We start from the raw sequence: 56,873 nt of genomic DNA, 5'->3' as shown, positions 1-56,873 counted from the left end.
CATAGGCGCCGCCTGCGCCAGCGCGTGGGCCGGGCGCGCCTTCGCAAGTGCCGCCATTGGCAAGGCCAGCGGCGTGGAATGCGTCCACGGCTTCGGCGCTTGGCGCGACAAAGCCGATGGTCCCTCCATTGGCAGCGGTCGCCGGTTCGCCATTGGCCGGGATCGTCACCAGCAGCCGCCCGGTCGGGGTCGAATAGCCCTGCATCCGTTCGCCAAGGCGGCCCATATTGTCGATGCCCAAAGGTGTGAGGGTCGCATCATAGAATTTCTGCGATTCATCAAGGTCGCGCGCGCTGACGCAGATATGGGTGAACATGATTATCCTCTCTTTGTTGTTGATTGGGGGATCAGAATATCACGACCGAGCGGATCGACTTGCCCTCATGCATCAGGTCGAAGCCCTTGTTGATGTCTTCCAATTTCAGCACATGGGTGATCATCGGATCGATCTCGATCTTGCCGTTCATATACCAATCGACGATTTTCGGCACATCGGTGCGCCCCTTGGCCCCGCCAAAGGCCGAGCCTTGCCAGACGCGACCCGTGACCAACTGAAACGGGCGGGTGGAGATTTCCTTGCCCGCTTCCGCCACACCGATCACGGTGGAAACGCCCCAGCCACGATGGCAGGCCTCCAAGGCAGTGCGCATCACATCGGTGTTGCCGGTGCAATCAAAGGTATAATCGGCCCCACCATTGGTGAGTTCGACCAGATGCTGGACGATATCGCCTTGCACTTTCAACGGGTTCACGAAATGGGTCATGCCAAAGCGTTTGCCCCATTCGGCCTTGTCGTCATTGATGTCGACGCCGACGATCATATCCGCACCGACGAGGCGCGCGCCCTGAATGACGTTGAGACCAATGCCGCCCAGCCCAAAGACGATGACATTCGCACCCGGTTCGACCTTGGCGGTCTTGGTCACTGCGCCAACGCCGGTGGTGACTCCGCAGCCGATGTAGCAAGCCTTGTCGAACGGCGCGTCTTCGCGGATTTTCGCGACCGCGATTTCCGGGAGGACGGTGAAATTCGAAAAGGTCGAACAGCCCATATAATGGAAGATCGGCTGTCCCTTATAGGAAAAGCGCGTGGTGCCATCGGGCATTAAGCCTTTGCCCTGTGTTGCGCGGATCGCGGTGCACAGGTTGGTCTTGCCCGACAGACATGACTTACATTGGCGGCATTCCGGGGTGTAGAGCGGGATGACATGATCGCCCGGCTTGACCGAAGTGACGCCCGGGCCGACCTCGCGGACAATGCCTGCGCCTTCATGGCCGAGAATCGAGGGGAAGATGCCCTCGCTGTCCAACCCGTCGAGCGTATAGGCATCGGTATGGCAGATGCCGGTCGCCATGATTTCGACCAGCACTTCGCCCGCGCGTGGCCCTTCAAGATCGACCTCGACGATTTCGAGGGGTTTTTTCGCCTCAAAAGCAACGGCGGCGCGGGTCTTCATCTTGCTGGTTCCTTACTTAAAACCGATTGTCGCGGGGGAAGCCCATCGGCGGCATCCGGCCTGCGGCCCCGCGCGCGACGCGCCATGGGGTCAGGTCTTCTTCCGTCCTCGTGCGCCCCTGTTCGCCGCCCATCGGCCAACTCAACCCATCGGCAAAGCGGATGGATTTGGCATCGGACAGGCCGCCATCGCGATATTTTTGCAGCGCCACGCCTTGGCCGCGCGTCATTTCCGGCAATTCGTCCAAGGGGAATACGACGAGTTTGCGATTTTCGCCGATGACCGCGACATAATCATCCTCCGGCTGGATCGGCTGTACGATCTTGAGGGCCGCATCACCCTTGAGATTGACGACCTGTTTGCCCTTGCGGGTTTCGGCGATCAATTCGCTTGTTTGCGCGACAAAGCCACGCCCATCGGAGGATGCGAGCAACAGGCGGGGAGAGCGCGCCGCCGGGAACAAGGCGACAATCGCGGCCTCGCCCTCGATGTCGACCATCAGCTTGACCGGCTCACCAAAGCCGCGCCCGCCCGGCAGGCGATCCGCCGCCAGCGTATAGAAACGGCCATTTTCGCAGGCGAGCAGCAATTTATCGGTGGTTTGCGCGTGGAATGCAAAGGCGGGGCCATCGCCTTCCTTGAATTTCATCGCATCGGCATGGCCAAGGTCGCCATGGCCCTTCATCGCACGAATCCATCCGCGTTGCGACATGATGACGGTGATCGGTTCCTTTTCGATCATCGCTTCCAACGGAATGTCACGGGTCGGCGCAGCCTCGGCTACGCTGGTGCGGCGTTTGCCGAGCGCGGTTTCCGGGCCATAGGTCTCACGCAATTTTGCGAGGTCGCGCTTCAGGCGGGTGCGCTGGCGGGCGGGGCTTTCGATCAGCTTGACCAGTTCCTCGCGCTCTTTTTCCAGCTTGTCGCGTTCGCGGACCAGCTCCATTTCTTCCAGCTTGCGCAGGCTCCGCAAGCGCATGTTGAGAATGGCTTCGGCTTGGCGATCGGTCAGGCCGAATTCGGCGGACATGATCGGTTTTGGCTCGTCTTCCTCGCGGATGATCTGGATTACGCGATCAAGATTGAGGAACGCAATGATATAGCCCGCGAGCAGTTCTAGCCGATCGTCGATCTTCGCCAGCCGATGTTCGGAACGGCGGACCAGCACATGAATCTGATGGTCCAGCCATTCGCTCAACACTTCCCGAAGGCTCATCACGCGGGGCGTGCGCTTGGCATCGAGGACGTTCAGATTGAGCGAGACGCGGACTTCCAATTCGGTCAGCTTGAACAGGCTTTCCGCCAGCATATCCGGCTCGACCGACCGGCTGCGCGGTTCCAGCACGATGCGGATTTCCTCATCCGATTCATCGCGGACATCGGCGAGGATCGGCAGTTTTTTGTCGTTGATCAGGATCGCAATGGCTTCGATCAGCTTGGATTTCTGCACCTGATACGGGATTTCGGTGATGACCATCTGCCATGTGCCACGGCCCTGATCTTCAACATGCCAGCGCGACCGCACGCGAAATGCGCCGCGCCCGGTGGCATAGGCCTCGGCGATGCTCGCGGGGCTATCGACCAAGATCCCGCCGGTCGGCAGATCGGGGCCAAGCACATATTGCATCAGCGCGGCATTATCGGCCTGTGGTTGGTCGATCAGCAGATTGCAGGCGTCGATCAGTTCCGCGACATTATGCGGGGGAATCGAGGTCGCCATGCCGACGGCGATGCCGCTTGCGCCATTGGCGAGGAGATTGGGAAACAGGCCGGGGAAGATTTCCGGCTCTTCTTCTTCGCCATTATAGGTCGGGCGGAAATTGACCGTGCCTTCATCAAGGCCGAGCATCAATTCATTCGCCGCCGCCGTCAGCCGCGCCTCGGTATAGCGCATCGCCGCCGCATTATCGCCGTCGACATTGCCGAAATTGCCCTGACCATCGACCAAGGGGTAACGCAGCGAAAAGCTCTGCGCGAGGCGGACCATCGCGTCGTAAACCGACTGGTCGCCATGCGGGTGATATTTACCGATGACATCGCCGACGACGCGGGCGCATTTCTTATAGCCGGAGGCCGGGTCCAGCTTGAGCAGGCGCATCGCCCAGAGCAAGCGGCGGTGGACCGGCTTCAACCCATCGCGCAAATCGGGCAGCGAACGGGCGGTAATGGTGGAGAGCGCATAGACCAGATAGCGATCGGACAACGCGCTATCAAATGGCGCGTCGATGATCTGATTGAAGGGATCTTGTTGATCTGGGGTGCCGGCTGGCGGGTCGATTACATCGCTCATGGCCGAACTGATAGCAGCGATATTCGCGGATGGCGAGGGGGAGAACGTCGCGAAATAGCTGAGTTTCTCCCCATAATGCCAAGCGGCTGAGATGCGGACGCATCACCGCTTGGAAATGCTCCAGCGCCGCACGGGTTTCACCCCATGGCGATGAAGATCATCGCCATGGGGCATAAGGTTACTTTGCGATGCCGCCTGCGGCCAGCACAGCCAGCGTCACCAATTCCGATGCATTGGTGACCATCGGCGCGATCTGCACCGCATGCTCCATGCCGACCAGCATCGGGCCGATCACCAGATCGCCGCCGAGTTCGCGCAGCAGCTTGGCTGAGAGATTGGCCGATTGCAGCCCCGGCATGACCAGCACATTGGCCGGGCCGGTGAGGCGGCTGAACGGGTAATTTTTCTGCATGATCGGATTGAGCGCAACGTCCGGCGCCATTTCGCCTTCATATTCGAAGGTCGGTTGACGCAGATCGAGGATCGAGACGGCCTCGCGGATTTCATCGAGCCAGCTACCTTCGGGATTGCCGAAGGTGGAATAGGACAAAAAGGCGACGCGGGGTTCATGGCCCATGCGCCGCGCCACCGCAGCGGTCTGTTCGGCGATATCGGCCAGCATTTCCGCCGTCAGGCTTTCATTGACGGTCGTATCGGCCATGAACACCGTGTGGTTTTTGCCGACCAGCACATGAATGCCGAACGGGAAACGACCCGGCGCCGGATCAAGCACGCGGCGCACTTCGCGCATGGTCTGCGAATAGGTGCGGGTCACGCCCGTGATCATCACATCGGCATGGCCCATTTCAAGGAACAATGACCCGAAGATGTTGCGGTCGTTCTTGACCATGCGGTCGCAATCGCGCCGGGTATAGCCGCGGCGTTGCAGGCGTTCATAGAGCCGGTCGGTCATTTCCGCGACCAGTGGCGAACGCCGACTGTTCTGCAATTCGAAGCCCTCGGGATCGTCGATGCCCAGCGCCTTGAGCTTGTCGAGCACTTCGTCACGCCCCAGCAGCACGGGAATGCCACAGCCGCCCTCACGGAAGGCGATGGCGGCGCGCAGCACGACTTCTTCTTCGGCTTCGGCAAACAGCACCCGTTTCGGATGGGCGCGCGCGGCCTCATAAGCGAGGGTCAGGACGGAGGTGGTCGGGTTCATCCGGCCTCGCAAGGTGGCGCGATATTCGTCCATATCCATGATCGGCTTACGGGCGACGCCAGTATCCATCGCGGCCTTGGCCACGGCGGCAGGCACGATTTCCATCAGGCGCGGATCGAATGGCGCGGGAATGATATAGGCGGGGCCAAAGGTCGGGGTCTTGCCGCCATAGGCTGCGGCGACTTCTTCCGGCACCTGCTGGCGGGCGAGATCGGCCAGCGCACGGGCGGCGGCGACCTTCATTTCCTCGTTGATGCAGGTCGCGCGGACATCGAGCGCACCCCGGAAAATGAACGGGAAGCCGAGGACGTTGTTGACCTGATTGGGATAATCCGACCGGCCCGTCGCCACAATTGCATCCGGGCGGACGGCGAGTGCATCCGGCGGGGTGATTTCCGGGTCCGGGTTTGCCATGGCGAAGATGATTGGCTTGTCGGCCATGTTCTTGACCATTTCCTGCGTCACCGCGCCCGCGACCGACAGGCCGAGGAAGACGTCTGCGCCGCGCATCGCATCATCGAGTGAGCGCGCATCGGTGATGGTCGCATGGGCCGATTTCCACTGGTTCATGCCCTCGGTGCGGCCTTGATAGATCACGCCCTTGGAATCACACATGATGACCTGATCATTAGGCACGCCCAAGGCCTTGACCAATTCGGTGCAGGCAATCGACGCCGCGCCCGCGCCATTCACGACGACCTTCAGGTCTTTCATCGAACGGCCCGTCAGATGGACGGCGTTGATGAGGCCGGCAGCGGCAATGATCGCGGTGCCATGCTGGTCATCATGCATGACCGGGATATTCATCCGCTCTTTCAATGCCTGTTCGATATAAAAGCATTCGGGCGCCTTGATGTCTTCAAGGTTGATGCCGCCAAAGGTCGGCTCCATCAGGGCGACGGCGTTGATGAACGCATCGGGATCTTCGGTCGCGAGTTCGATATCGATCGAATCCACATCGGCAAAGCGTTTGAACAGGACCGACTTGCCCTCCATCACCGGCTTCGATGCAAGCGCGCCGAGATTGCCGAGACCGAGGATGGCGGTGCCGTTGGTGATCACCGCGACGAGATTACCCTTGGCGGTATAATCATAGGCGCGGTCGGGATTTTCTGCGATGGCGCGGACGGGGACGGCAACACCCGGTGAATAGGCGAGTGACAGGTCGCGCTGGGTCGACATCGGCTTGGAGGCGATGATCTCGATTTTACCGGGGCGACCATGGCTATGATAGAGAAGGGCCTCGCGTTCAGAAAACTGCACGTTGGAGTCCTTGCTCATTCTTCAATCTCCGCACTATCAGTAATATTAGTCAGTCAATGACATCAGTCGCGCATTCCCATGCGCTTTCCGAACGCGAACGGCAAGGGCTTCGCAACGGTTTTCCGTATATAAAGCGTGAAATCAACTCAATTACGGCAGGGGTTTGGCGAAGACGGGACGTTCGACTATAGCAACCGACATGACCAAGACGGCCATTCCTGCATCCGCCCCGCAAACGCCCATGATGGCGCAATATCACACGCTCAAGGCACAGGCGGCAGACTGTCTGCTGTTCTACCGCATGGGCGATTTTTTCGAATTATTCTTCGATGATGCGGTCGCGGCGGCAGCGTGTCTGGATATTGCGCTCACCAGTCGTGGCGATGGCGTGCCGATGTGCGGCGTCCCGGCGCATAGCGCGGAAGGCTATCTCGCGCGGTTGATCAAGGGCGGGCATCGCGTTGCCATTGCCGAGCAAACGGAAACCCCGGCAGAGGCGAAATTGCGCGGGTCCAAATCATTGGTCGCGCGCGCGATTGTGCGGGTGGTGACGGCGGGGACGCTGACCGAGGACGCGCTGCTTGATTCGCGCAGCGCCAATTGGCTGGTCGCGGCCTGTCCGGTCGCGGGGCTATGGGGCGTGGCGGCGGCGGATATTTCGACCGGGCGGCTGGAATTGATGACGGTCGGTGAACATCTGGTCCCGGCAGAATTGGCGCGGTTGCAGGCGGCGGAGGTGATCCTGCCGGACCAATTGGAACTCGATGCGCTGGAGGGCATTTTATCGGGCGTGGTGCTGACCCGTCAGGATCGTCGCCGTTTCGATAGCCGGGTGGCCGAAGAGACGCTGCTGCAAATGCATGGGGTGGCGACGCTCGATGGTTTTGGCCAGTTCGACCGGCCCGCATTGGCGGCGGCGGGCGGGCTGCTCGCGTATCTTGATCGCGCAGGCCAAGGGCGTTTGCCATGGCTTGCACCGCCATCCAGCCGTCAGGCACATGATCGCATGCTGATCGACGCGGCGACGCGCGAAAGTCTGGAACTGGTCCGATCCAGCACGGGCGAGCGGCGCGGCAGCCTGTTGGACGCGATTGATTTTACCGTGACGGGTGCAGGCGCACGGCAATTGCAGGCGGATGTGTCGGCCCCGTTGATGCAGCAAGGCGAGATTGACGACCGGCTGGATCTGGTCGGCTGGTTTGTCGAGGACTCCCTGATCCGCGCCGAATTGCGCGGGGCTTTGCGCTCAATGCCGGATATGGGCCGGGCGGCGGGCAGGCTGGCGGCGGGCCGGGGCGGGCCGCGCGACCTTGCCCAGATTCGCGATGGGCTGGATCTTGCGGCGCGGCTGCATGGGCGATTGCGCGCACCGCGCGACCTGATATTGCCGCCCTTATTGGCGGGATTATTGCCAAGTCTCATCGGCCATGGTGAACTGATCGACCTGTTGGCGCGGGCCTTGGTGGCCGAGCCGCCATTGGATGCGGCGCATGGCGGTTATATTGCCGAGGGCTATGACCCGGCGCTTGATGCGCTGCGGAGCGCAGGCAGCGACGGGCGACGCGCGATTGCGGTGCTGGAGCAGCAATATCGTGACCGCACCGGCATCGCGGCGCTGAAAATCCGCCATAACAATGTCCTTGGCTATCATATCGAAGTGTCGGCCAAGAACGCCGATCCGTTGATGGCAGCGGATAGCGGCTTCACCCATCGCCAGACCTTGGCCGGGGTGGTCCGCTTCAATGCGCCCGAATTGCATGAAGAAGCGATGCGCGTCGTGCAAAGCGGTTCCCATGCGGTGTCGGCAGAGGCCGCGCATCTGGAGGAACTGACCGATCAGGCCTTGCGCCGCGCCGCAATGATTGCGGCGACGGCGGATGCGCTCGCCCGGCTCGATGTCGCATCGGCCTTGGCGGAAGGGGCGGCGCAGGGCGGCTGGTGCCGGCCAATGATGACACAAGAGCCGATTTTCACGGTTGAGGCCGGGCGGCATCCGGTGGTCGAACGCGCCATCGCACAATCGGGCGCGCGCTTTGTCGCCAATGATGTCGCCTTGGGCGATCCATCGCGGCTGTGGCTGGTGACGGGGCCAAACATGGGCGGTAAATCGACCTTTCTCCGCCAGAATGCGCTGATCGCCGTGTTGGCACAGGCGGGCAGTTTCGTGCCTGCCCAATCGGCGCATCTGGGGGTGGTCGACCGGCTGTTCTCGCGCGTGGGCGCGTCGGATAATCTCGCCAAGGGGCGGTCGACCTTCATGGTCGAGATGGTCGAAACCGCCGCCATTCTGTCACAAGCGACACCGCAGAGCCTCGTTATTCTCGATGAGGTCGGGCGCGGTACATCGACCTATGACGGGCTGGCGATTGCATGGGCGGTGGTCGAGGCGGTGCATGAGGTCAATCGCGCGCGCTGCCTGTTTGCCACCCATTATCATGAACTGACCCGGCTCGCGGAAACGCTGGATAGCCTGTCGCTCCATCATGTGCGGGCGCGGGAGCATAAGGGCGATCTCGTCTTGCTGCATGAACTGGCGGACGGTCCGGCGGATCGCAGCTATGGTCTGGCGGTCGCGCGATTGGCGGGCCTGCCTGCACCTGTGGTGGCGCGGGCGAAATCGGTGCTGGCGAAGCTAGAGGCGGGACGCGCGGCGACCGGCGGGCTGGCGGCGGGGCTGGATGATCTGCCCTTGTTCGCCGCATTGGTGGCGCCCGAGCCAGAGGAAAGCGATCCGTTGCGGTCGTTACTGGAAGAGGTGTCGCCGGATCAACTCAGCCCGCGTGAGGCGCTGGACCTGATTTATCAGCTAAAGGCGGCGCATCAGAGAGGCTAGGATTCAGTCGCCCTCGAAATCTTCGGGCATCAAATTGTTCATCGCCTCGCGCCGTTCTTCGGCCACGCGCAAGACATCATAAGCGGCCTGCGCCTGCTGGAATTTCAGCGATGCCGCCGGGTCATTCGGGGCGACATCCGGATGGCACAGTTTCGCGATCCGTCGCCATGCGAGCTTGGCCTCTTCAAAGTTGGAATCGCTCGACAATTCAAGAATTTCGAGCGCGATCATCTCGTCGCGTGATCGGCTACCATCGCCGGAACCGCCCCAGCCATAGAATTTCGATTCCCCATAGGCATTGGCATCGCGGCGTTCCTGCGCCTCGCGCTCGGCGGCTTCTTCCGGGGTAAGTCCCTGAAAATAATCCCAGTTGCGATTATATTCTGCGGCATGGGGCTCGCAGAAATACCAACGCGCGGGGTTGTTGGGCGCTTTGGGGGCCGGGCAATCGCCGCGCGAACCGCAACCGTAACGGTCGCACATGCGAACCTTGGTTGCGCCCCGCTCGCTGCCATAGCTGCGCCAGCGGGGGAAGCCCCAGTCATCACTTCGAGTTGGTTTACGCGCCATGATCGCGCCAATAATGCATTTGCGCACTCGAAGGGAAGGCCATTATCACCATCTTGTCATATTCACGCCCCATCGGTCCTTTTTACAACAGGTCGGCCAGTTCGAGATGGCCGTCAAATACGGCACGGATCAGTAATTGCACCCGCCGGTCCACTTGATAGGTGCGCCGCGCATTATCGATATATTCGGTGACGGTATCTTCTTTCAGGCCCAATATGCGTGCGATTTCCCAATCAGATTTCCCGCGCCCGAGCAGGAGGACGCAATCAAGCTGGCGTTGGGTGAGGGCGCAGCGATGGCGTTCTGCCAGCCGTTCTTCCTGCAAGATGCGGCGACCGGCCTCAAAAGCATAGCTGCCGATCAGATGCGCGACGGGCAATGCCTTGATCGGCATATCGCGGCCTGTGCGCACGGCGAAGTTGCATGAGCCATTAACCTCACCCGGAATATGGGCGGGAATGGTATAGCCATTGCCCAGTCCCTCGCGCGCCGCAGCGGCCAATATGTTGCGATGGCGATTGTTGACGGTAATGAATCGATCGATTTCGTCCCAGCGAAAGCCGGTCAGGCTATTCTGGCTGGCCAGCAGGATCGGATCATCCTTGAACATTTTCCGGCGCACGAACAGATCTGCCCAACAATCGGGATAGTTTTGCAACCAGATCGCACCGCCTGCCTTTCGTTCGACATCGATATGCTGAATCAGTGCGTAATTATCGAAGCCCATGTCGAAACATGCGGCTTCCAGCAGATTGTTCAGCGTATCGAGATCGGTCGCGCAACGACTGCTGTCGATGAATTTTTGCGCATAGCTGAAACTGGTGCCCACCTGCGCTCCCTCCTCATTGTGAACGAGCGAATGCAGTAAGGCCGAAGTGCATTTTATATTTCCAACGCATATGCAACACACGGAATCACCGATTCGCACGATAAAGATGCGCCATAATGGTGATATATCAAGCATTTCCTGCATAAGGGCGGATGGCGTGACATTTGGCCTAGGCGGACGGAAAATCGGGCATGACAGTTTTCCCGGCATCGCCTAAAGAAACGCATATGATTTTCGTTGCCGATCACGCTTCTCGCCACATACCCGATGACATCGATCTTGGCGTGCCGCATGGTGCGCTGGACACGCATATCGCGTGGGATATTGGCGTGGCTGAATTGGCGACCGCACTGGCCGATGCGTTTGAAGCACCGGCGCATCTTGGCCATGTGTCCCGCCTCGTGATCGACCTTAATCGCGAGGAAGACGCGCCGGGGTTAATTCCATCTGTTTCGGATGGAGTGCATATTGCGGGCAATATCGATTTGACGCCAGCAGAGCGGCAGGCGCGGTTGGCGCGATATTGGGAGCCCTATCACGAGAGCCTTGCCATATTGATCGATGAAATCCGGCCTTCCTTGCTTGTCTCGGTCCATAGCTTCACCCCCCAATTGGCGACCAGACCCGATGAGGCGCGGCCATGGGAAATCGGGGTGCTGTATAATGACGATGATCGCGCGGCGCGGATCGCCATTCCGTTGCTGGAGGCGGCAGGGGTGATGACCGGGGATCAACTGCCCTATTCGGGGAAATTGCTCAATTCGACCATGAACCGTCATGGCGAGGGCAATAATATCCCTTATCTCGGTCTGGAAATTCGTCAGGACCTATTGGCCGATGCGGCGGGCATCGAGCGCATGTCGCAATTGCTGTTGCCGGTTATTCGCCAGTGCCGCGACCGGTTGGGATAGATCGCCGGACCTGTTGATCCGGCGATCCAGTTCATCTTATTTCCGCAATTTGAGCTGGCTGAGGTCGCGCACCGCGCCGCGTGCGGCGCTGGTGGTCATCGCGGCATAGGCCTGCAACGCGACCGACACCTTGCGCGGACGCGGCTTGGCGGGGTGCCATGCGGCCTCGCCGCGCTCTTCCATCGCCAAACGACGCGCCGCCAGATCGGCATCCGATACCGCGAGGTTGATCGTCCGGTTGGGAATGTCGATTTCAATCATATCGCCATTTTCGACCAAGGCGATCAGGCCGCCTTCCGCTGCTTCCGGCGAGACATGGCCGATGGACAGACCCGATGTGCCGCCCGAAAAACGTCCGTCGGTGATCAAGGCGCAGGCCGCGCCCAGACCCTTGGATTTGATATAGCTGGTCGGATAGAGCATTTCCTGCATGCCGGGGCCGCCACGCGGGCCTTCATAGCGGATGACGACGACATCGCCCGATTTGACCTGACCGGTGAGAATCCCGGCCACCGCCGCATCCTGGCTTTCAAACACACAGGCCGGGCCGGAAAAGACGAGAATGCTGTCATCCACCCCGGCGGTTTTCACGATGCAGCCATCGACCGCGAGATTGCCGGACAAGACCGCCAGCCCGCCATCCTTGCTGAACGCATGATCGGCGGAACGGATAACCCCGGCTTCGCGGTCGAGATCGAGCGATTCCCACCGCCGGTTCTGGCTGAACGCCACCTGCGTCGGCACGCCGCCCGGTGCGGCGAGGTAGAAATTGCGGACAACTTCGCTCTCGGTCCGGCTGATGTCCCAATCATTCAAGGCATGGCCAAGCGACGGGCTATGCACGGTCGGCAGGTCGGTGTTGAGCAGACCGGCGCGGTCCAATTGGCCAAGGATCGACATGATGCCGCCCGCGCGATGGACGTCTTCCATATGCACATCGGATTTGGCGGGCGCGACCTTGGACAGGACCGGGACCCGGCGCGACAGGCGATCAATGTCCGCCATCGTGAAATCGACCTCGGCCTCATGCGCGGCGGCGAGCAGATGCAACACGGTATTGGTTGAACCGCCCATCGCGATATCCAATGACATCGCATTTTCAAATGCACCAAAGCTCGCGATGGCGCGCGGCAGGACGCTCGCATCATCCTGTTCATAATAACGGCGGCACAGATCGACGACCACTCGCCCGGCGCGCAGGAACAATTCCTTGCGGTCGGCATGGGTGGCAAGCACCGAGCCATTGCCCGGCAACGACAGGCCCAGCGCCTCTGTCAGGCAGTTCATCGAATTGGCGGTGAACATGCCGGAGCAGGAGCCGCAGGTCGGGCAGGCCGAACGTTCAATCGCCGCGACATCCTCATCCGAGACCGACTCATCAGCGGCAGCGACCATCGCATCGACGAGGTCGAGCGCATGTTCCTTGCCCTTCAAAATGACCTTGCCGGCTTCCATCGGGCCACCGGAGACGAACACCACCGGGATGTTGATCCGCAATGCGGCCATCAACATGCCGGGCGTAATCTTGTCGCAGTTCGAAATGCAGACCATCGCATCGGCGCAATGGGCGTTGACCATATATTCGACGCTATCGGCGATCAGATCGCGCGATGGCAGGCTGTAGAGCATGCCGTCATGGCCCATGGCGATACCATCATCGACAGCGATGGTGTTGAATTCCTTGGCGACGCCGCCCGCCGCTTCGATTTCGCGCGCGACCATCTGGCCCAGATCCTTCAAATGGACATGGCCGGGGACGAATTGGGTGAAGCTGTTGACCACGGCGATGATCGGCTTGCCGAAATCGCCGTCTTTCATGCCCGTGGCGCGCCAGAGCCCGCGTGCGCCCGCCATGTTACGGCCATGCGTGGAGGTTCTCGAACGATAGACAGGCATTGAGTCAGCTCCGATAATTCATCTTTGGGCGCTTGGGCAGCGCAGACAGGCTCTTTATCCATATCACATGCCGGTGTCGACATCTCGCGATAACGTATCTTGCGGCGCAAATGCGGGGCTGTGCGATTATGGGGCAGGCGCAGTTACGGGCTATGCCGGAAAGTTTTTCACGCTATATCAATAGGCTGATAAAGAGGCGGGAAGGGTGCGGTTGATGCGTAGGCGTGTGTCATTGATGTTGGGGACTATGATCTGGCTGGCGGCCTGCGGCCCTGCCGGGAAATCGGCGGTGCAAATAGAGCCAACATCAAATATGGCGTGTGCCTTGGCCTTCGCCACGCAGTTTACCGATAGTTGCGGCTATGATCTGGTGAGACACGTCCTGACCTTGAATCACCCGGATGGCGGCTTTCGACGGCTGCGAATCTTACAAGACGGGCAGGGCATCATTGCCGCAGATGGCGCATTTCCGGCTATATCGACTAAGAAGTCGGATGGCCGGGTCCTGATCCGGATCGAGGATGATCGCTATCTCTTGCCCGCCACATTTTAAACTCAAGAAAAAACCGGCAAGGCCTTGCGGCCCGCCGGTTTTTTCATGCAGCTTGGTAGCCGAAATGGTCAGAGGCGATGTTCGCCCTTGACCCAGCGGATCGTGCCGGAAGAGGCGCGCATCACGACGCTTTCGGTCGTCATGATGCCGTCTTTGCGACGCTTCACGCCTGCCAGCAACGAACCATCGGTCACGCCGGTTGCTGCGAAGATCACATCGCCGCTGGCGAGTTCTTCCAATTGATACACGCGATTGAGATCGGTCACGCCCCATTTATAGGCGCGATCTTTTTCATCATCATTGCGGAACAGCAAACGACCCTGGAACTGACCGCCGACGCAACGCAGCGCCGCCGCCGCCAACACGCCTTCCGGCGCGCCGCCCGAACCCATGTAAATGTCGATCGTCGTATCCGGATTGGTGACCGCGATCACGCCAGCGACATCGCCATCCGGGATCAGCATGATGCCACAACCGATAGCGCGCAATTCGGCGATCAGCTTTTCATGGCGCGGGCGATCCAGCACGCAAACGATGATTTGATTCGGCTGCACGCCCTTGGCGGCGGCCACGCGATTGACGTTTTCAGTCGGTGACAGGTTGAGATCGATCACGCCCGCCGGATAGCCCGGACCAACGGCCAGCTTGTCCATGTAAACGTCCGGCGCGTTCAACAGATTGCCCTTTTCGGCAATCGCCAGCACCGCGAGCGCATTCGGCATCGCCTTGGCGGTGAGCGTTGTGCCTTCCAGCGGATCGAGCGCAATGTCGATGCCGGGGCCGGTGCCTTGCGCGCAGCCGACTTTTTCGCCGATGTACAGCATCGGGGCTTCGTCGCGCTCGCCTTCGCCGATCACCACGGTGCCGTCGATTTCGAGTTCGTTGAGCGCGGCGCGCATCGCTTCGACAGCGGCGTGATCGGCGGCCTTTTCATCGCCACGACCGACCAAAGTAGAGGCGGCGATGGCGGCGGCTTCGGTCACGCGGACCATTTCAAGCACCAACACGCGGTCGAGAGCGTTCGTCGATTCAGTCATCTTATACCTCGATTATTCTTAAACTTTCGCTGCCCGATACGCGAAGGGCAGGCGAAAGTCGATACAGGCCAATGCGGCCAAGACGTTATAGGTCGAGCCAGAAAGTTACAGATCAAGAATATGCATCAGCATTGGTTCGGCAACGAGATTGTCCGATCCCTTGAGCCGGTTGAGCGCATCCGTCACCTTGCGTTCCATGCAACGATGGGTGACCAGCACGAGTTCGACCGAACCATCTTCGGCGGCGCTGTGCTGGACCATCGATTCGATCGACACGCCGGAATCGCGCATCGCCGTCGCGATTTCCGCCAGCACGCCGGGGCGATCGGCCACGGTGAAGCGGATATAGGCGCGGCCTTCGCGCGCGCCCGCATCGGCGGCGGCCATCGCCGTCAATGCCGCGACGGGCATGCCGAAAACCGGGGCCTTTTCGCCGCGTGCGATGTCGATCAGATCGGCGACCACGGCGGATGCGGTCGGGCCTTCGCCTGCGCCGCGTCCTTCAAAGAACAGGCGACCGACGAAATTGCCGACGGCTTCAACCGCGTTCAATGAGCCGGACACATTGGCGAGCGGGTGGCTGAGCGGCACAAGGCACGGGTGGACGCGCTGGAACAGGCCAGTCGGCGTGACTTCGCCCATGCCGATCAGGCGGACGCGATAGCCCATATCGCGGGCTTCCTTGATGTCGGCGGCCATCACATGGCGGATGCCGGTGATCGCCATCGCGCCGAAATCGAGCTTGGTCCCGAACGCGAGCGATGCGAGAATCGCGAGCTTGTGCGCGGCATCGACGCCGTCGATGTCAAAGCTCGGATCGGCCTCGGCATAGCCAAGCGCCTGCGCCTCGGCCAGCACATCGGCAAAGTCGCGGCCTTCGGCCTCCATCGTGGTCAGGATATAATTGCAGGTGCCGTTTAAAATGCCGAACACTTGCGCGATTTCATTGGCCGCCGCACCCTCGCGAATGCCCTTGATGATCGGAATGCCCCCGGCCACCGCCGCTTCATATTTGAGCGGCAGGTGCTTGGCCTCGGCGGCCTCGGCCAATTCAAGGCCATGATGCGCGAGCATCGCCTTATTGGCGGTGACGACAATCTTGCCATGGGCAAGGGCGGCGCGGGTGAGATCGAGCGCACTGCCTTCCGAACCGCCCATCAGTTCGACGACGATATCGACATCATTGCGGACGGCGAGGGCGACGGGATCATCTTCCCAGGCAAAGCGCGTCAGATCGACGCCCCGGTCCTTGGCCTTGTTGCGCGCGGACACGGCGGTAATCTGAATAGGACGACCGGCCCGACGCTCAATCAGGGCGCGGTTGGTGTCGATCAGCTTGATGACCCCTGCGCCCACTGTGCCTAGCCCCGCGATTGCGACGCGCAACGCCTCTGCCATGATGAATCCTTTTCAAAACTGCGAATGGGGGCTTCCCTAATGGGCTGCGCCGGGAATTGCCAGAGGTTCGACGGCGGGTTTTGTGTCGTCGGGAATATGTTCGCCGGTCGGATAGAGCCGTTCCGCCAGCACGACCGCATCCGCAGCGCGCAACGCCGCAATAATCCGCGTCAGATGCGCGAGGTCGGTCACCTCCAGATCGACGATGAATTCATGAAAGGCGCGGTCGCGATTGGCGAGATTGAGATTGAGGATATTCGCGCCATGCGTCCCGAAAATACCGGCCATGACACCCAATGAGCCGGGTTCGTTCTTGACCGTCACCGTGACGCGGGCGACGCCGCCTTCCGACCGGTCGCCCCATGACAAATCGAGCCAATCCGCATCGACCCCATCGGCAAGGCGCGGGCAATCGATATTATGGACGGTGATGCCCTCGTTGAACCGGCTCAACCCTACGATGCGGTCGCCCGGCACCGGGTGGCAGCAATCGGCAAGGCGAAATGCCACGCCCGGCGTCAGTCCGTGGATCGAGATGACATGTTGTTGTTCGCGTGGCGGGCGCTCGCTCAATGTCGCGGCGGAGCCGGGCATCAGCGCCTCCATCACATCGCGGTCGCTCAACCCCCGGCGGCCAATGGCCTCCAACAGGGAATCGCGGTCGGGGAGGTTCAGGCGGCGGATGGCATTATCGACGGCATCCGCGCCAATGGTGGTCGGCAGGCGGTCGATCAGATCGTCGAGGATCTGTTTGCCCAAATTCATCATCTCGTCGCGTTCCTTGTGGCGGACGAAACGACGAATGGCGGCGCGCGCCTTGCCGGTGGTGACGAAGCTCAGCCATTCGGGCTGGGGCTGGCGCGCCTTGGATTTGAGAATCTGGACCTGATCGCCATTTTCAAGCGGGGTCCGCAACGGTACGACCCGGCGATTGACCTTGGCGCCGATGGTCTGATCGCCCAGCGATGTATGCACCGCATAAGCGAAATCCACGGCGGTCGCGCCCTTGGGCAACTGGATCAATTCGCCCTTGGGGGTGAAGGCGAAGATGCGGTCCTGATACATCGCCATGCGCGTATGTTCGAGGATTTCCTCGGCGGTGTCGGCATGATCGAGAATTTCAACCAGATCGCGAATCCAGCCGATCTGATGATCGTTTTCGACCCCGCCCGGCCCGCGCTTATAGGCCCAATGGGCGGCGAGGCCATATTCAGCCTGTTCATGCATTTCGCGGGTGCGGATCTGCACCTCGATCCGCATTTTTTCCGAATGGATGACCGAGGTGTGGAGCGAGCGATAGCCATTGCGTTTGGGCGTCGAGATATAATCCTTGAACCGCCCCGGCACCATCGGCCATTTGCGGTGGATAATGCCGAGCGCGCGATAGCATTCCTCTTCGGTATCGACGATGGCGCGAAACGCCATGATGTCGGACAATTGTTCGAAGCTGACATGGCGTTCTTCCATCTTTTTCCAGATGGAATAGGGGTGTTTCTCGCGCCCCGAGACCTCGACCTTGATCCCGGCGCGGCTCAGTTGCAGCATGATCCCCGAGCCGATCTTGGCGACGAGATCGCCGCCTTCGGCATGGAGTTGTTCCAGCCGCCGGGTGATTGATTCATACGCCTCCGGCTCCAGCTCGCGGAACGAGAGCGTCTGCATCTCGCGCATGAATTCATACATGCCGATGCGTTCCGCCAGCGGCGCATAGATTTCCATCGTTTCGCGCGCGATACGGCGGCGCTTGTCTTCATTGGCGATGAAGTGGAGCGTCCGCATATTGTGCAGCCGATCCGCCAGCTTGACGAGCAGCACGCGAATATCGTCCGACATCGCCAGCAGGAATTTCCGCAGATTTTCGGCGGCGCGTTCGCTTTCCGACTGGGCCTCGATCTTGGAGAGCTTGGTAACGCCATCGACCAGTCGTGCGACATTCGGCCCGAAGCGGCGTTCAATCTCCTCGACGGTGGCGACGGTATCTTCAATCGTGTCATGCAAGAGCGCGGTGCAGATGGTTTCATCATCCATCCGCAATTCGGTCAAAATCCCTGCCACCTCAATCGGATGGCTGAAATAGGGATCGCCGCTGGCGCGCTTTTGCGTACCATGGGCTTGCATCGTGAAAACATAAGCGCGGTTGAGCAGGGCCTCATCCGCGTCCGGGTCATAGGTTTTGACCCGCTCAACCAGTTCATATTGTCTCAGCACATCCCTTAGTGGCGGTTTTGCCGGGGGATTCGCAAGCAAAGAATGTCTTCGATGCGGCCATTATGGGGTTGGCGGGGATAAAAAACCTTAATTCGGGGTCTTGCCGTGATGGATATGGACGTCGGGCGTGTTGCTGATCACGGCTTTGGTCGGTGCTGGCTTTGCGGTTTTGGCTGGGGGCGTGGCGGGGGTATTCGTGTTGCCCTCATCCTTTGCCTTCTCATCCTCATCTGGCGCATCCATGCCGCAGACAATATTGCCGGAGCCTTTATTCTCGATCGTGCAGGCCGCTGCCCCTGCGATATGCACCGCGCCATTGCCGATCATATTGACCTTGGCGGTGGTCTTTGCCCGCACATCGGCGCGGCCATTGCCATCGATCCGCAATTTGAGATGGTCGGTTTTCAATGTGCTGCCGTTTATCGCGCCAGCGCCCTCCATGATCAAATAAGCCGTTTCCGCATGGCCGCCGAGCTGCATATTGCCCGACCCATTCAACTGACCATCAAGGCTGACAGCCTCGATCCGATCAATGGCGAGGCTGCCACTTCCGGCGAGGACGATATTGAGCGCCTGCGCCTTCACCCGATCAATATGCAAATCGCCCGATCCCAAAACGACCACCCGGCGCAGCGCGGGCGTGGTCAAATGAATCACGGCCTGCCCCAAAGGCGCATCGTCCATGCCGCCCCAATTGGCGTTGCTCTGGCGGATCGTCAGGGCAGTCCCATTGGCGCTTAAGGTGACGGCATCGACGGCGCGCATGTCCCCGGTGATGCGGGCGGAGGGCGCTTTGTTGGTCGTGATTACGACCCGGAACGGACCTTCCAGCCGGATCGATTCAAAGCTCGATACCCCCATGTTGCGCTCTGCAGCTGTCGCTGCGCCCATCGGCATCAGCACCGATGCGATGAAGATCAGTCGGGATGTGATACGCCGATCCCAGATGCTGGCCATGATGGTATTCCTTATAAAAAACGTCTCAAATCGGAAGATGGTCAATCCACCTTAGCGGTGCAAGCCCCGTAATGCGGCACCGGCGGCAAAGGGCGCGATGGCGGTGAGGAACAGCGAGGCCGCCGCCAGCAATTTCATCGCCGCGACACCATCAATCGGATGGGTGCTGCCTACGCCGAAAATCAGCAAGGGGATGGCAAGCGGGAGGAGCAGCATCCCGCTCAACGCCGCGCTGGCGCGAAAACCGGCGGTCAGGCTCGCCACCATCAACGACAAGGCGGCAAGCCCTGCGGTCGCGAGCAACAATGCGAGCGTGAGCGACAAGATATTGTCGGTCCGTCCGCTCATCAACGCAAGCGCGGGCAGGGCGGCGACCATCATCGCCGGGCCGAAGCCGAGCCAATGCGCGAGCCATTTTGCAAGCGCGACCTGTTCGCTCGCAAGGCCGCGCACCGCATATTGGGCGAGAAATCCGGCTTCATGATCGGGCCGGATCAATCGGTCGATGGGGAGCAGGGCCGCCAATAATGTCGCGGTCCAGATCGCGCCCTGCGCCACCCGCGCCAGCACGGCCCGATCCGGACCGATGGCAAAGGCGAACAAGGTCGCGATCAGTAAGACAAAGGCAATCGGGATGACAGCAGTCCCCTGCTGCCACCCAAGCCGAAGATCGCGTTTGACGATGGCCCACCAGATGTTGCTCATGCGGCCAATGCCCCGCATTCAAGCACCACCGGCTTGGCATCCGGCAAAGCAATCGGGAAATGGCTCGCGATCAGCACGATTCCGCCCGATGCGCGATGATCGGCGATGGCATGTTCAAGCCGTCCCAGCCCGTCGCGATCCAGCCCGTTGCCCGGTTCATCCAGCAACCACAGTCCCGCGCCCGATGCGATGGTCCGCGCCAGCACCGCGCGTTTGCGCTGGCCGGTCGATAGCATGCGCACCGGCACCGGGGCGAGGTGGCTCAAACCCATCATCTCCATCGCCGCCGCCAGCCGATGCCGCCCGTCATCCAGCGCCGCCCAATAGTCCAGCGCGACCTCCAGCGGATCGAGCGGATCAAGCGCAAGGCTCTCATCGGCCAAGGCCATCTCGCCCGTAATATCGATCACCCCATGAAAGCGCGGCACCAGCCCCGCGATCAGGCGCAACAGGCTCGATTTGCCAATGCCGTTCGGGCCGGAAATCTGCGCCGCATCGCCGGGTGCCAATGAAAGCGACAAGCCCGTAAACAACAAGCGCCCACCGCGACGACAGGCCACATCCTCCAGCCGAAGGGCGGCTTGGGGTCTTGTCAGGGCGGTTGGTGATGTCATGATGTGCGACATAGGCAAAATGTGGCGGCTTTGCCAGTGCGATAGCGCTGATATGCCAAGCAAGGGGGCGGCGGCGATGCGATTGCTGACAGATGTGGAGCGGGCAGGGCTTGGGCGTGATCTACCGAATTGGGAGCTGACGGCGGATGAAAAGGCGCTGGTGCGGAGCTTCAAATTTTCGGACTTTGCTGCAGCCTTCGCTTTCATGACCAAGGTCGCGGCGGAAGCCGAGGCGCAGCATCATCACCCCGATTGGCGCAATGTCTATAACCGCGTCGATATATTGCTGACGACCCATGACGCGGGCGGGTTGACCTCACGCGATGTGAATTTGGCCAAGGCGATTGATGCGCTGATTTAATAACGCGCCGCGATAAAATACAGGCCATCGGGCGGGGCGTTGAAGCCCAGCGCCGTGCGGTCCTTGGCATCGCGGGCGGCGCGCAAATCGTCGATCGACCATTGCCCCTTGCCGACCAGCATCAAACAGCCGGTCATCGACCGCACCTGATGATGGAGGAAGCTCCGTGCTTCGACATCGAGTTCGATTTCTTCACCGATGCGGGTGACGGTGAAGCGGTCGATGGATTTGACTGCGCTTTCCGATTGGCAATGGACCGAACGGAACGTGGTGAAATCATGGGTGCCGACCAATAATTGCGCGGCCTCATGCATCACATCGGCATCCAGCGGATTTGGCACGCGCCATGCCCGGCCCTGATCAAGCGCGAGCGGGGCGCGGCGATTGACGATGCGATAGATATAGCGCCGTCCAAGACAGGAAAACCGCGCATGCCAATCATGCGCGACCTCTTCACAGGCGATGATCGCGACCGGATGAGGCCGCATCCGGGCATTCAGTCCCTCCATCAGGCGGAAGGCCGTGAACGGCTTGGCAATATCGACATGCGCCACCATCGCCTCGGCATGCACGCCCGCATCGGTGCGCCCGGCGGCATAGACCAATACATCGTCGCCGGTAATTTCCTTGGCCGCATCCTCAATCACCTGTTGGACGCTTGGCCCGTGATTCTGTCGCTGCCAGCCCATGAACGGTTGGCCGTTGAATTCGATGGTCAGGCGGAAACGGGTCATATCAATATTGTCCCCGCCGGGATCGCACAGCCGCGCAGCAATTCCTGCGCCGTCATCACGCCGCGCCCGGCCCGTTGGATCGAGGTTGGGCGAATGGCGGTCGTATCAGTACAGGCGATGGTTAGCGCATCGTCGAGCAATGTGCCGGGGGACGCATTGTTGCCCGTTACAATCTCCGCTGCATGCACGCGAAAACGTTCGCCCGCATATTCGAACCACGCGCCGGGCAAGGGATTGAATGCGCGAATCTGGCGTTCGACCTGTGGGGCGGGCTGATCCCAGATGATCCGGCTTTCCGCCTTGTCGATCTTGGCGGCATAGGTGACGCCCTCATCGGGCTGTGCCTGCGCCGGGAATTGGGCCAAGTCGGCCAATACTTCGACCATCATCTGCGCGCCCATATCCGCCAGTTCATCGGTCAATTGTCCGGCGGTCTTCCCATCGACCGGGGTTGCGCGTTTCAGCAGCATCGGCCCGGTGTCCAAGCCCTTTTCCATCTGCATGATCGTGACGCCCGTTTCCGCATCATTCGCCAGAATCGCGCGTTGTACCGGCGCTGCGCCTCGCCAGCGGGGCAGGAGCGACCCATGGACATTGAGACAACCCAGGCGCGGGGCGGCCAGAATCGCAGGCGGCAGGATCAGGCCATAGGCCGCGACAATCGCGACATCGGCATGGAGCGCGGCAAATTCCCGCTGAATATCCTCATCGCGCAGGCTGACGGGATGCCGCACCTCGATCCCAAGGCTTTCCGCCTTCAGATGCACCGGGGTGGGGGAAAGCTGCTTGCCTCGGCCTGCACGGCGCGGCGGCTGACAATATACGGCGGCAATCTCGTGCCCGGCATCGACCAGTGCTACAAGGGTTGGAACCGCAAAATCGGGGGTGCCCATAAAAATGATCCGCATGTTTCTCCTGAAACGCTTGGCAAGCGGAAGTGCAAGCCTTTATTGCATGATCTTATGAGTTCACCTGAAATCGATGCGCTGACCCAAGCGCTGGCTCGCCTGCCCGGATTGGGGCCGCGCTCTGCGCGCCGCGCTGTGTTGCATTTGATCAAGCGGCGGGAAACCGGGCTGATGCCGTTGTTGCGGGCATTGGAAGGCGTGGCGGAGAATCTCTCCACCTGCCAGACCTGCGGCAATGTCGATACGCGCAACCCGTGCGGCATCTGCAACGACCCGCGCCGCGACAGCCGCCAATTATGCGTGGTCGAAGATGTGCCGGACCTGTGGGCGCTCGAACGCTCGCGTCTGTTTCCGGGGAGATTCCATGTGTTGGGCGGGCGATTGTCGGCGCTGGAAGGGGTGCGGCCAGAGGATTTGACGATTGATGCGCTGGTGGCACGGGTCGCCAATGGCGGGATTGATGAGGTCGTGCTGGCGATGAATGCAACGCTGGAGGGCCAGACAACCGCCCATTATCTGGCGGAACGGCTCGAACGCTTTCCGGTGCGGTTGAGCCAGCTTGCCCATGGCCTGCCGGTCGGGGGGGAATTGGACTATCTCGATGAAGGGACATTGGCACAGGCCCTGCGTGCGCGGCGTCCGATGGCCTGATCTGGTTTGAGGCATGGGGGCATCTTGATTTTCAGGGCCTCTATCCCTAGGTGACACCCCATGGCCATTCTTCCGATTATCGAGATGCCGGACCCTCGGCTCCGCAAAATTTCCAAGCCCGTCGACACGGTCGATGACGAACTGCGGGCGTTTATCGCCGATATGTTCGAGACCATGTATGACGCGCCGGGCATCGGCCTTGCCGCCATTCAGGTCGGCGTGGACAAGCGCGTGCTGGTCATCGACCTGCAAGAGCCTGAGGAAGAGGATGGCGAGCCGGTGAAATGCCCGCGCGTGTTCATCAACCCCGAAATCATCAGCGAATCCGAGGAATTGTCGGTCTATAAGGAGGGCTGCCTTTCGGTGCCCGACCAATATGCGGATGTGACGCGTCCGGCGAATGTGCGGGCGCGGTGGCTGGATGAACAGGGCGTACAGCATGAAGAAGATCTCGACGATCTGATGTCGACCTGTCTGCAACATGAGATGGACCATCTGGAAGGCGTATTGTTCGTCGACCGTCTGTCGAAGTTGAAGCGCGATATGCTGTTGAAGCGGTTGAGCAAATTACGCCGGATGTAAGCCGGTTGCGGGTGGTGCCGTCCTTATAAATACTGGGCCAAAATCTGGGTTGTGCTGCCGCACACCTTCGCCTATGTTCCGCATTCGTTCCGATATTGCGAAGGTGGGCCAGCGGCGTGGAAATCCTGTTATTTGTCATTCTCGCGCTGATTGCTGGCGCGGCTATCGGCTGGTTTATCGGCTCGCGCTCGGTGGCGGCGGCGCAACAACAAGCGGCTGCGGCGGAAGAGCGGTTTCGCAAGGCGATTGTCGATCTGGCCTCGGCTTCAGAGCGGGCCAAGCAAGCGGATAGACTTGCCGAGGCGCTCAATGCCGAACGCCAAGAGCGCGAGACGTTGATCCGCGATCTGGCCGGTTTGCGCGCGGATCAGGCGGCGCGGGACGAGGCATTTCAGGAACGATTGGTCGAATTGCAACAAGCGCGGGAACAATTATCCCAGCAATTTGGCGAGATCGGCAACCGCCTGTTGCAACAGGCGCAGACCCAATTCCTCGAACGCGCGGACGAACGCTTCCGCCAATCCGAGGAAATGTCCGGCAAGAAGCTCGAATCGCTGTTGCAGCCGGTGTCGGAACGGTTGCAGCGTTATGAAGAGGGCGTCGGCAAGGTCGAGGCTGAACGGCGTGAGGCTTATGGCAATCTGACCGGGCTGATCGATTCGATGCGCACGGGCCAAGAGGCGGTTCGAGCCGAGGCGGCGAAATTGGTGAACTCCCTGCGGGCGGCGCCCAAGGCGCGGGGGCGCTGGGGCGAACAGCAATTGCGCAATGTGCTGGAAAGCTGCGGTCTGGCCGAACATAGCGATTTCAGGGCCGAGGTGAGCATCGAGGCCGAGGACGGTCGTCTGCGCCCGGATGTGATCGTCAATGTGCCGGGCGGTAAGTCTCTGGTGATTGATGCCAAGGTGTCGCTTAATGCCTATCAGGATGCCTATGGCGCGGAAGATGAGCAGCAACGCGCCCTTTTCCTTGCCGCCCATGCCGCCGCGATGAAGGCGCATATCAACAGCCTTGGCAACAAGGCCTATTGGTCGCAATTTCCGGATGCGCCGGATTATGTGATCATGTTCGTGCCGGGCGAGCATTTCCTCTCCGCCGCGCTCGAAAACGACCCTAATCTGTGGGATTTCGCCTTTGAGAAGCGGGTGCTGTTGGCCACGCCGACCAACCTCATCGCCATCGCCCGCACAGTCGCGGCTGTTTGGCGGCAGGAGAAACTGGCCCGCGATGCCCAGCAAATCGGATTATTGGGCAAGGAATTATATGACCGGCTGGCCAAGGCATCCGAACATCTGAAGGGCATGGGCCGGGGCCTGAATATGGCGGTCGGCAAATATAATGACTTCGTCAGCAGCTTTGAAAGCCGGGTCCTGTCCACGGGCCGTCGTTTCCGTGAGTTGAATGTCGATGTCGGGGCCAAGGAAATCGAGGAACTGGCCACGGTCGATACACTGCCACGTTATGGCCAGACTGCCGATGGCGAGGCTACGGCCTTGCCGAACCTCGTGACGGAAGACGGTCGGGTTGATGCCGAGGATGCGGTAGACTGAAGTCTATGCGTGGCGGCGCTATTTGGCGCGCCGCCATTGATTGATGATTTCATAGGCCATAACGGCGGTCGCCACGGCGGCGTTGAGGCTATCGGCCTTGCCCATCATCGGGATTTTGACCAGCACATCGCATTGCTGTTCATATTCCGCAGGCAGGCCGCGCGATTCATTGCCGACCAGCAGGAAGCTCGGCGCGGTATAATGCGGCTGTTGATAATCGAATTCGGTATTGAGGCTGGTGCCGATCAACATGCCCGGCCCTTGGCGCAGCCAATGGATGAAATCTTCCCAGCGCGTTTGCACGATTTTCTGGGTGAACAACGCCCCCATGCTCGCGCGCACCGCCTCGACCGAAAATGGATCGACGCAATCGTCGATCAGAATCAGGCCGCCCGCACCGGTCGCATCACCGGTGCGCAGGATTGTGCCCAAATTGCCGGGGTCGCGCATCGATTGAGCGACCATCCAGAGTGGGGCCGAGGTCCGGTCGATGCTGTCGAGCGAACAGGCCAGATCGGGGTAAACGCCGATCACGGTCTGGGCATTGTCCTTGCCGGATAGTTTTTGCAGAATATCGCGGCTGGTGAGGATCACTTCGCTGCCATCATTGGCCGCCTCGATCCGCGCGGACAGGCGCTGGACCAAGGGATGATCGGCACTGTCCTTGCTGTGGAACAGATAGCGCGGCAGATGGCCGGCCTCATCGGCCTCGGTCAGGATGCGCAGTCCCTCGGCGAGGAACATGCCTTCTTCGCGCCGATGGCGCTTTTCGCGCAACGAGCGCACCCGCTTGATCAGCGGGTTGGAAAATGCCGTGATTTCGCGGGCCAAAACCTGTCTCTATTCCTCGCCGAACTTGTCATCGACCAGCGCGACCAGCGCGGCCAATGCGGTATCTGCACCTTCGCCCGATGCGGAAATGGTGATGGTGTCACCAATCGCCGCGCCCAGCATCATCAACCCCATGATCGACGTGCCAACGACGCGGGAACCGTCCTTTTCAACCTCGATCAAGGCGGGATGGCTGGAGGCGAGGGTGACGAAACGGGCGCTGGCGCGCGCGTGCAGTCCGCGTTTGTTGCGGATTTCGACCGATTGACACAAAGCGCTCATGCTGCGGCCTCGCCAAGGACTTCGGAGGCGACGCTGATATATTTGCGCCCTGCATCACGGGCGGCGGCGACGGCAGCGCGGATGTCCATCGTCCGCCGTGCCGAGGCGAGACGGATCAGCATCGGCAGGTTGACCCCGGCAATGACCTCGATCGGATCGGTTTTCATCAGGGAAATGGCCAGATTCGACGGGGTGCCGCCAAACAGGTCGGTCAGCACGATCGTGCCTTGCCCCTCATCGACCTGCTGCACGGCGGCAAGGATTTCCGCCCGGCGCTGCTCCATATCGTCTTCCGGTCCGATGCAGATGGGAACGACGCTCGGCTGCGGGCCGACCACATGTTCCATCGCACGCACAAATTCACTGGCCAATTGGCCGTGGGTTACGAGAACTAATCCGATCATTCGACTGCTTCCATTATGTTCTCACACTGCCTGCTGATCAGGCCTGCACGCCCAAACCGATGCAATTTACAGCGACATGCTTGCATCGTTTGATTCCCCTGTTTCTGGCACATGTTCCCATGAATCGGCGGAGCCATGCGTCCCAGATGACATATCGCGATGAATTACCGTGAGCGAAAAACCTGCTGCGCGCAAGCGTCTGGCCATTTCCTCTGTCACACAGACGGATCGATGGCGGCCACCGGTGCAGCCAAAGGCAAGCGTGACCTGATATTTTCCCTGTGCGGCATAGCGCGGCAGCATGTCTTCCAGCAATGTGCCAAGCTGCCCCGTGATCGGGCCATAGCCCGCATCCAGGCGGACATAAGCGGCGACCGCCGCATCTTGGCCCGTCCGGTCGCGCAATTCGGTATCCCAATAAGGGTTACGCAGAAAACGCATGTCGAACACCAGATCGGCATTGCGTGGGACGCCGCGGGCATAGCCGAACGACATGATGGTGATGGCGAGCCGGGTCTGTCCTTCTTCGGCGAACAGGCGGCGAAGCTCCTCTTGCAGCGCATTGGTCGTGCAATCGGTCGTATCGATCAGAAATTGCGCCCAACGCCGCACCGGCAGCATCAATTCGCGTTCGCGGGCGATGCCATCGGCTGCCGGTCGGTCGAGTGAGAGCGGGTGACGGCGGCGGGTTTCCGCATAGCGGCGCTCCAGCTCGGCTCCCGCGCAATCGAGGAACAGCATGGAAATCGCCTGTTCGCCCGCCTGTGAACTGCGTTTCAGCCGGTTGACGACGTCCTCGGCGTCAAAGCCACGGGTCTGGCTGTCAAACCCCAAAGCGAGCGGGCGGCTGTCATTGGTGGAGCCGGGCAGCGGCGTTTCGAGCAATTGATTGAGCAAGGGCAGCGGGAGATGATCGACCGTTTCCCAGCCCATATCGGCAAAGGCGCGCAATGCCGTGGATCGGCCAGCGCCGGACATGCCGGTGACCAGCAAGATGCGGCGGGGTCTTGTGTCTGTTCCCGTCACGCGCATGAATTCCCGTCTTGAATACGACTTAAGCCCCATTCGACCAATATCGGCGCGGATGCTGCATATGCGTTCACCTCTATCACCGGCAATTGCTGCCCTGCAATAAAGATCGTCGCATCTTCGGCTGGCATTCGTGCCGGTTCGGGCACAAGTCGAACAACCATCGCCACCTCGCACCCCGTCAAAAAGGGCGTGGCGCAAATGCCGATGCCGCGCAGTTCGATGAGCCCTGCGATTCGATCGGGGGGGGACGCGAAAAGTCGGTCATCCTTGATCGAAAGGTCGCAATAATCATCGGCGACCAGCACCGCGCCGCGATCGATCAGGCGCAAGGCAAGGTCGGATTTGCCCGCGCCAGATGGCCCGGTAATCAGCACAGCTCTGCCATTGATGGCGACACAGCTGGCGTGGAGCGTTGGCACTGTCATCACCGCAGGTTCGTCCCGACCGGACTGTTTTGCAAGCGTTATTCCTGCGTGACCTGCGGCAATTCGACCCGAAAGCTTGCGCCGCTTTGTTCGTCGTCGCGATCATCGACGATAATATGGCCACCATGCCCTTCGATAATGGTGCGGGCAATAGCAAGACCAAGCCCGCTATGGCGGCCAAAGGACGAATCCGGGCGGTCGCTGTGAAAGCGCCGGAAGATCGCCTCGCGACTTTCACGCGGTATGCCCGGTCCTTCATCGGTGATCCGTACGGTGGCAAGCTGATCGTCCGATGCGAGCGCAATAGTAACAAGGCCATTGGGTGGCGAGAAGGATTGGGCATTGTCGATCAGATTGTGAAACATGCGGGCCAGCCGGTCCTTGTCGCCCATCACCATTGCCGTGCCTTGCTGCTGCCGCGCATAAGCGAAGCGGACGCCGTGAATGTCCTGTCGCGCCGACCATGCGCGGATCATGTCATCCAGCAGCTTGCCCAGATCAAACAGTTCAAACCGGGTGCGGGTCAGTTCGGCATCCAGTCGCGAAATTTCAGCGATATCGGTGATGAGCCGATCCAGTCGCTCCGCATCCTGACGGATGATGTCGAGCAATTGATCGCGGAATACCGGATTGTCGATCTTGCCAAGGGTTTCGACTGCAGAGCGCAGCGAGGCGAGCGGGTTTTTCAATTCATGGGTAAGGTCGGCGGCAAATGTCTCAGACGCGTCGATCCGGGTGCGCAAGGCGCTCGTCATATCGGCCACCGCGCGCGCCAAATGGCCGATTTCATCGCGGCGAGCGGGCAGGCGGGGCACGACCACGTCGCGGGCGCGGCCTGCTTTTACGCGCTCGGCGGCTTGTGCCAATATCCGCAAGGGCTGGACGATGGTGCGGGCGAGAAACAAGGACAACAGCACAGAGGATATCGTCACCCCCGCCAGCACCAACGCCAGCCGCCAGCGTTCGGAGCGGGTAGTGCGGGTGATATCACGGGCGTTTTCAGTGACGAGCATAGATAAAGCGGGATTGTCGGGCGTGGTGGCCGTGTGCAAATTGGTCGCAGACACCAGCATCGGCGTGCGATCCGGGGCGTAATGGACAAATACTTCGGTTTGGCCCGCTTGGCGTACGGCAGCAATTGCCGGCCATGCGCCGGCAGTGTCGATTGTCGGCTCATTGAACACCGGATAGCGTGTGCCACCGACGATGCGATCAAAGCTCCGGTCGAGTAAACGGGCGGCTTTGCGCTGCCATGGCTCTTCGGATGGGTTGCGCAGGGTGTAGCTGGGCGACCCAAGTTGAAAACTGTCGAGGATAAGCGTGTCGCCATCATAGAGGCGGATGCGGCGAAGATATTGCGCACCAAAACTCTGGACCAACTGAGGCCGTTTTTCCGTTGGTGCGGCGGCGATGGCGGCTGCCATCAGGCTGACCTCCCGCGCGGTGCGTTCGGTGCGTGCTTCGATCAGACGGCTGCGATAGCTGTCGAGATAGGCGAAGCTGCCCGCGAGAAACGCCAGCGCGAGAATGTTGACGACGAGGATGCGGGTCGTCAGCGACCAGCGGCCTGACCAGCGCAGGCGAAAAGAGGTATCTTCGCTCATTCCTCGTCGAAACGATAGCCGACGCCGTAGAGCGTCTCGATAGCGTCGAATTGCGGGTCGATCTGGCGGAACTTGCGGCGCAGGCGTTTGATATGGCTGTCGATCGTGCGATCATCGACATAGACATCATCCTGATAGGCGATGTCGAGCAACTGGTCGCGCGATTTGACGAAGCCGGGGCGCATGGCCAGCGCTTCCAAGATCAGGAATTCGGTGACGGTCAGCGTTACCGGCTCCCCATTCCAGCGCACTTTGTGGCGACCGGGGTCCATTTCCAGCTTGCCGCGCACCATCGGTTCCGGCTCCGGCTCGGATGGGGTTGTGCTCGTCCCCATCTGGTCGCGCGGCTGCAAGCGCCGCAGGATTGCGCGGATGCGGGCGATCAGCAGGCGTTGGGAGAAGGGCTTGGCGATATAATCATCGGCACCGAGTGCGAGGCCTAGTGCCTCATCCAGCTCATCATCCTTGGAGGTGAGGAAGATCACCGGAAAATCGGTCTTTTCCCGCAAGCGCCGCAACAATTCCATGCCGTCCATCCGGGGCATCTTGATGTCAAGGACCGCCAGTTCGGGAGGATTGTCGATCAATGCCCTGAGCGCCGCCTCGCTGTCATTATAGACGCGCACGAGGAAGCCCTCGGTTTGCAGGGCAATTGATACCGATGTCAGGATGTTCCTGTCGTCGTCCACCAGAGCAATGGTCGGGGTCATCGGATTTTCCAGGATCATCCCGCTATTCAGTGGTTGTGTGCGGCAATCTCTAGCGGATGCCGGGGTAGAGGGCAATCTATCCCCGTGCAGATAATGCGCTACCGGCTGAGGCCGATGATGAGGCCGCCCTGGAGCATGAGGATCAGCCATAAATAAAAGGAAAAGGGCTGTTTCCTTGTCTTGTGGCGAAACAAGTGGCGGGCGAGAAATGCGCCGGGCGTGCCGCCGATGGCGGCGAGCAGCAACAGGCTGCGTTCGGGGATGCGGCGTTGCCGATGGGCTGCATAAGCCTTGTCCTGCCAGAAACGCAGCATCGTCCAGAGGTTGATCGCCAATAATGCGCCGAATAGATGGAGCGGGGTGAGTGCGGGCATCAGCATTGCGGGGTGAGCGCCTCATCGCGCAGGCCTCGCCAGACGCGCAGCGCCTGCACCGTTTCCGGCACATCATGGACCCGCAGCAATTGCGCGCCTTGCATCGCGCCGAACATAGCGAGCGCGACCGAACCGCCGAGCCGTTGTTCCACCGGCGCTTCGTTGGAGAGCGCGCCGATGATCCGCTTGCGGCTCGCCCCCAACAGGATCGGACAGCCAAGGCCGTGAAATAGCGACAGACCATTCAATAATGCGAGATTATGCCGCAAATTCTTGCCAAAGCCGATGCCCGGATCGACAATCAGCCGGGCGCGGTCGATCCCTGCCGCCTCGCATGCCGCAATCCGGGCGTCGAGCCAGTCATAGACCTCGATCAACGCATCATCATATTGGGGGGCTGTCTGCATGTTTTGCGGTGCGCCTTGATAATGCATCAGGGCAATCGGGCAATTGGCCGCGCTGGCAACCGCCATGGCGCGCTTGTCATAAGTGAGGCCGGAGACATCGTTGATCAGATGCCCGCCAGCGGCGAGACCAGCCTCCATCACCGCGGCCTTGCGTGTATCAAGCGAGATAGCGATGCCGCTAGGGGCAAGGCCACGGATCACGGGTTCGATCCGGGCGATTTCATCGCCCTCCCAAACATCGGTCGCGCCGGGGCGGGTGGATTCCCCGCCAATGTCGATCATCGCCGCGCCTTGGCTGGCCATGTCGATCGCGGCGGCAATAATCGCCGGGGTGTCGCCAAGATGCTTGCCGCCGTCAGAGAAGCTGTCAGGCGTGACGTTGAGGATCGCCATCACCTGCGGCTGATCGAGCCGGATCGTGCGTTCGCCCATCTGGAGCGCGGCGCGGGGTGCGGTGAGCCTGTGTAGCACGCTCGCCACCCGATCATCGCGTTCGGACAAAATGAGGAGATCGGCCACCGGGATAAGGGCTTGCAACACCCTTTTGCCGCCAATGGCCGCGATCAGTTCGACGGCGGAGAACCAGACCAGCCCGCCTGCCAGCCGCAGCACCTGCCCATCAAGGCCGAAGGGCGCATCCACAAAGGCGGTGGGGCGCAAATAGATGCGGGCATCAGCGGGCAAAGCGGGCAGGTTACTCATGATATTTACTCGTGTGACGGGAGGGGGGCAGCGATCACGCGCCGCCCTTGGCGATCCAGTCCTTACGATATTGGTCGACCACCGTCAGCCCTTCGGGTGTTTCGACATGCCAGAAGGTCCAGCCATTGCAACTCGGCGCATTTTGCACCTTGGCGCCGATCTTGTGGATTGAGCCTGCTTCGCCGTTCATCACGAGCGAGCCATCGGCGTGGATTTCGGCTTTCCAGCGGCGCTTGGCATCGGTCAGAATCGCGCCCGCCGGGATGACGCCCGCTTCGACCAAGGTGCCAAAGGCGACGCGCGGCGCGGACTGGCGCGATGGCATGACGGTCATCGCGGATTCATCGAGCGGCAAAGTGGAATCGATGCGCTGTCGGGCGACCTTGATATATTTCGCTTCGCGCTCGATCCCGATCCAGCGACGACGCAAGCGCCGCGCGACCGCGCCGGTCGTGCCGGTGCCGAAGAACGGGTCGAGGACGATGTCGCCCGGCTTGGTGCAAGCGAGCATCACGCGATAGAGCAGGGCCTCGGGCTTTTGGGTTGGATGCGCCTTATGGCCGTCATCGTCTTTCGCCCGTTCGCCGCCCGAACAGATCGGCAGGGTCCAGTCGGAGCGCATCTGCACGTCATCGTTCAGCGTCTTCATCGCCTGATAATTGAAGGTATAACGCGATTTTTCGCCCTTGGAGGCCCAGATCAGGGTTTCATGGGCATTGGTGAAGCGGGTGCCCTTGAAATTCGGCATCGGGTTGGACTTGCGCCAGATGATGTCGTTGAGAATCCAGAAGCCTTCATCCTGCAACGCCGCGCCGACGCGGAAGATGTTGTGATAGCTGCCGATCACCCAGAAGCTGCCGTCATCCTTCAAGATGCGATAGGCTTCTTTCAGCCATGCCTTGGTGAAGGCATCATAAGCGGCGAAGGATTCATATTTGTCCCATGCGTCGTTGACCGCATCGACCAGCCCGCCTTCGGGGCGGAAAAGATCGCCGCCAAGCTGCATATTATAGGGCGGATCGGCGAAGATCATGTCGATGCACTTGTCCGGCAAGGATTGCATCGCGGCGATGCAATCATCCATCAAAATCTGATCATAAGGCAGGCGTACCCGCGCCCCAATCCGGCTGCCCTTGGCATCCAGTGTCGAAATCCGGCCCTCATGACGCATCGAAATAACCCCTGTCGTAATGTGCAATGTGAGTCCTGACACAGGCGCGACTCGCGGGTCAAGGCCGAGTCGCGAGCAGTTTGGCAGGTGTTTCTGGAGAACGAAAGGAGTCCCACACAAGGGGTTGAGTCTTGATGGGTGGGCGAGACTCAACCGGTGGTGTGGTGGCAGGAAGGGCTAAAGGGGAGAAATTTTTTGTCAGATGGGCTTCTGTGGCGTCTTTGTACTCCAGTCAGACCTTTGCACCCACCTCGTCACCCCCGCGCAGGCGGGGATCCAGAAGCGCTGACATTTGGGGATGTGGCCGAGACCAATAGGGCGGGTGTCTGGATGCCCCCTAAGCGGGCATGATGATTGATGAGGGGGGGCGCACCCATCCACACACAAAAAAGGCCCGCACTGATGTGCGAGCCTTTTTCGTTAGCGCGTTGAAGCGGTCGCTTATGCGGCCAGCTTACGCAGCACATATTGGAGGATGCCGCCGTTCAGGAAATATTCCAGTTCATTGGCGGTATCGATGCGGCACAACGCGTTGAAGGTGAAGGTCGAGCCATCCTTGCGGGTGACTTCGACTTCGACCGTCTGGCGCGGCTTCAGGCCCGCAACGTTGCGGATGGTGAAGCTGTCGTCGCCGGTCAGGCCAAGCGTTTCGCGGCTTTGGCCTTCTTCGAATTGCAACGGCAAGACGCCCATGCCGACGAGGTTCGAACGGTGGATGCGTTCGAAGCTTTCGACGATCACGGCCTTGACGCCCAACAGGTTGGTACCCTTGGCTGCCCAATCGCGCGATGAGCCGGTGCCATATTCCTTGCCCGCGATGACGACCATCGGCGTGCCATCGGCCTTGTGCTTCATCGCGACATCATAGATCGCGCCCACTTCTTCACCGTAACGCGACATGCCGCCTTCGATGCCGGGGACCATTTCGTTCTTGATGCGGATGTTGGCAAAGGTGCCGCGCATCATCACATCATGATGGCCACGACGCGCGCCATAGCTGTTGAAGTCCGACTTCGCGACCTGATGTTCCATCAGCCACTTGCCAGCGGGGCTATCGGCCTTGATCGAACCGGCAGGCGAAATGTGATCGGTGGTGATCGAGTCACCAAGGATCGCCAGCGGCTTGGCGCTGATGATGTCGCCGACCGGGGCCGGGGTCATCGACATGCCGTCGAAATAAGGCGGGTTGGCGACATAGGTCGAACCGGCGCGCCATGTGTAGGTTTCCGAACCTTCGACGTTGATCGCCTGCCAATGCGCATCGCCTGCATAGACATTGTCATAGCGGGCCTTGAACATATCGCGATCGATGCACGCTGCCATGGTGGCGGCGACTTCGGCATTGGTTGGCCAGATGTCCTTCAGGAACACGTCCTGCCCATCCTTGCCCTTGCCGATTGGCGTCGTGGTGAAATCTTCGGTCACGGTGCCTTTCAGCGCATAAGCGACGACGAGCGGCGGCGATGCGAGGAAGTTGGCGCGCACATCCGGCGACACGCGGCCTTCGAAGTTACGGTTGCCCGACAGCACCGATGCGGCGACGATGTCATTGCCGTTGATCGCCTTGGAGATCGGTTCCGCCAGCGGGCCGGAGTTGCCGATGCAGGTCGTGCAGCCATAGCCGACGAGGTTGAAGCCAACCGCATCGAGATGTTCCTGCAGGCCCGCCTTGACGAAATAATCGGTGACGACCTGCGAACCCGGTGCAAGTGAGGTCTTGACCCAAGGCTTCGGCTTCAGGCCGAGTTCGTTCGCCTTTTTGGCGACGAGACCGGCGGCAACCATCACGCCCGGGTTGGAGGTGTTGGTGCAGCTCGTGATCGCGGCAATCACGACGTCGCCATCGCCGATGTCGTGCGATGCGCCTTCGACGGCGACGCGCTTGAAACCGTCATGCTTGTAGAGCTTGGCGAGGTCGGCGTTGAACACATCGTCGACCTGGGTGAGGGCGACCTTGTCCTGCGGACGCTTTGGCCCTGCGAGCGACGGGACAACGCTGCCCATGTCGAGTTCGAGCGTGTCGGTGAACACCGGATCGGCAGCGTCGGCGAAGCGCCACAGGCCTTGCGCCTTGGCATAGGCTTCGGTCAGGGCGATCTGATCTTCGTCACGGCCCGTCAGGCGCATGTAATCGAGGGTCTTTTCGTCGATCCCGAAGAAGCCGCAGGTCGCGCCATATTCCGGCGCCATGTTGGCGAGCGTCGCACGATCGGCGAGGGTCAGGCTGTCGAGGCCCGGGCCGAAATATTCGACGAAGCGGCCAACCACGCCCTTGGCGCGCAGCATCTGGGTGGCGGTCAGCACGAGATCGGTGGCGGTGACGCCTTCCGCCAGCTTGCCGGTCAGCTTGAAGCCGACGACTTCCGGGATGAGCATCGAAACCGGCTGGCCGAGCATTGCGGCTTCTGCCTCGATGCCGCCCACGCCCCAACCAAGCACGCCCAAGCCGTTGATCATCGTCGTGTGGCTGTCGGTGCCGACGCAGGTGTCAGGATAGGCAATCGTCTTGCCGTCCTGCGCGGTGCTCTTCCACACGGCCTGTGCGATATGTTCGAGGTTGACCTGATGGCAGATGCCGGTCCCCGGAGGAACGGCCTTGAAATTGTCGAGCGACTTCGAACCCCATTTCAGGAAGTCATAACGTTCGCCGTTGCGATAATATTCGATTTCGACATTCTGTTCGAACGCCTTGGGGTGGCCGAATTCATCGACCATGACCGAGTGATCGATCACGAGATGAACCGGCACCAGCGGGTTGATCTTGCTGGTGTCGCCACCAAGCTTGGCAATCGCATCGCGCATTGCGGCGAGATCGACGACGCAGGGAACGCCGGTGAAATCCTGCAACAGCACGCGAGCCGGGCGATATTGGATTTCACGGTCCGACTTGCGGGTCTTCTGCCAATCGACGAGCGCCTGCACGTCTTCAACCGACACGGTGAAGCCGCCATCTTCGAAGCGGAGCAGATTTTCGAGCAGCACCTTCATCGAGAAAGGAAGGCGGGAAACGTCGCCCAATTTGTCCGCTGCCTTGGCGAGCGAGAAATAATCCACCGATTGACCGCCAGCGGTCAAAGTGGTGCGGGTGCCGAGCGTGTCTTGTCCGATGGCCGTCATGGCGAATTCCCCAATATTGCAGATGCGAAGAGTCGGGCGAAGCCCATAGCAAGCACGGGCCGCAGGGAAAAGGGGAAGGGACCTATTTTATCTGCATATTGGGCTAAAGTCGAAAGGCGGAACGGGAGATTTGTCTGAAACCGACGATCAGTGTCACCATATTGCAACGATCAGATCGTCATTAACCCGCTTATTCGTCGTCTTTTTCAGGGCGCAACGATAGGCCGCTACGATCCCGGCGCAGGGCGGCAAGCCATGTCTTCACCTGCCAAAAGCGGCTGGAACCATCCAGCGAAAAGGTGATGAACTCTGCCCGTCCGCCGATGCTTTCCACACGCACCGGCCCATCAAGGCCACCATGTTGGGCATCGATCCGGCTATCCGCCGAATCATCGCGGTTGTCGCCGAGGAGATAGAGTTCATCCGGCCCGAGGGTGATCGGCATGATATCGTCCGTCTCGCGGATCATGAGATCGAGCGTGTCATAGCGTACCCCATTGGGCAGGATCTCGCGCATCATCGGCAGGCGGCAGTAATGCAGTCCATCATCGCCTGTGACGCGGCGCTGGAGATAAGGCGGCTTGTCGCAGCGGCTATTGGCATCCACCGGGATCATCGCATCGGGCGCCGTCTCGCGCCGCACCGGGACGCCGTTGATGATCAATGTGCCGCGCCGCATCGCCAGCCGATCTCCGGGCAAGCCCACCACGCGCTTGATATAATCGACCGACCGGCCCTTGGGGCGCACGATCACAATGTCGCCGCGTTCGGGCAGATGGCCGAAAAGTCGCCCGTTGATGAACGGCAATATATCGAGGCTGGGCGAGACATAGGACCAGCCATAGGGATATTTGCTCACCACCAGCCGATCGCCGACGCGCAAGGTCGGCAGCATCGATTCGGACGGGATATAAAAGGGCTTGGCGATCAGGCTGTGAAAGCCGAGCACCGCCAGCAATAAGATGATGAGGCCGGACAGTTCGTGTCGGAGCGTATGGGACAGGCCCTTGCTGTCCGCTGCGGGGCTGTTCATGCGGCGTCAGGCACAATCGCGATGGGTAAGGCTTCCAGAATGACAAAGGCCTGCGCCCAAGGATGGTCATCGGTCAGCGTCAGATGCACACGCATTTCATGCCCCTCGGGCGTCATGTCCTGCAAACGCGCAAGTGCGCCACCCGCAAGCGCCAATGTCGGCGCGCCCGAGGGCAGGTTGACGACGCCAATGTCCTTCATGAACACGCCGCGCTTGAAGCCGGTGCCGACGGCCTTGGAAAAGGCCTCTTTCGCGGCAAAGCGCTTGGCGTAAGTCCCGGCGCGGGTGAACGGGCGACGTTCCGCCTTGGCGATTTCCTGCGGGGTGAAGACGCGGCGGGTGAAACGATCCCCGAACCGATCCAGCGAATGCTGAATCCGTTCGATATTACACAGATCGGAACCAAGGCCGATGATCATCGATTCCACCTCAACCGGTTCATATTATCTGGCGACGTCCATCATCCCGCGCATCCGGGCAATGGCATCGGCCAGCCCGTCGAACACGGCTTCGCCAATCAGGAAATGGCCGATGTTGAGTTCGCATAATTGCGGAATGGCGGCAATGGCGGTGACATTATCATAGGTCAGGCCATGGCCGGCATGGGGTTCGATCCCGTTGCGCGCCGCGAGCGCCGCCATTTCGGCAAGGAGGCCCAATTCGGCACCGCGTTCCGCGCCGGAAAGTTCAGCATAACGCCCGGTGTGAAGTTCCACGACCGGCGCGCCCAAGCGGATCGCGGCATCGATTTGCGCGGGTTCGGGGGCGATGAACAGGCTGACGCGAATCCCGGCATCCGAGAGTCGGGCGACAATCGGTTGAAGCGCGTCGAACTGACCTGCGGCATCAAGCCCACCCTCGGTCGTGCGTTCGGCGCGGCGCTCCGGCACGATGCAGGCGGCATGGGGGCGGTGGCGCAGGGCGATCTCGACCATTTCCTCGGTCGCCGCCATTTCAAGGTTGAGCGGAACATTGAGCCTATCCATCAGGCGAGTGATGTCATCATCGCGGATATGGCGGCGGTCTTCGCGCAAATGGGCAGTGATGCCATCCGCGCCCGCCGCCTGCGCGGCCATCGCCGCCTTGACGGGATCGGGATGATCACCGCCACGGGCGTTCCTGATGGTCGCCACATGGTCGATATTCACCCCAAGCCGCAGGTGGTTGTGCGCGGATGCGCTCATGCCGCTGCTGGTTCCGCACGGCTGCCGGGCTTGATCGCCGGGATCGCCGCCAGTTCCGGGGGCAGGGCATCGGGCGCATAGCTCGGTACATCGAGGCGGATAAGCGGGAAGAACGGGACGCCAAGGTCGGCCGAGCCATTGGAGCGATCGACCAAGGAGGCGGCGGCAATCACTTCGCCACCGGCGGCCTTGATGGCAATCATGGCCTCACGTGATGACAGGCCGGTGGTAACGACATCCTCGACCATCAGGATTTTCGCGCCCGGCGTGATCCGAAAGCCCCGCCGCAGTTCGAAGGTGCCGGTCGGGCGTTCGACGAACATCGCATCGACGCCCAAGGCCCGGCCCATTTCATGGCCGATAATGACCCCGCCCATGGCAGGGGCGATCACGGCGTTGATCTGGTTGCGGATATTTTCGGGGATGGACGCGGCCAGCGCTTCTGCGAGTCGGGCGGCGCGTGCCGGATTCATCAAAACCCGCGCACATTGCAGGTAGCGCGAGCTGCGCAACCCGGACGACAGGATGAAATGGCCTTCGAGCAATGCCTCAGAAGCCTTGAATTCAGCCAAAATCTCTTCGTTCGTCATGCGCAATCCCGTGATGCTTTATAATGTACAGGCGTGATAGGGATTGCAGTCCTTGGCTGCAACCGTCATTGGGGTTCAAATCACGACTTGAGGCGCAAAAAAACCGCGCCTATAAGCCGCGACGATTTAGACCCTGTGGAGGAGCTTCAAAACGGGGCGGAATCCCTTGAGGTGGGGGTAAGATGAAGACGATTAAAACAATGTTCATGGCGATGGCGCTGGCAGGTTTGCCGGGCATTGCCTTGGCCCAGGACCCGGCGGCAAGCGCCGCTGCTCCCGTGGCTGCTGCACCGGCTGCCGATGCCGCGACTCCTGCTGCGGCAGCGTCGCCTGAAGCTGTTGCTGCAAAGCCTGCCGCACCGGCACGTTTGGCGCCGAGTGAAATCGGTCAGCCCCATAATGCGATGATCGGCCTTCAGCCGGTCGTGACCGAGATCGGTGAAGATGGCCGCTGGATGCACAATGCTGTGCTGCTCCCGCTCATCACCATCATCTCCTTGTTTGTTCTGTTGTTGTTGTTGTGGGTTATGTTCCGGTATCGCGCTGGTGCCAATCCGAACCCCTCCAAGACATCGCACAACACCTTGATCGAAGTGATCTGGACTTTGGTTCCGATCCTGATTCTGGTGTTGGTCGCTGTGCCGTCGATCCGCCTGTTGGCGCGTCAGTTCAATCCGCCCAAGGCGGACCTGACGGTCAAGGTTATCGGCCATCAGTGGTTCTGGTCTTATCAGTATCCGGACAATGGCGACTTTGAAGTCGTGTCCAACATGCTGAAGGAAAAGGATCAGGTCGAAGCTGGCCAGCCTTATCGCACCGATCTCGATGGTCCGCGCCTGTTGGGCGTTGATGATCGCATGGTCGTGCCTGCGGGCAAGGTCATCAAACTGATCGTGACCGCAGATGATGTGATTCACAGCTTTGCCGTACCGGCCTTCTGGACCAAGATGGATGCCATTCCGGGCCGCCTGAACGAAACATGGTTCAAGGTTGATCGTCCGGGCGTGTATTTCGGTCAGTGTTCGGAACTGTGCGGCGTGCGTCATGGCTTTATGCCAATCGCCGTTGAAGTTCGCCCTGAAGCGGAATTCAATCAGTGGGTCCTGTCCAAGGGCGGCAAGTTGAAGGGGGCTGAAGCAGCCGCTGCGCCAGTCGCCGCGCCTGCCGCAGCCGCCGCTCCTGCTGCTGGCACGACACCGGAAGCAGCTGCGCCTGTCGCTGCTGCACCGGCTGCTGCCGCTCCAGCCGCTGCAACCAAGGGTTGATAGAAATGACTGATACAACAGCCACCGCTGCCCATTTCGAGGCAGCTCACGGTCATGATCATCATGACGCCGATCACAAGCCGGCTTTCTTTGCGCGTTGGTTCATGTCGACCAACCACAAGGACATCGGCACGCTCTACCTGCTTTTCGCGGTCTTCGCCGGCATTGTCGGTGGCGCGATTTCGGGCATGATGCGTCTTGAACTCGCCGAACCCGGCATCCAGTATCTGGAAGCATGGTCCGGTCAGCAGGGCGACGCTGCTCTGCATCTCTGGAACGTGTTGATTACCGCCCATGGTCTTATCATGGTGTTCTTCATGGTCATGCCTGCCGTCATCGGCGGTTTTGGCAACTGGTTCGTGCCGATCATGATCGGTGCGCCGGACATGGCCTTCCCGCGCATGAACAACGTCAGCTTCTGGCTGACGGTGTCGGCGTTCGTCCTGCTGCTCAGCTCGACCTTTGTGTCCGGTGGCATCGGTAATGGCGCTGGCACGGGCTGGACGGTCTATGCACCGCTTTCCACCAGTGGTTCGCCGGGGCCGGCTGTCGATCTCGCGATCCTGTCGCTCCACCTTGCGGGCGCAAGCTCGATCCTGGGTGCGGTCAACTTCATCACCACCATCTTCAATATGCGTGCGCCGGGCATGACCCTGCACAAGATGCCGTTGTTTGTATGGTCGGTGCTGGTCACGGCCTTCTTGTTGTTGCTGTCGCTGCCGGTGCTGGCTGCTGCCATCACCATGCTGCTGACCGACCGTAACTTCGGCACGACCTTCTATGATGCGTCGGGCGGTGGTGATCCGGTATTGTACCAGCATCTGTTCTGGTTCTTCGGTCACCCTGAAGTGTACATCATGATCCTGCCGGCCTTCGGTCTCGTCAGCCACATCGTGTCGACCTTCAGCCGCAAGCCGGTGTTCGGTTATCTTGGCATGGCCTATGCGATGGTTGCCATCGGTGTCGTTGGCTTCGTTGTGTGGGCGCACCACATGTTCACGACCGGCATGTCGGTCAATGTGAAGATGTACTTCACCGCCGCCACCATGGTGATCGCCGTCCCGACGGGCGTGAAGATCTTCTCGTGGATCGCGACGATGTGGGGCGGTTCGCTCTCGTTCAAGGTGCCGATGGTTTGGGCGCTGGGCTTCATCTTCATGTTCACCGTGGGTGGCGTGACCGGTGTCGTGCTCGCCAATGGCGGCGTCGATGACATCATGCACGACACTTATTATGTGGTGGCGCATTTCCATTATGTGCTGTCGCTGGGTGCGGTGTTCGGTCTGTTTGCCGGGACCTATTACTGGTTCCCGAAAATGTCGGGCCGCATGTACAATGAGTTCCTTGGCCATCTGCACTTCTGGGTGTTTTTCATCGGCGTGAACGTGATGTTCTTCCCGATGCACTTCCTCGGTTTGCAGGGCATGCCGCGTCGTTACCCGGATTATCCGGATGCGCAGGCATTCTGGAACGGCATTGCCACCAAGGGCTATTTCATCATGGCCGTTGGCGTGGGCATCTTCCTGATCAACATGATCTGGTCGCTGCTTGCCGGCAAAAAGGCGCCGGACAATCCTTGGGGTGAAGGTGCGAACACGCTGGAATGGACCCTGTCCAGCCCGCCGCCGTTCCACCAGTTCGAAACCCTGCCCAAGATCGACTAATCTCGGTCAAATAGGCTAAAACAGTGGCGGGCCATCTTGACCTAAGGGTTAAGATGGCCCGCTGTTTTTTTGATCCTGTCGTGCTAGATGGACATCATGTTACCTGAACCTTCAAGCAAATTGGCGTCTCCAAACGCATTGCCGATGCCTGCCGACTGGCGCGATTTTATTGCGCTGACGAAACCGCGCGTGATGACTTTGGTAGTGTTTACCGGGCTTTGCGGATTGCTGGTGGCGCCCGCCACTCTTCATCCGGTCCTCGCTTTTGCAGCTGTGCTGTGCATTGCGCTGGGGGCAGGGGCGGCAGCGGCGCTCAATCAATGGTATGAGTCGGACATCGACGCCAAGATGAAGCGCACGGCACAGCGGCCATTGCCGGCAGGGCGGATGGATCGTCAGTCGGCGCTGCATTTCGGCGTGGGCATGTCGTTCTTCTCGGTCATTTTGATGGGCGTGGCGGCCAATTGGTTTGCGGCCTTCATCCTCGCGATTTCGATCCTGTTCTATGTCATGATCTACACGGTCTGGCTGAAGCGTCGCACGGCGCAGAATATCGTTATCGGCGGGGCGGCGGGCGCTTTTCCGCCGATGATCGGCTGGGTGGCGGCAACGGGGTCGCTCGATGTGATGCCGATCCTGTTGTTCGCTCTGATCTTCTTATGGACGCCGCCGCATTTCTGGGCGCTCTCGCTTTATGTGCGGATGGACTATGCCAATGCGGGTGTGCCGATGCTGCCGGTGATCGCGGGCGAGAAGGTGACGCGCCAGCATATCGCCGTGTACACGGTGCCGATGGTCGCAGTGGCGGTGCTGCCGTGGCTATTGCACTTGACCGGCCCGCTTTATGGGATCACGGCGATTGTGACTTCGCTGATTTTCATGTGGCTTGCTTGGCGGGTGTTGATCCATCGCCCGGTGGAGGGCGATGGGATGAAGCCTGAAAAGCAGTTGTTCTTTTACTCGATCCTCTATCAGTTTATATTGTTTGGGGTTCTTGTGGTCGATAAGGTGATGCAATGAACGAATTGGAATACACCGCCGCCGTCCGTGCCCGTCAATTGGCGCGCGCAAAGGTCATGGCATGGTCGTTGGGTGCGCTGGTCGTCCTGACATTCGGTATCACCATCGCAAAAATGGGCGGTTAAGGTGACGGCGCTCGCTCAACGCAATGCGAAGACGGGGGCGTTGGCGGGCTTGCTCGCCGTGGCCATGATAGCTCTTGGTTTTGCCGCCGTGCCGATCTATCGCATTTTTTGTCAGGTCACCGGCTTTGGCGGCACGACGATGCGGGTCGCGGAATCGGCCTTGCCTGCCAAGCCTGTTGGCAAGATTTTGTCGATCCGGTTCGACAGCAATGTCGCCGAGGGTATGCCATGGCATTTCGTGCCGGAAAAATTCACGGACAATGCTGCCATTGGCGCGCGCAAAATCGCAATTTACACCGCGAAGAATCTGTCCTCTGCGCCCATCACCGGTCGCGCGACATTTAACGTGACGCCGATTCAGGCCGGTAAATATTTCAGCAAGATACAGTGTTTCTGCTTTACCGAGCAGACGTTGAAGGCCGGGCAGGAAGTGCGGATGCCGGTGACTTATTTCGTCGATCCGAAGATCATGGATGATCCGGATACGAAAGATATCAGCGAAATCACGCTTTCCTACACATTCTACCCTGTGGACCAAAGCGCATCAGGTCGCTAAGGACTTCGGGAATCACATATTACGAGGGGCATAGATAATGGCCGGAGGCAAAACTCACGATTATCACATCCTGCCGCCGAGCGTCTGGCCGCTGGCCGGTGCGGTGGCAGCGCTGGCATTGGCGTTTGGCGCGATCATGTGGATGCACGCACAGCCTTATGGCGCTGCGGTATTCTATGTCGGCGTGGCGTCACTGCTGTTTGTTTTTTACAGCTGGTGGGCGGATGTCGTCAAAGAAGCGCATTCGGGCGATCATACGCCGGTGGTGCAGCTGCATCTGCGTTATGGCATGATCTTGTTCATCGCTTCGGAAGTCATGTTCTTCGTGGGCTGGTTCTGGGCGTTTTTCGACTTCTCGCTTTTCCCGGTGCCGTTGCAGATCGCCGATGGCGTGATTACCAACGTGACGGGTCAGGAAGGCGCGGCTGCGCTCGCCGTTTTCCCGCCCAAGGGCATCGAAGTGATCGATCCGTTCGCTTTCCCGCTGCTCAACACGCTGATCCTGCTCTGCTCGGGCACGACCGTCACCTGGGCGCATCACGCGCTGCTGCATGGTGATCGTGATGGCCTGAAAAAGGGTCTGTGGTGCACGATTTTGCTCGGTCTGCTGTTCAGTTCGATCCAGGCTTATGAATATATCCACGCACCGTTTGCCTTTAAGGGTCTGAACTACAGCGCGGCATTCTATATGGCGACCGGTTTCCACGGCTTCCATGTGGTCGTCGGCACGATCTTCCTGATCGTCTGTCTGATCCGCGCCGAAAAGGGCCATTTCACGCCGAAGCAGCATTTCGGTTTCGAAGCAGCCGCTTGGTATTGGCATTTCGTTGACGTTGTTTGGCTGTTCCTGTTTGCCACCATCTATGTATGGGGCAGCTGGGGCGCGGCTCTGCACGGTTAAGCCAGTACTCTAAAGATTGAACGGTACATATTATCGTGACCAATAAAGACAGCGGTCTGTCCGGTGCCGTGATTACGGCCTCGGCGGGCCGCTGTCCGCATTGTGGGGCAGCGACATTATTCGATACGATTGTCGGATTCGCTCCCAAATGCCGCGCCTGCGGTTTTGATTTCGGCCAATTCAACGTCGGCGATGGTCCGGCTGCTTTCCTCATCCTCATCATCGGCGGGATTATTTCCGGCCTCGCGATTTGGGTTGAGTTGGCGTTCGAGCCTGCTTGGTGGGTGCATGTGTTGCTATGGGTGCCGTTGACGCTGATCGGGGTCGTCTATTCCCTTCGGTTCGGCAAGGCGCTATTGTTGATCCTTGAATATCAGCATCAGGCACGAGAAGGGCAGCTAGTCCGTCCGGATTGATGCTTGATCTTCAGTAAGGTGTGTTGGCCCGCCTTTTACGAAAAGGTATCAATCATGCGACGCATACCGTTACTCCCGACCCTGATCGTGCTTGCCGCCGTGGCCGTGATGATCGCACTCGGCATTTGGCAATTGCGCCGCGCAGATGAAAAGGCGGCGTTGCTCGCGCGTTATGAACGGGCGATGACATTGCCGCCGATTGAATATCCGGCGAATCCAAGAGATGACAGCAGCCTGTTTCGTCGCTCTGCCGGGCTCTGCCTAACGGTTGAGGGGATGATGGCGCGCGCCGGTTCCAATCAAGCGGGCGAAACCGGCTATCGTCATGTGGCGGAATGCCGTGCGGGCGGTGGCGATGCGCCGGTGATGGCCGTCGATATTGGCTGGTCGCGCAAGCCGGATAGCCCGAAATGGCGCGGCGGGCCGGTGACGGGCGTGATCGGTCCCGATCCAAAGCACCGGATCGCCTTGGTTTCCGATGTCGCTGCGCCGGGACTGGAGGCCAGCGCAAAGCCCGATATTCGCAACATTCCGAACAATCATCTGGGCTATGCATTTCAGTGGTTTTTCTTCGCGACGGCAGCGTTGATCATTTATGCGCTCGCGCTACGTCGCAGGCTGGTTGCGTTGGACGCCAATCAAGGCTAATCGCGCGAGCATGCGCTATATCTCCACTCGCGGGGCATCCCCCGTTCTCGACTTTGAAGCCGTCACCTTAGCGGGCCTTGCCGCCGATGGGGGGCTGTATGTGCCTGAACGCTGGCCGACCTTCACCCGCGACGAAATCGCGGCGATGTCTGGCCTTTCCTATGTGGAAACCGCCATTCGGGTGATGAAGCCTTTTGTCGGCGATGCGTTGGATGAAGCGAGTCTTCGCGATCTTTGCACTCAGGCTTATGGCAGATTTTCGCATGATGCGGTGACGCCGCTCAAGCAGATCGACGAAACGCAATGGCTGCTGGAGCTGTTCCACGGCCCGACGCTGGCGTTCAAGGATGTCGCGCTGCAATTGCTCGGCCTGTTGTTCGAACGTTTTCTGGCACCCCGCGATACGCATTTGACGGTGGTCGGCGCGACCTCTGGCGATACCGGTTCGGCGGCGATTGATGCGCTGGCGGGCCGTGCGAAGGTCGATATTTTCATGATCCACCCGGAAGGCCGGGTATCGGATGTGCAGCGTCGCCAGATGACGACGGTGCTGTCGCCCAATGTCCACAACATCGCGATCAAGGGCAGCTTTGACGACGCGCAGGCGATGGTCAAGGCGATGTTCGCGGATCAGTCGTTCGCCGGTCGTTTCCGCCTGTCGGCGGTGAACTCGATCAACTGGGCGCGGTTGATGGCGCAGATCGTCTATTATTTTTACAGCGGCGTGCGTCTGGGCGCACCGCATCGTGAAATCGCCTATTCGGTCCCGACTGGTAATTTCGGCGATGTGTTTGCGGGCTATGTCGCGGCGAAAATGGGGCTGCCGGTGGCAAAGCTGATCGTCGCCACCAATGTGAACGATATTCTCCACCGCGCTTTGTCGGTCGGCGATTATTCCTGCGGTAGCGTGTCGCCCACGGCGGCGCCGAGCATGGACATTCAGGTATCGAGCAATTTCGAACGGCTGTTGTTCGACCTGCATGGTCGCGATGGCGCGGCGCTGGCGGCGACGATGAAGGAGTTCGAAGCGACAAAGGCGATGCAGATCCCCGCGGCGATGCGCGAAGAGGCGGCAGGGCTGTTTTCCAGCGCCCGCATCGATGCGGATGGCATGGCGCTCGCGATGCGTCGCGCTTATTCGCGCTCGGGCGAGATTATCGACCCGCACACGGCGATCGGCTTGCAGGCGGCATGGGAGGCGGATCTTGATCCGTCGGTGCCGATCGTGACGCTGGCGACCGCCCATCCGGCCAAGTTCCGCGATGCGGTGGAACGCGCCACTGGCCAGCGGCCACCTTTGCCCGCGCGGATTTCCGGTTTGTTCGAACGCGAAGAGCGTTATGTCGTGCTGCCGAACGATATTCAGGCGGTAGAAGACTGGATCGCCGAGCGGGCGACCCCCATCGGATGACAGTTGAACTGCACCGGCTTGCCAATGGCCTGACCATCGCCGTCGAACAAATGCCGGGGATGGAGACGGCTGCTGCCGGTCTGTATATCGACAGCGGTTCGCGCGGCGAAACAGAGGCCAAGACGGGCCTTGCCCATATGGTCGAACATATGGTGTTCAAAGGCGCAGGCAGCCGCGATGCCAAGGCGATTGCCGAGGATATCGAGGATGTCGGCGGCTCTCTCAATGCATGGACGGCGCGGGACCATACGGTCTTTCATGCGCGGATCATGCCGGGTGATCTGACCCTCGCCATCGACATGATTGCCGATCTGGTGCGCGCGCCTTGGTTCGATGCGGGCGAGCTGGAACGCGAAAAGCAGGTGGTGCTGGCCGAACTGGGCGAAAGCCGGGATACGCCAGACGATATCGTGTTCGATCATTTGCATGCGGCGGCCTTTGGCGGCGCGGCGCTGGGGCGTCCGGTGCTGGGCAATGAAGAAAGCATCAACGGCTTTGATGTGTCCGATTTGGGCGATTGGATCGCGACCCAATATCGCCCCTCCAATCTTGTGCTGGCGGCAGCGGGCAAGGTCGATGCGGACAAATTGCTGAAACTGGCGGAGGCGCGCTTTGGCGATCTGGTGCCGGGGGCGATGCCCGCGATTGTCGATGCGCCCTTTACCGGTGGACGCACGGCGGATCAGCGCGATCTTGATCAGGTGCATCTCGCCTTTGCCTATCAAGGCACAAGCTTCACGGCAGACGACCTGCATGCGTTGTCGCTATTTTCGGCGATTACGGGCGGCGGCATGGCGTCTCGCCTGTTCCAACAGGTGCGCGAGCAGCGCGGCCTTGCTTATAGTATTTATAGTTGGTTGCAGCCGTTCCGCGATACTGGCCTGTTCGGCGTCTATTGCGCGGCCAATGACGATCAGGCGCATGAGGCCTATGAATTGTCGCGCCAAATATTGCATGAGGCGGCGGAAAATCTGACCGAGGCGGAACTCAATCGCGCCAAGGCGCAAGGCCGGGCCGGGTTGTTGATGGGGCTGGAAAGCGTGGCGGCCCGTTGCGACAATCTGGCGCGTCAAATCCAGATTCATGGCCGGATCGTGCTGCCGTCGGAATTGGTGGCGCAAAGCGAAGCCGTGACAGTGGCGCAATGCCGCGCCGCGGCGCAGGCGATGCTCTCCAGCCCACAGGCATTCGCGACCGTAGGAGCGATGGCGTGACCCTAGATACTTTACTCCCACCGATGCTCACGATGGTGACAGAGGGTTGGGATGATTATGGCCTGATCGATTCCGGCCATGGCCGTAAACTCGAACGTTATGGCAAGCGCCGCTTCATTCGCCCGGAACCCCAAGCGATGTGGGCGCCGGCGCTCGATAATTGGGATGCGGATGGCGAATTTCTGCCCGGCGCAGATGAGGATGGCGGGGGCCGTTGGGAAATCAACGGACGCCTGCCGGAAAACGGCTGGCCGCTGCATTGGCGCGATGTGACCTTTCAGGCGAGTTGCACGCCGTTTCGTCATTTGGGCTTCTTTCCCGATATGTCGCCGGTCTGGGATTGGATGCGCGGGCAGATTGCGCCTGAGCAAGAGGTGATGAACCTGTTCGGCTATACCGGGGTCGGCAGCCTTGCGCTGGCGGGTGCGGGGGCCAAGGTAACCCATGTCGATGCGTCGAAAAAGTCGGTCGAGGCAGGCAAGCGCAATGCGGTGCTTTCGGGCATGGAAGATAAACCGATCCGCTGGATGATCGACGATGCCGCCAAATTCACCGCGCGGGAAGGGCGGCGTGGCCGTCGTTACGATGGGATCATCCTCGATCCGCCGAAATATGGCCGTGGGCCGAATGGCGAAATTTGGCGACTGGAAGAAGGGCTGCCGGGCCTGTTGCAGGACTGTCGCGCGTTGTTGGACGAGAATAGCAAATTTCTCTTCCTCACCGTCTATGCGATCCGCATGTCGGCCTTGTCGATTGGCGAATTGATGCGCCAGATGATGCAGGATCTGGGCGGTACGGTCGAATGCGGCGAACTCGCCGTGCGTGAAGAATCGCGAGGCCTGTTGCTGCCCACCGCGATTTTTGCGCGGTGGAGCAAATAAGGGCCTACAGCCCCGCGACGAGTTCCAATATGGCTGCCGCATGTTCCGGCCTGCAAATGAGCAGGTCGGGCATATAGACATCGCGCTGATTATAGACGAGCGGCGACCCATCCATGCGCGAACACTGCAGGCCATGTGCCAGCGCCACCGCGACGGGGGCGCAACTGTCCCATTCATATTGGCCGCCGGAGTGGAGGTAGATATCGGCCTCACCCCGGATCACCGCCATCGCCTTGGCGCCTGCCGACCCCATCGGGATCAGCGTCGCGCCAAGCTTTTCGGCCACGGCCAGCGCCTCTGCGGCGGGACGGGTGCGGCTGACGACCATGCGCAGCGGTGTACCTGCGGGCGGGAGCCGCACCGGCTGATCGGAACGCAACACCATATCCGCATCCGGAAGCGCCACCGCGCCGATGGTCGGCACGCCATCGACGGCCAGCGCCACATGCACCGCCCAATCGCTGCGCGCCTCGCCATATTCGCGGGTGCCATCGACGGGGTCGATGATCCACACCCGCGATTTGCTCAGACGTTCGTCGGTGTCCTTGCTTTCCTCGGACAACAGCCCGTCATCGGGGCGTTGTTCGCCGATTGCATGGATAAGGAACTGGTTGGCGGTCTGATCGCCCGCCTTGCCCAAGGCCTTGGCCGATAGCAGACCCGACCCGCGCACCTCGCGCAGGATGCGTCCGGCGCTTTCGGCGAGCGTGGCCGCGAGTTCGCCATCGGTCATGGTCAAGCCAACAGCCTTTCGACAATCAGTTCCGCCGCGTCTTCCGGTGACAGCTTCGTCGTGTCGATCCGGATTTCCGGATTTTCCGGCGCTTCATACGGGCTGTCGATGCCGGTGAAGTTCTTCAACTCACCCGCGCGGGCCTTTTTGTACAGGCCCTTCACATCGCGCTTTTCGGCTTCGGCCAATGGCGTGTCGATATGGACCTCGATGAACTCGCCATCAGGCATCATATGGCGCACCATGTCGCGTTCGGCGCGGAATGGCGAGATGAACGCGCTGAGCACGATCAACCCGGCATCGGCCATCAGACGCGCAACTTCGCCGACGCGGCGGATGTTTTCGATCCGGTCGGTCTCGGTAAAGCCGAGATCCTTGTTCAGCCCATGGCGGACATTGTCGCCATCCAGCAGGAACGTATGCTTGCCGAGCGCATGGAGCTTTTTCTCCACCAGATTGGCGATGGTCGATTTGCCCGCGCCCGAAAGCCCGGTGAACCACAACACCGCTGGGGTCTGGTTCTTCATCACCGCATGGGCCTCGCGGCTCACGTCCAGCGCCTGCCAATGGACATTCTGGGCGCGGCGCAGCGAGAAATGCAGCATGCCTGCGGCCACCGTCGCATTGGTCATGCGGTCGATCAGGATGAATCCGCCCAATGTCCGGCTCTGGTCATAAGGCTCGAACACGATCGGCTTGTCGGTCGAGACCACTGCCACGCCGATGCCGTTCAGTTCCAGCGTACGTGCCGCCAGATGCTCCATCGTGTTGACGTTGACCTGATATTTCGGCGGCTGGATCGTCGCGGACACCATTTGGGTGCCGAGCTTCAACCAATAAGGCCGACCGGGGATCAGATGTTCGTCCGACATCCAGACGATGCTCGCCTCGAACTGATCGGCGACCTGTGGCGGGTGATCGGCAATCGCCAGCACATCGCCGCGTGAGCAGTCGATTTCATCGGCAAGGCAGATGGTGACCGACTGACCGGCCACGGCCTCGGCCAAATCGCCATCCAGCGTCACGATTCGGCTGACGGTCGAGGTCTTGCCCGAAGGCAGGACGCGAACTACGTCGCCCGGCTTGATCACGCCTGATGCGATCTGGCCGGAAAAGCCCCGGAAATCGAGGTTCGGACGATTGACCCATTGCACCGCCATGCGAAATGGCTTGGCCTGATCGGCGATATTGTCGACCTCGACCTCTTCGAGATGCTGGATCAGCGGCTTGCCCTGATACCAAGGGGTATTGGGCGACAAAGCGGTGATGTTGTCACCCTTGAAGCCGGAAATCGGCATGGCGGTGAACGCCTGAATCCCGATGCTATCGGCAAAGATGCGGTAATCGGCGACGATATCGTCGAAAACCTTCTGGCTGTAATCGACCAGATCCATCTTGTTGACGGCCAGCACGATATTGCGAATGCCGATGAGATGGGCAAGGAAGCTGTGGCGGCGCGTCTGGGTCAACACGCCTTTGCGCGCATCGATCAGGATGACCGCGAGATCGGCGGTCGAGGCGCCGGTCACCATATTGCGGGTATATTGTTCATGGCCGGGTGTATCGGCGACGATGAACTTGCGCTTTTCCGTGGTGAAGAAGCGATAGGCGACATCGATGGTGATGCCCTGTTCGCGCTCCGCCGCCAAGCCATCGACCAGCAGGGCGAAGTCGATTTCCTGCCCCTGCGTCCCGACGCGCTTGCTGTCGGCTTCCAGCGCCGCGAGCTGATCCTCGAAGATCATCTTGGAATCATAGAGCAACCGGCCGATCAGCGTCGATTTGCCGTCATCCACCGACCCGCAGGTGATGAAGCGCAGCAACGATTTGTGCTGATGCGATTCCAGATAAGCGTCGATATCCTCGGCGATCAGCGCGTCCGTCTGGTAGATCGGGGCGGTATCCAATGTGGTCGCCATCAGAAATAGCCCTCCTGCTTCTTCTTCTCCATCGACGCATCGCCGCCATCCTTGTCGATGATGCGGCCTTGGCGTTCCGATGTGGTGGTCAGCAGCATTTCCTGAATGACCTCGGGCAATGTCTTCGCCTCAGACTCCACCGCGCCTGTCAGCGGGTAGCAGCCAAGGGTGCGGAAACGGATCGAGCGTTCGACCGGCACTTCGCCGTCGCGCAACGGGAAGCGGTCGTCATCGACCATCAGCAACATGCCGTCGCGTTCCACCGTCGGGCGCTTTTCCGCGAAATAGAGCGGGACAATCGGAATGTCGTTCAGATGGATATACTGCCAGATGTCGAGTTCGGTCCAATTGGAAATCGGGAAGCAGCGGATGCTCTCGGCCTTGGACTTTTTGGCATTGTAGAGGTTCCACAATTCCGGGCGCTGGTTCTTCGGGTCCCAACGATGATTGGCCGAGCGGAAGGAAAAGACGCGCTCCTTGGCGCGGCTCTTTTCCTCATCGCGCCGCGCGCCGCCAAAGGCGACGTCAAAGCCATAATGATCGAGCGCCTGTTTCAGGCCTTCCGTCTTCCACATATCGGTGTGCAACGGGCCGTGATCGAACGGGTTGATGCCTTTTTCGACAGCTTCCGGGTTTTGATAGACGAGCAATTCCATCCCGCTTTCGGTCGCCATGCGATCACGCAGGGCATACATATCGCGGAATTTCCACGTCGTATCGACATGCAGCAATGGAAAGGGCGGCGGCGAGGGGTAAAACGCCTTGCGCGCCAGATGCAGCATGACCGCCGAATCCTTGCCGACCGAATACAGCATCACCGGATGTTCGGCCTCGGCCACCACCTCGCGCATGATGTGGATGCTCTCGGCTTCCAGTCGCTCCAAATGTGTCAATGTTCGTGTCATGCTGTCTTCTTTGCTCATGCAGGCATAGGCCTGTAATTTGTGCGCCATAGACCGGAAGAGGGGCCTTGAGCGCAACAAAGATATTCTAAACCCGACCACTGTTTTCCATTTGGGGCAATGGCGAGCTGGTTAATCGAGCGGCGTGAAATCCAGACCGACATCCGCCGCCGGGGCCGATTGGGTCAGCCGCCCGACCGAGATATAGGTCACGCCGGTTTCCGCCTTGGCGCGGATGGTGTCGAGGGTGACGCCGCCCGATGCTTCGGTCGGCACCCGGCCTGCGACCAAGGCCACCGCCGAGCGCAGCATATCCGGGTCCATATTATCGAGCAGGAGATGGGTTGCACCTGCGGCCAGACCCGGTTCGATCTGGTCGAGATGGTCCACTTCGAGAATAACCTCGGCAATGCCCGCCGATTTGGCACGGCGCACGGCCTCGGCCACGCCGCCCGCGACCGCGACATGATTGTCCTTGATCATCGCCGCATCCCACAGGCCCATGCGGTGGTTGGTGCCGCCGCCGGTGCGGGTCGCGTATTTTTCCAGCACGCGCAGGCCGGGAATGGTCTTGCGCGTATCGAGCAAAATGCAGCCAGTACCCTTGATTGCGTCGACATAGGCGCGGGTCATGGTCGCGATGCCGGATAAATGCTGCACCGTGTTGAGCGCAGAGCGTTCCGCGGTCAGCAGCGCGCGGGCCTTGCCCTTTAACCGCATCAGATCGGTGCCGGGGGTCACAAAGTCGCCATCCTGCACCAAAAGTTCAAGCTCGATGTCCGGATCGAGGAAGCGGAAAAACGCCTCGGCAATCGGCAGGCCTGCGACGACGATCGCATCGCGCGAATCCATCGTCCCGGAAAATCGCGCATCGGCGGGGATGACGGATTCCGACGTTACATCGCGGCCCGTGGGGCCAAGATCTTCGGCCAAGGTGTCGCGGACAAAGGTTTCGATGTCGAAACCAGCGAGCTTGAAAGGGGTGTTGCTCACAGGATTTCCAGCACTTTTTCCTGCGGACGGCACAGGCGCGCGCCCTTGTCGGTTTCCACCAATGGCCGTTCGATCAAAATCGGATCGGCGATCATCGCATCGAGAATCTGATCCTCGGACGCATTCGCCGCGAGCAACGCCTTGGCTGCGTCTTCTTTGGACCTTAAGGCCTCGCGCGCGGTGATGCCTGCGCGGGCATATAGCGCCTGTAATTGGGCCTTGGACGGCGGATTTTTGAGATATTCGATCACGGTCACCTCTACACCCGGCGTTTCTTCAAGAATCGCCAGCGTCTTGCGCGAGGTGCCGCATTTCGGATTATGCCAGATGGTGGCTTTCATGGCTTGGTCGCTATCCCTTATTTCTTCGCGCCGAGATCGCCCTGACCAACGCTGGCGCTGGCCAATTCGAGCATCCGGTCGAGGCTCTTTTTCGCCTGAAGGCGCAGGCCTTCCTCGATTTCGACGCGCGGTTTCAGGTCGCGCAGGCAGAGATAGAGCTTTTCCAGCGTATTGAGCGCCATGAACGGGCAGATGTTGCAATTGCAATTGCCGTCCGCACCGGGCGCGCCGATGAAGGTCTTGTCCGGCATCGCCTTTTCCATCTGGTGGATGATGTGCGGCTCGGTCGCGACGATCAGCGTGTCGCCGGGCATGTTCTTGGCATATTCGAGAATGCCGCTGGTCGATCCGACATAATCGGCATGGGCGACGATATGGGCGGGGCATTCCGGATGAGCCGCAATCGGCGCGTCCGGGTGCTGAGCCTTTAATTTGACCAGTTCGGTTTCGCTGAATGCTTCATGCACGATGCAGACGCCCGGCCACAACAACATGTCGCGCCCGGTCTTGCGGGCGAGGTAGCCGCCCAGATGCTTGTCCGGGCCGAAGATGATCTTCTGATCCGCCGGGATCTGGCTCAGGATCTTTTCGGCGGAGGAGGAGGTGACGATGATGTCGGACAGCGCCTTCACCTCGGTCGAGCAATTGATATAGGTGAGGGCGATATGGTCCGGATGGGCCTCGCGAAACGCCTTGAACTGATCGGGCGGGCAGCTGTCTTCCAATGAACAACCGGCATCCATATCCGGCAACACGACGATCTTTTCCGGGGACAGGATTTTCGCGGTTTCCGCCATGAAGCGCACGCCGCAAAACACGATCACTTCCGCATCGGTTGCCTGCGCCTTGCGCGACAGTTCAAGCGAGTCACCGACATAATCGGCGAGGTCCTGAATTTCCGGCGACTGATAATAATGGGCGAGGATGATCGCATTGCGTTCCTGTTTCAGCCGCTTGATCTCGGTCAGCAATTCGGTGTTCGAGGTGATCGGGGTCGAGATGGTCATTTTAGTCATTTTCCAAATATGGCATCGATTCTTGGCGTCTCTCATAATGGCAGGATGCGCCCACCGCTATGGCGAGTTGTCGAAGCTTAAGCCTGTAGCGCCCAATGGTCGCCCTGTTGCCGCACCCGGCCTTGGCGCGACAGATCAAGGAGATGGGCCAGTACGGAACGCCCCGCCGCGCCATGCAGGCGGACGTCGACGCCCTTATACATCTTTGCCACCATGTCCGGTATATAGGTAACTCCACGTTCCAGTTCGCGTATGATCTGGCCTTCGCGTTGCTTGCGATGGCCGAGCAGGCCACGGGCAAGCCGCTGCGGACGATCGACGGCGGGGCCGTGCGCCGGATAATAGACCACATCCTTGCGTTCCATCAGCAAGGCAAGGCTGTTCATATAATCGGTCATGTCGCCATCTGGCGGGGATACGACCGAGGTCGACCAGCCCATGACATGATCGCCGGTGAACAGGGCCTGTTCTTCGACCAGATCGAAGCACAGATGGTTGGAAGTATGTCCGGGCGTAGCGAGCGCCTTTAATGTCCAGCCTTCGCCCGTAACGCTCTCGCCATCGCCAAGTATCTGATCCGGCGCATAGCTCGTATCGAATGCCGCATCGGCGCGCGGGCCGTCATCCTCAATCGACAGCGGGGCGCAGCCGATGATCGGCACGCGCAATGTGCTGGCGAGCGGGGCGGCGGCGGGGCTGTGATCGCGATGGGTATGGGTGCACATGATCGCCTTGACCGGGCGGCCGGCAATCGCGGCAATCAGGGCGTTGAGGTGATCTTCCTCATCGGGGCCGGGGTCGATGACCGCCAGATCTTCTGTGCCGACAAGATAGGTCTGGGTTCCGGTGTAGCTGAATGCCGATGGATTGGGCGCCAACACACGGCCCACCAAGGGGCTGATCCGTTCGATAATGCCATAGGGCGCTTGCTCAGACTGGTTCATGCCGGATGATGTGGCATCACGCACCCTGAATGTGAAGGGGGGCAATGCGGGCAATAATCGCGGGACTGTCGGAATTTTTGACAATTGGGGGTGTCGGTTAATCTCCATATACCATCAATGCCCGCCGATTTGCGTGATTTATGCAAAATGGCACGGGCGATGCATAGTTATTAGCGTTCCTAAGTGTTCCGCTTCAATTGAGGCGGGTTGGCGCAAACATCCCTATGGTCCCCAACCATGTATGTGCCGACCCGCCCCCCAAACCGCTCTATCCCAAGGGCAAAACCTAAAGGCCGGGCTGCTTATCCGGCCACTAATACGCACCGGGTAAATCGATCGTGGATCGGTCCCTGTGCCACCGTCTGAAACAGACCATAAAGTTTGTCAGGCGTCATGATTAGCCAATAGGCCCCCATCTCGTCTGCGCGCTCTGCGTCGCAACGAGATGGTTCGGGCGCACCCGATGGGTGGGAATGATAATATCCGATGATCTGATGCCCGCCGCTGCGTGCCGCGCGATGGCATTTGAACAGTACCGCTGGATCGATCTCGAAAGTTGTCGCGGGATCGACGGCAATATTTGTCGCAG

General features: G+C 60.3%; 56 protein-coding genes (2 of these 56 running past the window's edge). 18 read left to right on the top strand and 38 right to left on the bottom strand.

The genetic code is table 11. The features are described from left to right. The 4 genes from K6117_RS02060 to K6117_RS02045 form a co-directional block, all read right to left on the bottom strand. Positions 1 to 316, bottom strand: partial view of a VOC family protein gene (locus tag K6117_RS02060; protein WP_221792100.1) — the 5' portion only. Its footprint begins 59 nt before the window's first position; only the first 316 of its 375 coding nucleotides appear in the window; its start codon is at positions 314 to 316; its stop codon lies off the left edge, out of view. Between the two features lie 31 nt (positions 317 to 347). Beyond that, positions 348 to 1,457: an S-(hydroxymethyl)glutathione dehydrogenase/class III alcohol dehydrogenase gene (locus tag K6117_RS02055; RefSeq protein WP_221792099.1), complete on the bottom strand. Its 1,110-nt coding sequence runs from the start codon at positions 1,455 to 1,457 to the stop codon at positions 348 to 350. A gap of 16 nt (positions 1,458 to 1,473) precedes the next feature. Further along, positions 1,474 to 3,747, bottom strand: a complete 2,274-nt coding sequence (parC, locus tag K6117_RS02050; protein ID WP_221792098.1) for a DNA topoisomerase IV subunit A — start codon at positions 3,745 to 3,747, stop codon at positions 1,474 to 1,476. 178 nt (positions 3,748 to 3,925) lie between these two features. Further along, positions 3,926 to 6,190, bottom strand: a complete 2,265-nt coding sequence (locus K6117_RS02045) for an NADP-dependent malic enzyme (protein ID WP_221792097.1) — start codon at positions 6,188 to 6,190, stop codon at positions 3,926 to 3,928. A 181-nt stretch (positions 6,191 to 6,371) separates the two neighbouring features. Here K6117_RS02045 and mutS point away from each other — a divergent pair, with 181 nt between their 5' ends. Next, complete coding sequence (mutS, locus tag K6117_RS02040; RefSeq protein WP_246604758.1) at positions 6,372 to 9,005, top strand: DNA mismatch repair protein MutS; 2,634 nt, start codon at positions 6,372 to 6,374, stop codon at positions 9,003 to 9,005. 3 nt (positions 9,006 to 9,008) lie between these two features. Here mutS and K6117_RS02035 read toward each other — a convergent pair whose 3' ends face one another. After that, complete coding sequence (locus tag K6117_RS02035; RefSeq protein ID WP_221792096.1) at positions 9,009 to 9,575, bottom strand: J domain-containing protein; 567 nt, start codon at positions 9,573 to 9,575, stop codon at positions 9,009 to 9,011. An 82-nt stretch (positions 9,576 to 9,657) separates the two neighbouring features. Continuing rightward, positions 9,658 to 10,404, bottom strand: coding sequence for a helix-turn-helix transcriptional regulator (locus tag K6117_RS02030; RefSeq protein WP_221792095.1), 747 nt, complete (start codon positions 10,402 to 10,404; stop codon positions 9,658 to 9,660). A gap of 191 nt (positions 10,405 to 10,595) precedes the next feature. Between K6117_RS02030 and K6117_RS02025 the strand changes: the two genes are divergently transcribed. Next, positions 10,596 to 11,315 carry an N-formylglutamate amidohydrolase gene (locus tag K6117_RS02025; protein ID WP_221792094.1) on the top strand — a complete coding sequence of 240 codons (720 nt, stop codon included), beginning with the start codon at positions 10,596 to 10,598 and terminating at the stop codon, positions 11,313 to 11,315. 36 nt (positions 11,316 to 11,351) lie between these two features. Here the strand turns inward: K6117_RS02025 and ilvD are convergent, their stop codons facing one another. Continuing rightward, positions 11,352 to 13,211 (bottom strand): dihydroxy-acid dehydratase, encoded by a 1,860-nt coding sequence (gene ilvD / locus K6117_RS02020; protein WP_221792093.1) that lies wholly within the window; start codon positions 13,209 to 13,211, stop codon positions 11,352 to 11,354. Positions 13,212 to 13,425: 214 nt separating this feature from the next. Between ilvD and K6117_RS02015 the strand changes: the two genes are divergently transcribed. Beyond that, entirely contained in the window at positions 13,426 to 13,764 is a 339-nt protein-coding gene (locus K6117_RS02015) for a hypothetical protein (RefSeq protein ID WP_221792092.1), read from the top strand. A gap of 68 nt (positions 13,765 to 13,832) precedes the next feature. On the opposite strand, the gene glpX is transcribed toward K6117_RS02015, so the two are convergent. The 6 genes from glpX to ccmA form a co-directional block, all read right to left on the bottom strand. After that, positions 13,833 to 14,801 carry a class II fructose-bisphosphatase gene (gene glpX / locus K6117_RS02010; protein WP_221792091.1) on the bottom strand — a complete coding sequence of 323 codons (969 nt, stop codon included), beginning with the start codon at positions 14,799 to 14,801 and terminating at the stop codon, positions 13,833 to 13,835. Positions 14,802 to 14,906: 105 nt separating this feature from the next. Then, entirely contained in the window at positions 14,907 to 16,199 is a 1,293-nt protein-coding gene (locus K6117_RS02005) for a homoserine dehydrogenase (RefSeq protein ID WP_221792090.1), read from the bottom strand. A gap of 36 nt (positions 16,200 to 16,235) precedes the next feature. Further along, positions 16,236 to 18,407, bottom strand: a complete 2,172-nt coding sequence (locus tag K6117_RS02000; protein WP_221792089.1) for a RelA/SpoT family protein — start codon at positions 18,405 to 18,407, stop codon at positions 16,236 to 16,238. 87 nt (positions 18,408 to 18,494) lie between these two features. After that, positions 18,495 to 19,364 carry a GIN domain-containing protein gene (locus tag K6117_RS01995; protein ID WP_221792088.1) on the bottom strand — a complete coding sequence of 290 codons (870 nt, stop codon included), beginning with the start codon at positions 19,362 to 19,364 and terminating at the stop codon, positions 18,495 to 18,497. Positions 19,365 to 19,415: 51 nt separating this feature from the next. Next, positions 19,416 to 20,069 carry a heme exporter protein CcmB gene (locus K6117_RS01990; protein ID WP_221792087.1) on the bottom strand — a complete coding sequence of 218 codons (654 nt, stop codon included), beginning with the start codon at positions 20,067 to 20,069 and terminating at the stop codon, positions 19,416 to 19,418. Further along, positions 20,066 to 20,683: a heme ABC exporter ATP-binding protein CcmA gene (gene ccmA, locus K6117_RS01985; protein ID WP_221792086.1), complete on the bottom strand. Its 618-nt coding sequence runs from the start codon at positions 20,681 to 20,683 to the stop codon at positions 20,066 to 20,068. The genes K6117_RS01990 and ccmA overlap by 4 nt, the downstream gene beginning before the upstream one ends. A 76-nt stretch (positions 20,684 to 20,759) precedes the next feature. Here ccmA and K6117_RS01980 point away from each other — a divergent pair, with 76 nt between their 5' ends. After that, positions 20,760 to 21,044 carry a 4a-hydroxytetrahydrobiopterin dehydratase gene (locus tag K6117_RS01980; protein ID WP_246604757.1) on the top strand — a complete coding sequence of 95 codons (285 nt, stop codon included), beginning with the start codon at positions 20,760 to 20,762 and terminating at the stop codon, positions 21,042 to 21,044. On the opposite strand, the gene truA is transcribed toward K6117_RS01980, so the two are convergent. Both truA and fmt read right to left on the bottom strand, forming a co-directional pair. Continuing rightward, on the bottom strand, positions 21,041 to 21,778 hold the full coding sequence (gene truA / locus K6117_RS01975) for a tRNA pseudouridine(38-40) synthase TruA (RefSeq protein ID WP_221792084.1): 738 nt from the start codon (positions 21,776 to 21,778) through the stop codon (positions 21,041 to 21,043). The genes K6117_RS01980 and truA overlap by 4 nt on opposite strands. Beyond that, positions 21,775 to 22,686 carry a methionyl-tRNA formyltransferase gene (fmt, locus tag K6117_RS01970; RefSeq protein ID WP_221792083.1) on the bottom strand — a complete coding sequence of 304 codons (912 nt, stop codon included), beginning with the start codon at positions 22,684 to 22,686 and terminating at the stop codon, positions 21,775 to 21,777. The genes truA and fmt overlap by 4 nt, the downstream gene beginning before the upstream one ends. A 54-nt stretch (positions 22,687 to 22,740) precedes the next feature. Between fmt and recR the strand changes: the two genes are divergently transcribed. The 3 genes from recR (at position 22,741) to K6117_RS01955 (ending at position 25,469) form a co-directional block, all read left to right on the top strand. Further along, entirely contained in the window at positions 22,741 to 23,337 is a 597-nt protein-coding gene (gene recR / locus K6117_RS01965) for a recombination mediator RecR (protein ID WP_221792082.1), read from the top strand. Positions 23,338 to 23,397: 60 nt separating this feature from the next. Beyond that, positions 23,398 to 23,919 (top strand): peptide deformylase, encoded by a 522-nt coding sequence (gene def, locus K6117_RS01960; protein WP_221792081.1) that lies wholly within the window; start codon positions 23,398 to 23,400, stop codon positions 23,917 to 23,919. Positions 23,920 to 24,035: 116 nt separating this feature from the next. Further along, positions 24,036 to 25,469, top strand: coding sequence for a DNA recombination protein RmuC (locus tag K6117_RS01955; RefSeq protein WP_221792080.1), 1,434 nt, complete (start codon positions 24,036 to 24,038; stop codon positions 25,467 to 25,469). An 18-nt stretch (positions 25,470 to 25,487) separates the two neighbouring features. Here the strand turns inward: K6117_RS01955 and K6117_RS01950 are convergent, their stop codons facing one another. From K6117_RS01950 to pyrE, 15 genes are all read right to left on the bottom strand, one after another. After that, complete coding sequence (locus K6117_RS01950; protein WP_221792079.1) at positions 25,488 to 26,300, bottom strand: TrmH family RNA methyltransferase; 813 nt, start codon at positions 26,298 to 26,300, stop codon at positions 25,488 to 25,490. A gap of 9 nt (positions 26,301 to 26,309) precedes the next feature. Beyond that, a complete protein-coding gene (locus K6117_RS01945) occupies positions 26,310 to 26,582 on the bottom strand; it encodes an HPr family phosphocarrier protein (RefSeq protein ID WP_221792078.1) in 273 nt (90 codons plus the stop codon). Beyond that, complete coding sequence (locus K6117_RS01940; protein WP_221792077.1) at positions 26,579 to 26,986, bottom strand: PTS sugar transporter subunit IIA; 408 nt, start codon at positions 26,984 to 26,986, stop codon at positions 26,579 to 26,581. Before K6117_RS01940 ends, K6117_RS01945 begins: the two co-directional genes overlap by 4 nt. Positions 26,987 to 27,052: 66 nt before the next feature. After that, positions 27,053 to 28,012 (bottom strand): RNase adapter RapZ, encoded by a 960-nt coding sequence (rapZ, locus tag K6117_RS01935; RefSeq protein ID WP_343211726.1) that lies wholly within the window; start codon positions 28,010 to 28,012, stop codon positions 27,053 to 27,055. Further along, complete coding sequence (locus K6117_RS01930) at positions 28,009 to 28,443, bottom strand: HPr kinase/phosphorylase (RefSeq protein ID WP_221792075.1); 435 nt, start codon at positions 28,441 to 28,443, stop codon at positions 28,009 to 28,011. Before K6117_RS01930 ends, rapZ begins: the two co-directional genes overlap by 4 nt. A 38-nt stretch (positions 28,444 to 28,481) precedes the next feature. Continuing rightward, positions 28,482 to 30,047: an ATP-binding protein gene (locus K6117_RS01925; protein WP_221792074.1), complete on the bottom strand. Its 1,566-nt coding sequence runs from the start codon at positions 30,045 to 30,047 to the stop codon at positions 28,482 to 28,484. Next, positions 30,044 to 30,757 (bottom strand): response regulator transcription factor, encoded by a 714-nt coding sequence (locus tag K6117_RS01920; RefSeq protein WP_221792822.1) that lies wholly within the window; start codon positions 30,755 to 30,757, stop codon positions 30,044 to 30,046. Before K6117_RS01920 ends, K6117_RS01925 begins: the two co-directional genes overlap by 4 nt. Positions 30,758 to 30,855: 98 nt before the next feature. After that, positions 30,856 to 31,137: a DUF1294 domain-containing protein gene (locus K6117_RS01915; protein ID WP_246604756.1), complete on the bottom strand. Its 282-nt coding sequence runs from the start codon at positions 31,135 to 31,137 to the stop codon at positions 30,856 to 30,858. Beyond that, entirely contained in the window at positions 31,131 to 32,240 is a 1,110-nt protein-coding gene (gene folP / locus K6117_RS01910) for a dihydropteroate synthase (RefSeq protein ID WP_221792073.1), read from the bottom strand. Before folP ends, K6117_RS01915 begins: the two co-directional genes overlap by 7 nt. A gap of 34 nt (positions 32,241 to 32,274) precedes the next feature. Further along, positions 32,275 to 33,411, bottom strand: coding sequence for a site-specific DNA-methyltransferase (locus K6117_RS01905; RefSeq protein ID WP_221792072.1), 1,137 nt, complete (start codon positions 33,409 to 33,411; stop codon positions 32,275 to 32,277). A gap of 441 nt (positions 33,412 to 33,852) precedes the next feature. Continuing rightward, positions 33,853 to 36,528: an aconitate hydratase AcnA gene (gene acnA / locus K6117_RS01900; protein ID WP_221792071.1), complete on the bottom strand. Its 2,676-nt coding sequence runs from the start codon at positions 36,526 to 36,528 to the stop codon at positions 33,853 to 33,855. A 190-nt stretch (positions 36,529 to 36,718) separates the two neighbouring features. Continuing rightward, a complete protein-coding gene (lepB, locus tag K6117_RS01895; RefSeq protein WP_221792070.1) occupies positions 36,719 to 37,561 on the bottom strand; it encodes a signal peptidase I in 843 nt (280 codons plus the stop codon). Next, the gene (gene acpS, locus K6117_RS01890) at positions 37,558 to 37,980 is read right to left on the bottom strand and encodes a holo-ACP synthase (protein WP_221792820.1); all 423 of its coding nucleotides are present in this window, start codon (positions 37,978 to 37,980) and stop codon (positions 37,558 to 37,560) included. The genes lepB and acpS overlap by 4 nt, the downstream gene beginning before the upstream one ends. A 24-nt stretch (positions 37,981 to 38,004) precedes the next feature. After that, entirely contained in the window at positions 38,005 to 38,745 is a 741-nt protein-coding gene (locus K6117_RS01885) for a pyridoxine 5'-phosphate synthase (RefSeq protein ID WP_221792069.1), read from the bottom strand. Beyond that, the gene (gene pyrE / locus K6117_RS01880; RefSeq protein ID WP_221792068.1) at positions 38,742 to 39,335 is read right to left on the bottom strand and encodes an orotate phosphoribosyltransferase; all 594 of its coding nucleotides are present in this window, start codon (positions 39,333 to 39,335) and stop codon (positions 38,742 to 38,744) included. The genes K6117_RS01885 and pyrE overlap by 4 nt, the downstream gene beginning before the upstream one ends. Before the next feature lie 182 nt (positions 39,336 to 39,517). Between pyrE and coxB the strand changes: the two genes are divergently transcribed. From coxB to K6117_RS01830, 11 genes are all read left to right on the top strand, one after another. Continuing rightward, positions 39,518 to 40,600, top strand: coding sequence for a cytochrome c oxidase subunit II (coxB, locus tag K6117_RS01875; RefSeq protein ID WP_221792067.1), 1,083 nt, complete (start codon positions 39,518 to 39,520; stop codon positions 40,598 to 40,600). Positions 40,601 to 40,605: 5 nt separating this feature from the next. Further along, complete coding sequence (gene ctaD / locus K6117_RS01870; protein ID WP_221792066.1) at positions 40,606 to 42,264, top strand: cytochrome c oxidase subunit I; 1,659 nt, start codon at positions 40,606 to 40,608, stop codon at positions 42,262 to 42,264. A 96-nt stretch (positions 42,265 to 42,360) separates the two neighbouring features. Next, positions 42,361 to 43,284, top strand: coding sequence for a heme o synthase (locus K6117_RS01865; RefSeq protein WP_221792819.1), 924 nt, complete (start codon positions 42,361 to 42,363; stop codon positions 43,282 to 43,284). After that, positions 43,281 to 43,409: a hypothetical protein gene (locus K6117_RS14525; RefSeq protein ID WP_281422085.1), complete on the top strand. Its 129-nt coding sequence runs from the start codon at positions 43,281 to 43,283 to the stop codon at positions 43,407 to 43,409. Before K6117_RS01865 ends, K6117_RS14525 begins: the two co-directional genes overlap by 4 nt. A gap of 1 nt (position 43,410) precedes the next feature. Beyond that, positions 43,411 to 43,965 (top strand): cytochrome c oxidase assembly protein, encoded by a 555-nt coding sequence (locus K6117_RS01860; RefSeq protein ID WP_221792065.1) that lies wholly within the window; start codon positions 43,411 to 43,413, stop codon positions 43,963 to 43,965. Between the two features lie 37 nt (positions 43,966 to 44,002). Then, positions 44,003 to 44,866 carry a cytochrome c oxidase subunit 3 gene (locus K6117_RS01855; protein ID WP_221792064.1) on the top strand — a complete coding sequence of 288 codons (864 nt, stop codon included), beginning with the start codon at positions 44,003 to 44,005 and terminating at the stop codon, positions 44,864 to 44,866. A gap of 35 nt (positions 44,867 to 44,901) precedes the next feature. Next, positions 44,902 to 45,282, top strand: a complete 381-nt coding sequence (locus K6117_RS01850) for a DUF983 domain-containing protein (RefSeq protein ID WP_221792063.1) — start codon at positions 44,902 to 44,904, stop codon at positions 45,280 to 45,282. Between the two features lie 54 nt (positions 45,283 to 45,336). Further along, positions 45,337 to 45,930 carry an SURF1 family protein gene (locus tag K6117_RS01845; RefSeq protein ID WP_221792062.1) on the top strand — a complete coding sequence of 198 codons (594 nt, stop codon included), beginning with the start codon at positions 45,337 to 45,339 and terminating at the stop codon, positions 45,928 to 45,930. A 10-nt stretch (positions 45,931 to 45,940) separates the two neighbouring features. Then, complete coding sequence (gene thrC / locus K6117_RS01840) at positions 45,941 to 47,341, top strand: threonine synthase (RefSeq protein ID WP_221792061.1); 1,401 nt, start codon at positions 45,941 to 45,943, stop codon at positions 47,339 to 47,341. Continuing rightward, the gene (locus tag K6117_RS01835; protein WP_221792060.1) at positions 47,338 to 48,555 is read left to right on the top strand and encodes a M16 family metallopeptidase; all 1,218 of its coding nucleotides are present in this window, start codon (positions 47,338 to 47,340) and stop codon (positions 48,553 to 48,555) included. The genes thrC and K6117_RS01835 overlap by 4 nt, the downstream gene beginning before the upstream one ends. A gap of 23 nt (positions 48,556 to 48,578) precedes the next feature. Continuing rightward, on the top strand, positions 48,579 to 49,436 hold the full coding sequence (locus tag K6117_RS01830; RefSeq protein WP_221792818.1) for a class I SAM-dependent methyltransferase: 858 nt from the start codon (positions 48,579 to 48,581) through the stop codon (positions 49,434 to 49,436). Positions 49,437 to 49,440: 4 nt separating this feature from the next. Here K6117_RS01830 and K6117_RS01825 read toward each other — a convergent pair whose 3' ends face one another. The 8 genes from K6117_RS01825 to K6117_RS01790 form a co-directional block, all read right to left on the bottom strand. Continuing rightward, positions 49,441 to 50,169 (bottom strand): 3'(2'),5'-bisphosphate nucleotidase CysQ, encoded by a 729-nt coding sequence (locus K6117_RS01825; protein ID WP_221792817.1) that lies wholly within the window; start codon positions 50,167 to 50,169, stop codon positions 49,441 to 49,443. A gap of 2 nt (positions 50,170 to 50,171) precedes the next feature. After that, positions 50,172 to 52,088, bottom strand: a complete 1,917-nt coding sequence (gene cysN / locus K6117_RS01820; protein ID WP_221792059.1) for a sulfate adenylyltransferase subunit CysN — start codon at positions 52,086 to 52,088, stop codon at positions 50,172 to 50,174. Further along, positions 52,088 to 52,993, bottom strand: a complete 906-nt coding sequence (gene cysD / locus K6117_RS01815; RefSeq protein ID WP_246604755.1) for a sulfate adenylyltransferase subunit CysD — start codon at positions 52,991 to 52,993, stop codon at positions 52,088 to 52,090. The genes cysN and cysD overlap by 1 nt, the downstream gene beginning before the upstream one ends. A 129-nt stretch (positions 52,994 to 53,122) precedes the next feature. Beyond that, entirely contained in the window at positions 53,123 to 53,983 is an 861-nt protein-coding gene (gene nadC / locus K6117_RS01810) for a carboxylating nicotinate-nucleotide diphosphorylase (RefSeq protein WP_221792057.1), read from the bottom strand. Further along, positions 53,980 to 54,324 carry an arsenate reductase (glutaredoxin) gene (gene arsC / locus K6117_RS01805; protein ID WP_221792056.1) on the bottom strand — a complete coding sequence of 115 codons (345 nt, stop codon included), beginning with the start codon at positions 54,322 to 54,324 and terminating at the stop codon, positions 53,980 to 53,982. Before arsC ends, nadC begins: the two co-directional genes overlap by 4 nt. A 17-nt stretch (positions 54,325 to 54,341) precedes the next feature. Next, positions 54,342 to 55,331 (bottom strand): quinolinate synthase NadA, encoded by a 990-nt coding sequence (gene nadA / locus K6117_RS01800; protein ID WP_221792816.1) that lies wholly within the window; start codon positions 55,329 to 55,331, stop codon positions 54,342 to 54,344. 86 nt (positions 55,332 to 55,417) lie between these two features. Then, complete coding sequence (locus K6117_RS01795; RefSeq protein ID WP_221792055.1) at positions 55,418 to 56,284, bottom strand: MBL fold metallo-hydrolase; 867 nt, start codon at positions 56,282 to 56,284, stop codon at positions 55,418 to 55,420. A gap of 302 nt (positions 56,285 to 56,586) precedes the next feature. Then, a protein-coding gene (locus tag K6117_RS01790; RefSeq protein ID WP_221792054.1) for a M67 family metallopeptidase crosses the window boundary here: on the bottom strand, positions 56,587 to 56,873 show its 3' portion. 121 nt of this gene lie beyond the right edge of the window; only the last 287 of its 408 coding nucleotides appear in the window; its start codon lies off the right edge, out of view; the stop codon is at positions 56,587 to 56,589.

Origin of the sequence: Alteraquisediminimonas sediminicola, assembly GCF_019740335.1 — a bacterium.
GTDB lineage: Bacteria > Pseudomonadota > Alphaproteobacteria > Sphingomonadales > Sphingomonadaceae > Alteraquisediminimonas > Alteraquisediminimonas sediminicola.
The sequence above is the reverse complement of the archived record's forward strand: the minus strand, read 5'-3'. Positions and strand labels throughout refer to the sequence as shown.

What these genes read in the sequence shown, in the direction of transcription:
- fmt (WP_221792083.1), bottom strand. Translation starts at nt 22,686, where the DNA reads ATGCGGATCATTTTTATGGGCACCCCCGATTTTGCGGTTCCAACCCTT.
- thrC (WP_221792061.1), top strand. Translation starts at nt 45,941, where the DNA reads ATGCGCTATATCTCCACTCGCGGGGCATCCCCCGTTCTCGACTTTGAA.
- K6117_RS01930 (WP_221792075.1), bottom strand. Translation starts at nt 28,443, where the DNA reads ATGACAGTGCCAACGCTCCACGCCAGCTGTGTCGCCATCAATGGCAGA.
- lepB (WP_221792070.1), bottom strand. Translation starts at nt 37,561, where the DNA reads ATGAACAGCCCCGCAGCGGACAGCAAGGGCCTGTCCCATACGCTCCGA.
- K6117_RS01995 (WP_221792088.1), bottom strand. Translation starts at nt 19,364, where the DNA reads ATGGCCAGCATCTGGGATCGGCGTATCACATCCCGACTGATCTTCATC.
- glpX (WP_221792091.1), bottom strand. Translation starts at nt 14,801, where the DNA reads ATGACTGAATCGACGAACGCTCTCGACCGCGTGTTGGTGCTTGAAATG.
- coxB (WP_221792067.1), top strand. Translation starts at nt 39,518, where the DNA reads ATGAAGACGATTAAAACAATGTTCATGGCGATGGCGCTGGCAGGTTTG.
- ctaD (WP_221792066.1), top strand. Translation starts at nt 40,606, where the DNA reads ATGACTGATACAACAGCCACCGCTGCCCATTTCGAGGCAGCTCACGGT.
- K6117_RS01990 (WP_221792087.1), bottom strand. Translation starts at nt 20,069, where the DNA reads ATGAGCAACATCTGGTGGGCCATCGTCAAACGCGATCTTCGGCTTGGG.
- K6117_RS01885 (WP_221792069.1), bottom strand. Translation starts at nt 38,745, where the DNA reads ATGAGCGCATCCGCGCACAACCACCTGCGGCTTGGGGTGAATATCGAC.
- truA (WP_221792084.1), bottom strand. Translation starts at nt 21,778, where the DNA reads ATGACCCGTTTCCGCCTGACCATCGAATTCAACGGCCAACCGTTCATG.
- acnA (WP_221792071.1), bottom strand. Translation starts at nt 36,528, where the DNA reads ATGACGGCCATCGGACAAGACACGCTCGGCACCCGCACCACTTTGACC.
- K6117_RS01905 (WP_221792072.1), bottom strand. Translation starts at nt 33,411, where the DNA reads ATGCGTCATGAGGGCCGGATTTCGACACTGGATGCCAAGGGCAGCCGG.
- folP (WP_221792073.1), bottom strand. Translation starts at nt 32,240, where the DNA reads ATGAGTAACCTGCCCGCTTTGCCCGCTGATGCCCGCATCTATTTGCGC.
- K6117_RS01920 (WP_221792822.1), bottom strand. Translation starts at nt 30,757, where the DNA reads ATGACCCCGACCATTGCTCTGGTGGACGACGACAGGAACATCCTGACA.
- K6117_RS01915 (WP_246604756.1), bottom strand. Translation starts at nt 31,137, where the DNA reads ATGCTGATGCCCGCACTCACCCCGCTCCATCTATTCGGCGCATTATTG.
- ilvD (WP_221792093.1), bottom strand. Translation starts at nt 13,211, where the DNA reads ATGCCTGTCTATCGTTCGAGAACCTCCACGCATGGCCGTAACATGGCG.
- K6117_RS01945 (WP_221792078.1), bottom strand. Translation starts at nt 26,582, where the DNA reads ATGAGCGCTTTGTGTCAATCGGTCGAAATCCGCAACAAACGCGGACTG.
- K6117_RS02035 (WP_221792096.1), bottom strand. Translation starts at nt 9,575, where the DNA reads ATGGCGCGTAAACCAACTCGAAGTGATGACTGGGGCTTCCCCCGCTGG.
- K6117_RS02055 (WP_221792099.1), bottom strand. Translation starts at nt 1,457, where the DNA reads ATGAAGACCCGCGCCGCCGTTGCTTTTGAGGCGAAAAAACCCCTCGAA.
- acpS (WP_221792820.1), bottom strand. Translation starts at nt 37,980, where the DNA reads ATGATCATCGGCCTTGGTTCCGATCTGTGTAATATCGAACGGATTCAG.
- cysN (WP_221792059.1), bottom strand. Translation starts at nt 52,088, where the DNA reads ATGGCGACCACATTGGATACCGCCCCGATCTACCAGACGGACGCGCTG.
- def (WP_221792081.1), top strand. Translation starts at nt 23,398, where the DNA reads ATGGCCATTCTTCCGATTATCGAGATGCCGGACCCTCGGCTCCGCAAA.
- K6117_RS01845 (WP_221792062.1), top strand. Translation starts at nt 45,337, where the DNA reads ATGCGACGCATACCGTTACTCCCGACCCTGATCGTGCTTGCCGCCGTG.
- K6117_RS01830 (WP_221792818.1), top strand. Translation starts at nt 48,579, where the DNA reads ATGCTCACGATGGTGACAGAGGGTTGGGATGATTATGGCCTGATCGAT.
- parC (WP_221792098.1), bottom strand. Translation starts at nt 3,747, where the DNA reads ATGAGCGATGTAATCGACCCGCCAGCCGGCACCCCAGATCAACAAGAT.
- K6117_RS01925 (WP_221792074.1), bottom strand. Translation starts at nt 30,047, where the DNA reads ATGAGCGAAGATACCTCTTTTCGCCTGCGCTGGTCAGGCCGCTGGTCG.
- K6117_RS01795 (WP_221792055.1), bottom strand. Translation starts at nt 56,284, where the DNA reads ATGAACCAGTCTGAGCAAGCGCCCTATGGCATTATCGAACGGATCAGC.
- recR (WP_221792082.1), top strand. Translation starts at nt 22,741, where the DNA reads ATGAGTTCACCTGAAATCGATGCGCTGACCCAAGCGCTGGCTCGCCTG.
- arsC (WP_221792056.1), bottom strand. Translation starts at nt 54,324, where the DNA reads ATGAAAGCCACCATCTGGCATAATCCGAAATGCGGCACCTCGCGCAAG.
- K6117_RS02015 (WP_221792092.1), top strand. Translation starts at nt 13,426, where the DNA reads ATGCGTAGGCGTGTGTCATTGATGTTGGGGACTATGATCTGGCTGGCG.
- K6117_RS14525 (WP_281422085.1), top strand. Translation starts at nt 43,281, where the DNA reads ATGAACGAATTGGAATACACCGCCGCCGTCCGTGCCCGTCAATTGGCG.
- K6117_RS01865 (WP_221792819.1), top strand. Translation starts at nt 42,361, where the DNA reads ATGTTACCTGAACCTTCAAGCAAATTGGCGTCTCCAAACGCATTGCCG.
- K6117_RS01855 (WP_221792064.1), top strand. Translation starts at nt 44,003, where the DNA reads ATGGCCGGAGGCAAAACTCACGATTATCACATCCTGCCGCCGAGCGTC.
- K6117_RS01835 (WP_221792060.1), top strand. Translation starts at nt 47,338, where the DNA reads ATGACAGTTGAACTGCACCGGCTTGCCAATGGCCTGACCATCGCCGTC.
- ccmA (WP_221792086.1), bottom strand. Translation starts at nt 20,683, where the DNA reads ATGACATCACCAACCGCCCTGACAAGACCCCAAGCCGCCCTTCGGCTG.
- K6117_RS01825 (WP_221792817.1), bottom strand. Translation starts at nt 50,169, where the DNA reads ATGACCGATGGCGAACTCGCGGCCACGCTCGCCGAAAGCGCCGGACGC.
- K6117_RS01940 (WP_221792077.1), bottom strand. Translation starts at nt 26,986, where the DNA reads ATGATCGGATTAGTTCTCGTAACCCACGGCCAATTGGCCAGTGAATTT.
- nadA (WP_221792816.1), bottom strand. Translation starts at nt 55,331, where the DNA reads ATGACCATCTCGACCCCGATCACCTCGAACACCGAATTGCTGACCGAG.
- mutS (WP_246604758.1), top strand. Translation starts at nt 6,372, where the DNA reads ATGACCAAGACGGCCATTCCTGCATCCGCCCCGCAAACGCCCATGATG.
- K6117_RS01980 (WP_246604757.1), top strand. Translation starts at nt 20,760, where the DNA reads ATGCGATTGCTGACAGATGTGGAGCGGGCAGGGCTTGGGCGTGATCTA.
- K6117_RS02005 (WP_221792090.1), bottom strand. Translation starts at nt 16,199, where the DNA reads ATGGCAGAGGCGTTGCGCGTCGCAATCGCGGGGCTAGGCACAGTGGGC.
- cysD (WP_246604755.1), bottom strand. Translation starts at nt 52,993, where the DNA reads ATGACACGAACATTGACACATTTGGAGCGACTGGAAGCCGAGAGCATC.
- K6117_RS02045 (WP_221792097.1), bottom strand. Translation starts at nt 6,190, where the DNA reads ATGAGCAAGGACTCCAACGTGCAGTTTTCTGAACGCGAGGCCCTTCTC.
- pyrE (WP_221792068.1), bottom strand. Translation starts at nt 39,335, where the DNA reads ATGACGAACGAAGAGATTTTGGCTGAATTCAAGGCTTCTGAGGCATTG.
- K6117_RS02025 (WP_221792094.1), top strand. Translation starts at nt 10,596, where the DNA reads ATGACAGTTTTCCCGGCATCGCCTAAAGAAACGCATATGATTTTCGTT.